The organism is Brachybacterium epidermidis (assembly GCF_015209585.1).
Classification (GTDB): domain Bacteria; phylum Actinomycetota; class Actinomycetes; order Actinomycetales; family Dermabacteraceae; genus Brachybacterium; species Brachybacterium epidermidis.
This window is the reverse complement of sequence record NZ_JADEYR010000011.1, coordinates 1-57,671: the sequence shown is the minus strand read 5'-3', so window position 1 is coordinate 57,671 and position 57,671 is coordinate 1. Positions and strand designations below refer to the sequence as shown.

At 71.4% G+C, this 57,671-nt stretch carries 47 protein-coding genes, 1 tRNA gene and 2 pseudogenes (1 of these 50 running past the window's edge); 40 read left to right on the top strand and 10 right to left on the bottom strand.

Translation table 11 applies throughout. The features are described from left to right. The 5 genes from IOE58_RS10290 to ald form a co-directional block, all read right to left on the bottom strand. Positions 1 to 1,238, bottom strand: the 5' portion of a protein-coding gene (locus IOE58_RS10290; protein WP_193866334.1) for a gamma-glutamyltransferase family protein. The gene continues 538 nt to the left of window position 1, outside the view; only the first 1,238 of its 1,776 coding nucleotides appear in the window; it begins with the start codon at positions 1,236 to 1,238; its stop codon lies off the left edge, out of view. Positions 1,239 to 1,304: 66 nt separating this feature from the next. Beyond that, on the bottom strand, positions 1,305 to 2,189 hold the full coding sequence (locus tag IOE58_RS10285) for an ABC transporter permease (protein WP_193866297.1): 885 nt from the start codon (positions 2,187 to 2,189) through the stop codon (positions 1,305 to 1,307). Beyond that, positions 2,186 to 3,142 carry an ABC transporter permease gene (locus tag IOE58_RS10280; RefSeq protein WP_193866296.1) on the bottom strand — a complete coding sequence of 319 codons (957 nt, stop codon included), beginning with the start codon at positions 3,140 to 3,142 and terminating at the stop codon, positions 2,186 to 2,188. The genes IOE58_RS10285 and IOE58_RS10280 overlap by 4 nt, the downstream gene beginning before the upstream one ends. A 2-nt stretch (positions 3,143 to 3,144) precedes the next feature. Next, a complete protein-coding gene (locus IOE58_RS10275) occupies positions 3,145 to 4,767 on the bottom strand; it encodes an ABC transporter substrate-binding protein (RefSeq protein WP_193866295.1) in 1,623 nt (540 codons plus the stop codon). 171 nt (positions 4,768 to 4,938) lie between these two features. Continuing rightward, entirely contained in the window at positions 4,939 to 6,057 is a 1,119-nt protein-coding gene (ald, locus tag IOE58_RS10270) for an alanine dehydrogenase (protein ID WP_193866294.1), read from the bottom strand. Positions 6,058 to 6,270: 213 nt separating this feature from the next. On the opposite strand from ald, the gene IOE58_RS10265 reads away from it, so the two are divergent. The 28 genes and pseudogenes from IOE58_RS10265 to pyk all read left to right on the top strand — a co-directional run bounded on the left by IOE58_RS10265 (position 6,271) and on the right by pyk (position 37,822). Beyond that, the gene (locus IOE58_RS10265; protein ID WP_193866293.1) at positions 6,271 to 7,875 is read left to right on the top strand and encodes an ABC-F family ATP-binding cassette domain-containing protein; all 1,605 of its coding nucleotides are present in this window, start codon (positions 6,271 to 6,273) and stop codon (positions 7,873 to 7,875) included. Positions 7,876 to 8,030: 155 nt separating this feature from the next. After that, a complete protein-coding gene (locus IOE58_RS10260; protein WP_193866292.1) occupies positions 8,031 to 8,645 on the top strand; it encodes a MarR family transcriptional regulator in 615 nt (204 codons plus the stop codon). Positions 8,646 to 8,773: 128 nt separating this feature from the next. Further along, positions 8,774 to 9,331: an elongation factor P gene (efp, locus tag IOE58_RS10255; RefSeq protein ID WP_193866291.1), complete on the top strand. Its 558-nt coding sequence runs from the start codon at positions 8,774 to 8,776 to the stop codon at positions 9,329 to 9,331. Between the two features lies 1 nt (position 9,332). Beyond that, positions 9,333 to 9,872, top strand: coding sequence for a transcription antitermination factor NusB (gene nusB / locus IOE58_RS10250; RefSeq protein WP_193866290.1), 540 nt, complete (start codon positions 9,333 to 9,335; stop codon positions 9,870 to 9,872). A gap of 84 nt (positions 9,873 to 9,956) precedes the next feature. Then, complete coding sequence (gene pyrR, locus IOE58_RS10245) at positions 9,957 to 10,541, top strand: bifunctional pyr operon transcriptional regulator/uracil phosphoribosyltransferase PyrR (RefSeq protein ID WP_193866289.1); 585 nt, start codon at positions 9,957 to 9,959, stop codon at positions 10,539 to 10,541. Further along, a complete protein-coding gene (locus IOE58_RS10240; RefSeq protein ID WP_193866288.1) occupies positions 10,538 to 11,494 on the top strand; it encodes an aspartate carbamoyltransferase catalytic subunit in 957 nt (318 codons plus the stop codon). The genes pyrR and IOE58_RS10240 overlap by 4 nt, the downstream gene beginning before the upstream one ends. Further along, entirely contained in the window at positions 11,491 to 12,813 is a 1,323-nt protein-coding gene (locus tag IOE58_RS10235) for a dihydroorotase (RefSeq protein ID WP_193866287.1), read from the top strand. Before IOE58_RS10240 ends, IOE58_RS10235 begins: the two co-directional genes overlap by 4 nt. Positions 12,814 to 12,817: 4 nt before the next feature. After that, the gene (locus IOE58_RS10230) at positions 12,818 to 13,315 is read left to right on the top strand and encodes a PH-like domain-containing protein (protein ID WP_193866286.1); all 498 of its coding nucleotides are present in this window, start codon (positions 12,818 to 12,820) and stop codon (positions 13,313 to 13,315) included. Further along, the gene (gene carA / locus IOE58_RS10225; protein WP_193866285.1) at positions 13,312 to 14,484 is read left to right on the top strand and encodes a glutamine-hydrolyzing carbamoyl-phosphate synthase small subunit; all 1,173 of its coding nucleotides are present in this window, start codon (positions 13,312 to 13,314) and stop codon (positions 14,482 to 14,484) included. Before IOE58_RS10230 ends, carA begins: the two co-directional genes overlap by 4 nt. After that, positions 14,484 to 17,837: a carbamoyl-phosphate synthase large subunit gene (carB, locus tag IOE58_RS10220; protein WP_193866284.1), complete on the top strand. Its 3,354-nt coding sequence runs from the start codon at positions 14,484 to 14,486 to the stop codon at positions 17,835 to 17,837. Before carA ends, carB begins: the two co-directional genes overlap by 1 nt. Next, the gene (gene pyrF / locus IOE58_RS10215; protein WP_193866283.1) at positions 17,825 to 18,715 is read left to right on the top strand and encodes an orotidine-5'-phosphate decarboxylase; all 891 of its coding nucleotides are present in this window, start codon (positions 17,825 to 17,827) and stop codon (positions 18,713 to 18,715) included. Before carB ends, pyrF begins: the two co-directional genes overlap by 13 nt. A 108-nt stretch (positions 18,716 to 18,823) precedes the next feature. Continuing rightward, the gene (gene mihF, locus IOE58_RS10210) at positions 18,824 to 19,150 is read left to right on the top strand and encodes an integration host factor, actinobacterial type (protein WP_193866282.1); all 327 of its coding nucleotides are present in this window, start codon (positions 18,824 to 18,826) and stop codon (positions 19,148 to 19,150) included. Continuing rightward, positions 19,147 to 19,743 carry a guanylate kinase gene (gmk, locus tag IOE58_RS10205; RefSeq protein WP_193866281.1) on the top strand — a complete coding sequence of 199 codons (597 nt, stop codon included), beginning with the start codon at positions 19,147 to 19,149 and terminating at the stop codon, positions 19,741 to 19,743. Before mihF ends, gmk begins: the two co-directional genes overlap by 4 nt. An 80-nt stretch (positions 19,744 to 19,823) precedes the next feature. Next, a complete protein-coding gene (rpoZ, locus tag IOE58_RS10200; protein WP_193866280.1) occupies positions 19,824 to 20,186 on the top strand; it encodes a DNA-directed RNA polymerase subunit omega in 363 nt (120 codons plus the stop codon). A gap of 22 nt (positions 20,187 to 20,208) precedes the next feature. Continuing rightward, positions 20,209 to 21,475: pseudogene (gene coaBC, locus IOE58_RS10195) on the top strand (bifunctional phosphopantothenoylcysteine decarboxylase/phosphopantothenate--cysteine ligase CoaBC). A gap of 5 nt (positions 21,476 to 21,480) precedes the next feature. Then, positions 21,481 to 22,686, top strand: coding sequence for a methionine adenosyltransferase (metK, locus tag IOE58_RS10190; RefSeq protein WP_193866279.1), 1,206 nt, complete (start codon positions 21,481 to 21,483; stop codon positions 22,684 to 22,686). Continuing rightward, complete coding sequence (gene hisI / locus IOE58_RS10185) at positions 22,683 to 23,072, top strand: phosphoribosyl-AMP cyclohydrolase (RefSeq protein ID WP_193866278.1); 390 nt, start codon at positions 22,683 to 22,685, stop codon at positions 23,070 to 23,072. The genes metK and hisI overlap by 4 nt, the downstream gene beginning before the upstream one ends. Next, positions 23,069 to 24,673, top strand: a complete 1,605-nt coding sequence (locus tag IOE58_RS10180; RefSeq protein WP_193866277.1) for an anthranilate synthase component I — start codon at positions 23,069 to 23,071, stop codon at positions 24,671 to 24,673. Before hisI ends, IOE58_RS10180 begins: the two co-directional genes overlap by 4 nt. Further along, on the top strand, positions 24,670 to 25,302 hold the full coding sequence (locus IOE58_RS10175) for a Trp biosynthesis-associated membrane protein (RefSeq protein ID WP_228019637.1): 633 nt from the start codon (positions 24,670 to 24,672) through the stop codon (positions 25,300 to 25,302). Before IOE58_RS10180 ends, IOE58_RS10175 begins: the two co-directional genes overlap by 4 nt. A gap of 31 nt (positions 25,303 to 25,333) precedes the next feature. Then, entirely contained in the window at positions 25,334 to 25,573 is a 240-nt protein-coding gene (locus IOE58_RS10170; protein WP_193866276.1) for an HGxxPAAW family protein, read from the top strand. Then, positions 25,570 to 26,034: a DUF2752 domain-containing protein gene (locus IOE58_RS10165; RefSeq protein WP_193866275.1), complete on the top strand. Its 465-nt coding sequence runs from the start codon at positions 25,570 to 25,572 to the stop codon at positions 26,032 to 26,034. Before IOE58_RS10170 ends, IOE58_RS10165 begins: the two co-directional genes overlap by 4 nt. Before the next feature lie 38 nt (positions 26,035 to 26,072). Further along, on the top strand, positions 26,073 to 26,906 hold the full coding sequence (gene trpC, locus IOE58_RS10160; RefSeq protein ID WP_193866274.1) for an indole-3-glycerol phosphate synthase TrpC: 834 nt from the start codon (positions 26,073 to 26,075) through the stop codon (positions 26,904 to 26,906). Next, entirely contained in the window at positions 26,903 to 28,300 is a 1,398-nt protein-coding gene (gene trpB / locus IOE58_RS10155) for a tryptophan synthase subunit beta (RefSeq protein WP_259890874.1), read from the top strand. Before trpC ends, trpB begins: the two co-directional genes overlap by 4 nt. Continuing rightward, positions 28,297 to 29,136 (top strand): tryptophan synthase subunit alpha, encoded by an 840-nt coding sequence (trpA, locus tag IOE58_RS10150; RefSeq protein WP_193866273.1) that lies wholly within the window; start codon positions 28,297 to 28,299, stop codon positions 29,134 to 29,136. Before trpB ends, trpA begins: the two co-directional genes overlap by 4 nt. Further along, positions 29,133 to 30,107, top strand: a complete 975-nt coding sequence (lgt, locus tag IOE58_RS10145) for a prolipoprotein diacylglyceryl transferase (protein WP_228019634.1) — start codon at positions 29,133 to 29,135, stop codon at positions 30,105 to 30,107. The genes trpA and lgt overlap by 4 nt, the downstream gene beginning before the upstream one ends. Positions 30,108 to 30,218: 111 nt before the next feature. After that, the gene (gltB, locus tag IOE58_RS10140; RefSeq protein WP_193866272.1) at positions 30,219 to 34,772 is read left to right on the top strand and encodes a glutamate synthase large subunit; all 4,554 of its coding nucleotides are present in this window, start codon (positions 30,219 to 30,221) and stop codon (positions 34,770 to 34,772) included. Continuing rightward, a pseudogene (locus IOE58_RS10135) lies at positions 34,765 to 36,250 on the top strand (glutamate synthase subunit beta). The gene gltB and the pseudogene IOE58_RS10135 overlap by 8 nt, the downstream one beginning before the upstream one ends. Positions 36,251 to 36,349: 99 nt before the next feature. Further along, the gene (pyk, locus tag IOE58_RS10130; protein WP_193866271.1) at positions 36,350 to 37,822 is read left to right on the top strand and encodes a pyruvate kinase; all 1,473 of its coding nucleotides are present in this window, start codon (positions 36,350 to 36,352) and stop codon (positions 37,820 to 37,822) included. Positions 37,823 to 37,884: 62 nt separating this feature from the next. On the opposite strand, the gene IOE58_RS10125 is transcribed toward pyk, so the two are convergent. Beyond that, positions 37,885 to 37,967, bottom strand: a tRNA-Leu gene (locus IOE58_RS10125). A 109-nt stretch (positions 37,968 to 38,076) separates the two neighbouring features. Here IOE58_RS10125 and IOE58_RS10120 point away from each other — a divergent pair. Together IOE58_RS10120 and IOE58_RS10115 are read left to right on the top strand one after the other, a co-directional pair. Further along, positions 38,077 to 38,700, top strand: coding sequence for an ANTAR domain-containing response regulator (locus IOE58_RS10120; RefSeq protein ID WP_193866270.1), 624 nt, complete (start codon positions 38,077 to 38,079; stop codon positions 38,698 to 38,700). A 34-nt stretch (positions 38,701 to 38,734) separates the two neighbouring features. Further along, on the top strand, positions 38,735 to 40,102 hold the full coding sequence (locus IOE58_RS10115; RefSeq protein ID WP_193866269.1) for an ABC transporter substrate-binding protein: 1,368 nt from the start codon (positions 38,735 to 38,737) through the stop codon (positions 40,100 to 40,102). Positions 40,103 to 40,111: 9 nt separating this feature from the next. Here IOE58_RS10115 and IOE58_RS10110 read toward each other — a convergent pair whose 3' ends face one another. After that, positions 40,112 to 40,546 (bottom strand): PaaI family thioesterase, encoded by a 435-nt coding sequence (locus IOE58_RS10110; protein WP_193866268.1) that lies wholly within the window; start codon positions 40,544 to 40,546, stop codon positions 40,112 to 40,114. A gap of 50 nt (positions 40,547 to 40,596) precedes the next feature. Between IOE58_RS10110 and polA the strand changes: the two genes are divergently transcribed. From polA to aroD, 7 genes are all read left to right on the top strand, one after another. Further along, on the top strand, positions 40,597 to 43,278 hold the full coding sequence (gene polA / locus IOE58_RS10105) for a DNA polymerase I (RefSeq protein ID WP_193866267.1): 2,682 nt from the start codon (positions 40,597 to 40,599) through the stop codon (positions 43,276 to 43,278). A 253-nt stretch (positions 43,279 to 43,531) separates the two neighbouring features. Continuing rightward, positions 43,532 to 45,016, top strand: coding sequence for a 30S ribosomal protein S1 (gene rpsA / locus IOE58_RS10100; RefSeq protein WP_193866266.1), 1,485 nt, complete (start codon positions 43,532 to 43,534; stop codon positions 45,014 to 45,016). A 150-nt stretch (positions 45,017 to 45,166) separates the two neighbouring features. Then, entirely contained in the window at positions 45,167 to 45,997 is an 831-nt protein-coding gene (locus IOE58_RS10095) for an HAD-IIA family hydrolase (RefSeq protein WP_193866265.1), read from the top strand. An 86-nt stretch (positions 45,998 to 46,083) separates the two neighbouring features. Next, complete coding sequence (gene aroC, locus IOE58_RS10090; RefSeq protein WP_193866264.1) at positions 46,084 to 47,331, top strand: chorismate synthase; 1,248 nt, start codon at positions 46,084 to 46,086, stop codon at positions 47,329 to 47,331. After that, positions 47,328 to 47,864 (top strand): shikimate kinase, encoded by a 537-nt coding sequence (locus IOE58_RS10085; protein WP_193866263.1) that lies wholly within the window; start codon positions 47,328 to 47,330, stop codon positions 47,862 to 47,864. The genes aroC and IOE58_RS10085 overlap by 4 nt, the downstream gene beginning before the upstream one ends. Next, on the top strand, positions 47,861 to 48,943 hold the full coding sequence (aroB, locus tag IOE58_RS10080) for a 3-dehydroquinate synthase (protein WP_193866262.1): 1,083 nt from the start codon (positions 47,861 to 47,863) through the stop codon (positions 48,941 to 48,943). Before IOE58_RS10085 ends, aroB begins: the two co-directional genes overlap by 4 nt. 2 nt (positions 48,944 to 48,945) lie before the next feature. Next, positions 48,946 to 49,716 (top strand): type I 3-dehydroquinate dehydratase, encoded by a 771-nt coding sequence (gene aroD, locus IOE58_RS10075; protein ID WP_193866261.1) that lies wholly within the window; start codon positions 48,946 to 48,948, stop codon positions 49,714 to 49,716. Positions 49,717 to 49,731: 15 nt separating this feature from the next. Here aroD and IOE58_RS10070 read toward each other — a convergent pair whose 3' ends face one another. Beyond that, on the bottom strand, positions 49,732 to 50,736 hold the full coding sequence (locus tag IOE58_RS10070; RefSeq protein ID WP_193866260.1) for a TRIC cation channel family protein: 1,005 nt from the start codon (positions 50,734 to 50,736) through the stop codon (positions 49,732 to 49,734). A 100-nt stretch (positions 50,737 to 50,836) separates the two neighbouring features. Here IOE58_RS10070 and coaE point away from each other — a divergent pair, with 100 nt between their 5' ends. Both coaE and uvrB read left to right on the top strand, forming a co-directional pair. After that, positions 50,837 to 51,520: a dephospho-CoA kinase gene (coaE, locus tag IOE58_RS10065; RefSeq protein ID WP_193866259.1), complete on the top strand. Its 684-nt coding sequence runs from the start codon at positions 50,837 to 50,839 to the stop codon at positions 51,518 to 51,520. Between the two features lie 9 nt (positions 51,521 to 51,529). Then, positions 51,530 to 53,635 (top strand): excinuclease ABC subunit UvrB, encoded by a 2,106-nt coding sequence (uvrB, locus tag IOE58_RS10060; protein WP_193866258.1) that lies wholly within the window; start codon positions 51,530 to 51,532, stop codon positions 53,633 to 53,635. A 4-nt stretch (positions 53,636 to 53,639) separates the two neighbouring features. On the opposite strand, the gene IOE58_RS10055 is transcribed toward uvrB, so the two are convergent. Beyond that, a complete protein-coding gene (locus tag IOE58_RS10055) occupies positions 53,640 to 55,439 on the bottom strand; it encodes a bifunctional 3'-5' exonuclease/DNA polymerase (RefSeq protein ID WP_193866257.1) in 1,800 nt (599 codons plus the stop codon). A gap of 133 nt (positions 55,440 to 55,572) precedes the next feature. Between IOE58_RS10055 and IOE58_RS10050 the strand changes: the two genes are divergently transcribed. Next, the gene (locus IOE58_RS10050) at positions 55,573 to 56,709 is read left to right on the top strand and encodes a glycerol dehydrogenase (RefSeq protein ID WP_193866256.1); all 1,137 of its coding nucleotides are present in this window, start codon (positions 55,573 to 55,575) and stop codon (positions 56,707 to 56,709) included. Between the two features lie 22 nt (positions 56,710 to 56,731). Here IOE58_RS10050 and IOE58_RS10045 read toward each other — a convergent pair. Then, positions 56,732 to 57,671 (bottom strand): MFS transporter (locus IOE58_RS10045; RefSeq protein WP_348981943.1); only part of this gene is annotated, 940 nt, incomplete at its 5' end.

Here is a 57,671-nt window from a genome sequence, read left to right as displayed (position 1 = left end):
ATCAGGTTGCCCCAGCGGTCGACGACGTCGATGTGGCAGGTGTCGCCGGAGACTTCGCCGGTCTCGGGATCGGCCTTCTCCTCGCCCGCACCGACGCGCACGGTCGGCTCGCCGGCGGAGGCGTCGCCGGTGCCTCCGGCCTGCGCGTACTCCTCGCGGGTCTGCACGTGCGAGAGATCGCCCGGGCGCCCGTGGAGCGTGCCGGGGCGGAGCTTTGCGGACGCCGTCTCGGCGATGAGAGCGCGCCGCGAGGCGACGTACTCGTCGGTGAGCAGCGCGGAGACGTCGGCGTCGGCGCCGAAGAACGCGTCGCGGTCGGCGAGCGCGAGCTTCATCGTCTCCAGGACCAGGTGGGCCCCGCGCTCGGTCGACGGGTCCAGGTCGGCGTCGTCGAACCCGTCGAGGATCCGCAGCGCGATGAGCAGTACGGGGCCCTGCCCCCACGGTCCGGTCTTGGCGATCTCGGCGCCGCGGAAGGTCGCGACGGTCGGCTCCTCGTAGGCGGCCGCGGTCCCGGCGATGTCCTCCCGGGTGATCACCCCCGCGTAGTCACCGCCGTCCGCGTGGCGGTGCGGGGTGCGGACGAACGCGTCGATCGCCTCCGCGACCGGACCGGTGCGCCAGCGGTCCCGGGCGGCGGCGATGCCGGCGGCACGGTCCTCGACGGCGTTCGCGGCATCGACGAGGTCCTGCAGCACGTCGGCGTAACGCGGGTTGGTGATGAGGTCGCCCGCCTGCGGAGCCGCACCGTCCGTCAGCCACAGCTCGGCGGAGCTCGGCCAGTGGGCGAGGAAGAACTCCCGCATCGACGCGATCTGCGCGGCGACCCGCGGCAGGACGGGATGACCGTCGCGGGCGTACCGGATCGCCGGGGCGAGCACCTCCTCCAGGCGCAGCGTGCCGTAGTCCTGCAGCAGCATGAGCCATGCGTCCACGGCCGTCGGCACCGCGGCGGCGAGCGCTCCCGAGCCCGGTACGCGATCCAGACCGAGCTCGTCGCGGTACGTCCGGATGCTCGCCCCGGCGGGCGCGGGGCCCTGGCCCATGAGCACGCGGGGCCGGGAGTCGTCGGCGACAGCGGCGAACACGCCGGTCATGTCCCCGCCGGGGCCGTTGAGATGCGGCTCGACCACGTGCAACACGAACGCTCCGGCGACGGCCGCGTCGAAGGCGTTGCCGCCGCGCTCGAGCATGCCCTGCGCGGTGGCCGAGGCGATCCAGTGCGTGGAGCTGACCATGCCGAAGGTGCCGCGGAGGTCCGGGCGGTGCAGCGGCGACGGGGGTGCGGTGAAGGATGTCACGGGTCAGTGTCCCTTCGAGGAATTGGGATCGAGCGCATCGCGGAGCGCATCGCCGAAGAGGTTGAAGGCGAAGCACATGATGATGATCGTGAGGCCGGTGAGGACCGCCACCGACGGCGCGCGGTAGATGTACTGCTGCGCATCGGACAGCATGATGCCGAGACTCGGGTTGGGCGGCTGGATGCCCAGGCCCAGGAACGACAGCATCGACTCGCCGATGATCGCGGCGGGCAGGATCACGGTGGCCTGCACGATGATCGCGCTGAGCGTGTTGGGCAGGATGTGGCGGCCGAGGATGCGCCACAGCGGTGCGTCGGTGGCGACCGCCGCCTTGACGAAGGACTCCTGCTTGAGCCGCATCGTCTCGCCGCGGACTACGCGGAGGACGTTCGGGATGAACCCGATTCCCAGGGCGATCGCCGCGTTGGAGAGGCTCGCCCCGGAGATCGCCGCCAGACCGACGGCCAGAATGAGGAACGGGAAGGCGAGTGTCACGTCCACGAAGCGGGAGATCACCATGTCGGCGGGCCGCCAGTAGCCGGCGAGCAGCCCCAGCGGCGTGCCGACGGCGACGGCGAGACCCACGGCCAGCAGACCCACCAGCAGGGAGGCCCGCAGTCCGTAAAGCAGACGCGAGAGCACGTCACGTCCCAGGTCGTCGGTGCCCAGCCAGAATCCCTGGGTGAACAGCTGCTGGTACGGGTAGGAGAAGTTGGTCTCGGCGAAGCTGTACGGCGCCAGCAGCGGACCGACGGCCGCGGCGACGAGCACGAGCACGACGAGCACGGTGCCGGCCAGGCCCGCGGGTGTGCTCACGAGCCTCGTGAGGACACCGGAGCGGCGACGGACGGCGGTCCGCGGCTCGGTGACGGTGGCAGTCGTGGTCATGCGCGGGCACCGCCTGTTCGGATGCGGGGGTTGACGACGGAGTACAGGACGTCGACCAGGAAGTTGATGAGCACGTAGGAGAAGGTGACCACGAGCACCACGGCCTGGATCACGGGATAGTCGCGGGAGAACACGGCGTCCAGCGTCATGCGGCCGAGCCCCGGCAGGGCGAAGATCCGCTCGGTGACGACGGCGCCGGAGATGAGGCCGCCCAGCTGGAGGCCGACGATGGTGACCAGCACGATGAGGGAGTTGCGCAGCCCGTAGCGGAACAGCACGCGACGCGGGGCGATGCCGGTGGCGCGTGCGGTGCGGACGTAGTCAGTGCCCATGGTCTCGATGAGGCTCGCGCGGGTCTGGCGGGCGATCACGGCGGCGAGCCCGGTGCCGAGCACGAGCGCAGGCAGTGTCAGGTGGTAGATGCTGCGCACCGGGCTCTCGAAGAACGGGACGTACCCGGAGGCGGGGACGATGCCGAGCATGACCGCGAGGATGAGGATCCCGAGCAGGCCCAGCCAGAAGTTCGGTACGGACAGACCGAGCAGCACACCGGCGTTGGCGAGCAGCTCGTCGGGCTTGCCGCGTCGGCGCTCGGCGTACATGCCGAAGGTGATGCCGATGATGATCGCGACGATGATCGCGTAGACCGACAGCTGCAGGGTCACCGGGATCGCGGCGGCGAGCATCTGGGTGATCTCCTGGCCCGTCCGGGTCGACGTGCCGAGGTCGAAGGTCACGGTGTTGCGCAGGAACGCCAGGAACTGGACCAGCAGCGGTTGGTCGAGTCCGAGGTCGGCGCGGATGGCGGCGAGCTGCTCGGGCGTTGCCTCCTCCCCGGCCATGGCGCGGGCGGGGTCGCCCGGCAGCGCGCGCACGCCTAGGAAGATCACCGCGGCGGAGATCAGCAGCGTGATGAGCGATTCGACGGCGCGAACCGCGAGGAACCGGCCCATGATCAGGTCTCCTTCTCGTCGAGGAAGGCGGCGTGGGACAGGCGCACCACGCCGTCGGCGAAGGTCGCCACGCCCGTCACGTCGGAGCTGAGGGCGGTGAGGCTGCGCTGCCGGTACAGGTAGATCACGGCGTTGACCTCCTGCATGAGGGTCACCGCCTCGCCGTAGGTCGCGGCGCGGTCATCGATCGAGGTCTGCTCGGCGCCGCGGGCCAGCAGGTCGTCCATCTCCGGGGAGCTGTAGCCGGAGTAGTTGTTGGAGGCGTCCGTGGTCCAGAAGTTGTAGGCGTTCCCGTGCGGGTCGACGCGTCCGGACCAGCCCAGTTGCACCGCCTCGAAGTCCCCGCGGTCCTGCGCGTCGAGGATCGCGGTGTACTCGGTCGGCAGGAGGGCGAGGGCGAAGCCCGCTTGGGACAGCTGCGCCTGCATCGCCTGGGCGTAGCGCAGCGCGTCCTGGGAGTTCGAGACCTTCACCTGCAGCGGGTAGGGGATCGGAGCGCCCGCCTCGGCCAGCAGCGTTCTGGCGGCGTCGGGGTCGTACGCGGGCAGATGGTCCGATTCCGGGGTGGAGAACGGGGTGCCGGGGGCGATCGGAGAGCCGGCCGGGGTGTACCAGCCGTTGAACACCGTGTTGGTGAGCGCCTCGCGGTCCAGCGCGATCGACAGCGCCTGGCGCACGCGCGGATCCGTGGCGATCAGCGGCGGGTCGGTGGGGTTGCCGTCGGGGTCCGTGTCGCGCAGGTTGATCGTCAGCGCCTGGTACCCGAGCGAGCCGACCTGCAGCGTGGTGACCCCGCGGGCGGCTTCGAGGACCTCGATGTCCTGGGGGGAGATGCTGTCGGCGACGTGCACGTCACCGCTCTGGACGTTCGCGGCGCGGATGTTGGCATCGGTCATGATCCGGTAGATGATCCGGTCCAGGTGCACGTTGTCGGCGTCGTAGTACAGCGGGTCGCGCTCGAGCTCGATGGAGGTCTGCGGCACCCGTCCCACGAAGCGGAAGGCCCCGACGCCGACGGGATGATTGCCGACGTCGTCGCCCATCTCCTCCACGGCCTTCGGGGAGAGAATCATGCCGGCGCGGTCCGCCAGAGCAGCGGTGAACGGGGAGAACGGCGCGGAGAAGGTCACCTTGACGGTGTGCTCGTCCACGGCCTCGACCGTGTCCACCGGCCCGAGCTCGGACTTGCGCGAGGACGCCTCGTGCGTGAGGTGGCGGGTGAGCATCGCCGCGACGGCCGCGGCGTTGAACGGCTCGCCGTCGCTGAACACGGCATCGGTGCGCAGCGGGAAGGTCAGCGTCAGGCCGCCTTCCTCGATGGTGGGCAGCTCGGTGGCGAGCATCGGCACGATCTCGCCGTCGCTGTCGATGTCGTAGAGCTTCTCGCACATCGGCTGCATGACGTACCGGGTGTAGAGCGACGAGGAGGTCGTCGGATCCAGCCGGTCCGGCTCCGAGGAGAGCGCCATCACCAGATCGCCGCCCTCGCGCACGCCCGACGTCGGCTCGCCCGTGCCGACCACGTTGGGTCTGTCCGGCGGCGCCTCGAGCTCCTGCCTCGGCACGCAGCCGGCGGCGAGCAGGGCGGCGGTGCCCGCGGTGACGACGGTTCGCCTTCTCAGCATGGTGACTCCCTTCGGGGTCCGCCCGCAGAACCTGAGGACTCGTTGTATACAATCTGGATTCCCGGAGGTTAGGTGCTGCATGTGATCTGGGGAGCTGTGTGCCACATCGTGAGACGACGGGGGCCCGCCACCTCGCGGTGACGGGCCCCCGTGCAGATCAGGTGCGTTCGATCAGCTTTCCAGCACGTCTTCGAGCGGTGCGACCTCGATGTCGTGCGCCTCGCCGACGCCGTCGTGGTACAGCTTGCCGTTGTAGGTGTGCAGGCCCTTGGCCAGTGCCGAATCCTGTTTCAGGGCGTCCAGGCCCTGGCTGTTCGCCAGCTTCACCACGTACGGGATGGTGGCGTTGTTCAGCGCCTTGGTGGCGGTGTTCGGCACGGAGCCGGGCATGTTCGCCACGCAGTAGTACACGGCGTCGTGGACCTTGAAGGTGGGAGCGTCATGGGTGGTGGGCTTCGAGTTCTCGAAGCAACCGCCCTGGTCGATCGCGACGTCCACCAGCACGGCGCCCGGCTTCATCTGGGACACCATCTCGTCGGTCACGAGCTTGGGGGCCCTCTTCCCCGGGATCAGCACCGAACCGATCACGACGTCGGCACCGGTGACCAGCTCGGTGACGTCCAGCTTGCTGGAGTACCGGGTGAGGATGTCACCGTTGTGGACGGTGGAGATCTCGTTCAGCCTGGAGACGTTCACGTCCATCACCGTGACGTTGGCATGCAGGCCGCGCGCCATGATGGCCGCCTGCTCGCCCACCACGCCGCCACCGATCACGACGACCTTGGCCTCGTCGGTGCCGGGGACGCCGCCCATCAGCTTGCCGGAGCCGCCCAGAGGGCTCATCAGATGGTAGGCGGCCACCTGGGTGGCCAGACGGCCGGCGATCGCGCTCATCGGGGCCAACAGCGGCAGAGAACGGTTGGGAAGTTGGACGGTCTCGTAGGCCACGGAGGTGATCCTGCGCTCCATCAGGGCCTCGGCCAGCGGCTTGTTGGCCGCGAGGTGCAGGTACGTGAAGAGCAGCTGCCCCTCGCGCATGCGCTCGTACTCCTCCTCGAGCGGCTCCTTGACCTTGACGATCAGGTCGGCCTGCTCCCAGACCTTGTCTGCCGAATCGAGGATCGTGGCCCCGGCGGCGCGGTACTCGTCATCGGTGACGCCGGCACCCACGCCGGCGCCGGTCTCGACCACGACCTCGTGGCCGCGGTTCACCAGCTCGTACACACCGGCGGCAGCAAGGCCGACCCGGTTCTCGTTGTTCTTGACCTCGCGGGGAACGCCCACTCGCATCTCTCGTGCCTCCTTGCCTGGAAAGACGGTCGCTGGACACGGCCGTGCCGGATCAGCTTCTCACGAAAGCCCCCCTGGCGGCCCTGGCTGAGGGTCCGACGGGGAGAAGCCCGTCACAACCCGCGGGAGGCGTCCTGCCTGCGCCTACACTCGTACCCGGCCCTCCGGCCGCATCCCTGCCTGCCCCGGTGCCTGACGAAAGCGAGCCCCTAGGTGATCACCGTGCACGACCTCGCCGTCCGCGTCGGCGCCCGGCTGCTCATGAGCGAGGTGAGCTTCCAGGTGGTGGACGGTGACCGCGTGGGACTGGTGGGCAGGAACGGAGCCGGCAAGACCACGCTGACCAAGGTGCTCTCCGGCGCGATCCAGCCCACCGAGGGCACCGTCGAGGTGAGCGGGGAGCTGGGCTACCTGCCGCAGGACACCCACAGCGGCGACGACTCCGAGACGGTCATCTCCCGGATCCTGTCGGCCCGGGGCCTGGACGACGTGCTGCGCCGCCTGCGCCGCGCGGAGGAGGAGATGGCCGACATGAGCCTGTCCGAGGCCAGGCGCGAGAAGGCCATGAACCGCTACCCGCGTCTGGAGGCCGAGCTCGATGCCGTCGGCGGATACGCAGCCGAGGCCGAGGCCAAGCGCATGGCCGCCAACCTCGGGCTGCCCAATCGTCTGCTCGAGCAGGAGCTGGGCACCCTCTCCGGTGGCCAGCGGCGGCGCGTGGAGCTGGCCCGCATCCTGTTCTCGCAGGCCACCACCATGATCCTCGACGAGCCCACCAACCACCTCGATGCGGACTCGGTGGTGTGGCTGCGTGAGTACCTGATGAGCTATCGCGGCGGGCTGATCGTGATCAGTCATGACGTGCAGCTGGTGGAGCAGGTGGTGAACAAGGTCTTCTACCTCGACGCCAATCGCGCCGTGATCGATGTGTACAACATGGGCTGGAAGCAGTATCTGCGCCAGCGCGAGGACGACGAGAAGCGCCGCCGGCGGGAGCGGCTCAGCGCCGAGAAGAAGGCCTCCGCCCTCACCGCCCAGGCCGAGAAGATGCGTGCCAAGGCCACCAAGGCGGTGGCGGCCCAGAACATGCTGCGCCGTGCCGAGCGGATGCTGGAGAGCACCGAGGGGGAGCGGCAGAAGGACCGCGTGGCCTCCCTGCGCTTCCCCAAGCCCGCGCCGTCGGGGAAGACACCGCTGATGGCGGAGGGGCTCTCGAAGTCCTACGGCAGCCTGGAGATCTTCACCGACGTGGACCTGGCCATCGACCGCGGATCCCGCGTCGTGATCCTGGGGCTGAACGGGGCGGGCAAGACCACGCTGCTGCGGATCCTGGCCGGAGTGGACCAGCCGGACACCGGGAGCATCCTCCCTGGGCACGGCCTGCGCATCGGGTACTACGCCCAGGAGCACGAGACCCTGGACCTGGACCGTACCGTGCTGGAGAACATGATGAGCGCGGCCATCGAGCTGCCCGAGGTGGAGGCCCGCAAGATCCTGGGCTCCTTCCTGTTCTCCGGCGACGACGTGCACAAGCCCGCCCGGGTGCTCTCCGGCGGGGAGAAGACCCGCCTGGCCCTGGCCACCCTGGTGGTCTCCAGTGCGAACGTGCTGCTGCTGGACGAGCCCACCAACAACCTCGATCCCGCCAGCCGCGAGGAGATCCTCGGGGCCCTGGCAGCCTTCGAGGGGGCAGTGGTGCTGGTCTCGCACGATCCCGGCGCCGTCACAGCGCTCTCCCCGGAGCGCGTGCTGCTGATGCCCGACGCGGTCGAGGACCTGTGGAACGCGGAGTACGAGGAGCTCGTGCAGCTGGCCTGAGCCGGTTCCCCCTCCCCGAGCGGTGGGGGTGACCACCCCTGGATCGGGCGGGGGCCGGATGGGCCTCCCTGGTGGTCCACCCGGCGGCAATCAGTTCGTGAGAGCTGATTCGTGAAGTACAGCGCAATACAGCTGTGCAATGCTAGGGTGCGGGCATGCACGTGCTGCTGCTCGCCCCCTCCCGATCCGCCTCCCGGGCCGGCCGGTCCGATCCCGTCGCAGAGCTGGGCGAGGCCCTGGCCCCGCTGGGGCTGCGCCGTCCGCTCGAGCGCACGATGGGGGAGGAGGCCATCGTGGTGCTCGACCGCGCCGAGCAGGCCGTCGAGGCGATCTGCACCACCGCCGAGCTCGGGGGCTGGTGCGTCGGACTCGGCGTGGGCGGAGTCGACGCCCCGCTGCCGGCCGAGGTGCGAGCCCTGCGCGGGCCGGCCGTGGACGCCGCGCGCCAGGCGCTGCGGGCCGCCCGTGCCACGGCCCAGGTGCCGCTGTCCGTCCGCGCGGGCGATCCCCGTCACGCTGCCACCGCGGCCGATGCGGAGGCCGTGCTGCGCCTGATCGGATGGATGATCGCCACCCGCAGCACGGGCCAGTGGCGCGTGGTGCGGGCGCTGCGCGGGAATCCCCAGCTCACCCAGCGTGACCTGGCCGCCCTGCTCGGCATCACCCAGCAGACGGTCTCCCGCTCGCTGAAGACCAGTGGCTGGCGCGAGGAGAGTGCGGCGCACCCGCTGCTGGTGCGCCTGCTGGCCATGATCGATCTGACCTCATGACGGCGCGCTATCCTTAACCAGCGCTCGCGGCCCGCCCCGAGCAACCAGCGCTCGCGGCCCGCCCCGAGCGGTCCACCGAACCACGCCTGCCGGCCCTGCGGCCCGGGTGGGCAGCTACGAGGAGATCCATGGCGACGACGAACGACCTCAAGAACGGAATGGTCCTGAAGCTGGACAGCCAGCTGTGGAGCGTTGTCGAGTTCCAGCACGTCAAGCCCGGCAAGGGCCCGGCCTTCGTGCGCACCAAGCTCAAGAACGTCCTGTCCGGCAAGACCGTGGACAAGACCTTCAACGCGGGGGTGAAGGTGGAGACGGCGACGGTGGACCGTCGCGACATGCAGTACTCCTACCTAGATGGCGACATGTACGTGTTCATGGACACCTCCACCTGGGAGCAGACCAACGTCACCTCCGAGGTCGTCGGCGACGCCAAGGACTTCATGCTCGAGGGGCAGGACGTCATCGTCGCCTTCCACGAGGGCACCCCGCTGTACATCGAGCTGCCGGCCTCCGTGGTGCTCGAGATCACCTTCACCGAGCCGGGCCTGCAGGGCGACCGCTCCAGCGGCGGCACCAAGCCCGCCACCGTGGAGACCGGCCACGAGATCCAGGTCCCCCTGTTCCTGGAGCAGGGCACCAAGGTGAAGGTGGACACCCGCTCGGGCGACTACCTCGGGCGCGCCTGACGTGACCGACACCCCCGGCGCGGCCCGCAGGACCCAGAAGGACCCGGGCCTCCCCCTGCCCGGCAGGGAGGGGGAGGAGGTGGCCTTCGAGCGCACCGTTCCCGCCCGCACCGACCGCCTCACCGGCCGCAGTCGCGACCGCATCCGCGCGATCGACGTGCTCTACGAGGCCGATGCGCGCGGTCGCGCTGTGCGCGAGGTCCTCGAGGACCGCATCGCCCGCACCGCCGCGCAGTCGCCGCTGCCGCAGTGGTCCCGCGAACTGGTGTCGCTGTACGCCCAGCACGCCGAGGAGATCGACGAGCAGCTCGCCACCCATTCCCGGGACTGGCCCCTGCAGCGCATGCCCGCGGTGGATCGAGCGATCCTACGGCTGGGGGCGGCCGAGGTGGTGCACGGCCCCGAGGAGCCTGACACCCCGCGCGGCGTGATCGTGGGCGAGTACACGAAGATCGCCGAAGTGCTGTCCACGGAGGGCTCCCCCCGGTTCGTCAACGGCCTGCTGCAGCGCCTGCTGGACATGCGCAGCATGCTCGGCTGAGACCGCACTACACTGCGCACGAACCACCTGAACGCCACCACCACCCTTTAACAACGCGTCCTGTGAGGCGCCCAAGGGAGAGCAATGACCGACCAGTCATCGACTGACCATCGCAGTCGGGTGCTGGGCACGGAGGAGATCCGCCGTGCCCTGACCCGCATCGCCCACGAGATCCTCGAGAGCGGCCACGGCGCCGAGGACCTGGTGCTGCTGGGCATCCCGCACCGCGGCGTCCCCCTGGCCCGCCGTCTGGCGGAGAACATCGTCCGCGCCGAGGGCCTGGGCGGCGACATCGAGCAGCTCCACGGCTCGCTGGACATCACCCTGTACCGCGACGACCTGCGCAAGCACCCCACGCGGGCACCGAGCCCCACCCGCATCCCCCGCGAGGGAATCGACGGCCGCACCGTGGTGCTGGTCGACGACGTCCTCTACTCGGGCCGCACCGTGCGCGCCGCCCTGGACGCCCTCAGCGCCATCGGACGCCCCGCAGCGGTGCGCCTGGCGGTGCTGGTGGACCGCGGCCACCGCGAACTGCCCATCCGAGCCGACCACGTCGGCAAGAACCTCCCCACCTCGCGCTCCGAGCGGGTGTTCGTCCACCTCACCGAGACCGACGGCGAGGACTGCGTCGACATCGTGCGACCGGCGGGTGAGGACCAGGCATGAGGCACTTCATCTCCATCGCCGATCTGGACCGCACCGAGGCCGTCGCCCTGCTCGCCACCGCCGAGCACATGGCAGCCACCCAGTCCCGCTCGATCCGCAAGCTGCCCACCCTGGTGGGATCCACCGTGGTGAACCTCTTCTTCGAGGACTCCACGCGCACCCGCATCAGCTTCGAGGCCGCCGCCAAACGGCTCTCGGCCGACGTCATCAACTTCTCGGCCAAGGGATCCAGCCTGTCCAAGGGCGAGTCGCTCAAGGACACAGCTCTGACCCTGCAGGCCATGGGTGCCGACGCCGTCGTGGTGCGCTCGGCCTCCTCGGGTGCCGCGCACCAGCTCGCCCATGCCGGGTGGATCGACCAGCCGATCATCAATGCCGGTGACGGTGCCCACGAGCACCCCACCCAGGCCATGCTGGACGCCTTCACGCTGCGCCACCACCTGCGCCCCGGCGACCCGAACGGGGGGCTGGACGGCCTGCACGTGGTCATCGTGGGCGATGTGCTCCACTCCCGGGTGGCCCGCTCCAACATGCTCCTGCTGACCCTGCTGGGAGCGAGAGTCACCCTGGTCGCACCGCCCGCCCTGCTTCCCGTCGGCGCGCACGCCTGGCCCTGCGAGGTCCTCTACGACCTCGACGAGGCCCTCGCGGCAGGCCCGGACGCCGTGATGATGCTGCGGGTGCAGCGCGAGCGGATGGTGGGCGGGGGCTTCTTCCCCACCGAGGGCGAGTACAGCCGCCGCTACGGGCTCAGCACCCAGCGGGCCGCACGCCTGCCCGACCACGCCATCGTGCTGCATCCCGGCCCCATGAACCGCGGCTTCGAGATCGCCGGGGACGTCGCCGACTCCGACCGCAGCGTGATCGTCGAACAGGTCGCCTCCGGCGTGTTCGTCCGCATGGCCGTGCTCTACCACCTGCTCGCCACCGATGACCGGGAGGACGCCCGATGACCACGAACCTCACCCCACCGCCCCCGGCCCCCGTCCTGGTGCGCGGCGGCTCCCTGTACGGCGACGAGCGCACCGACGTGCTGCTGGTCGGCGGCCTGATCCAGGAGATCGGCCCTGATCTGACCGCACCCGAGGGCACCGAGATCATCGACGCGGAGGGCTGCGTGGTCCTGCCCGGCCTGGTGGATCTCCACACCCACCTGCGCGAGCCCGGCGGCGAGGAGTCCGAGACCGTCGAGACCGGTACCCGTGCCGCGGCCCGGGGCGGCTTCACCGCCGTCCACGCCATGGCCAACACCACGCCCGTGGCCGACACCGCCGGGGTCGTCGAGCAGGTGGCCCGCGCCGGTGACAGCGCCGGCTGGTGCACCGTGCGGCCTGTCGGCGCGGTCACCGTGGGCCTGGCGGGGGAGCGGCTGGCCGAGCTCGACGCGATGGCCAGCTCCCGCGCCCGGGTGCGGGTGTTCAGCGACGACGGCAAGTGCGTGCACGATCCCGTGCTGATGCGCCGTGCCCTGGAGTACGTGAAGGCCTTCGACGGGGTCATCGCCCAGCACGCCCAGGACCCCCGCCTGACCGAGGGCGCGCAGATGCACGAGGGGGTGGTCTCCGCCGAGCTGGGCCTGACCGGCTGGCCGGCCGTCGCCGAGGAGTCGATCATCGCCCGCGACGTGCTGCTCGCCCAGCATGTCGGCTCCCGCCTGCACGTGTGCCACCTGTCCACCGCAGGCAGCGTGGACATCGTGCGCTGGGCCAAGCAGCGAGGCGTCGCCGTGACCGCAGAGGTCACCCCGCACCATCTGCTGCTGACCGACGAGGAGGTGCGCGGCTTCGACGCCCGCTACAAGGTCAACCCGCCGCTGCGCACCCAGGCCGACGTCGACGCGGTGAGGCAGGGCCTGGCCGACGGCACCATCGACATCGTCGCCACCGACCACGCCCCCCACCTGCGCGACGCCAAGGACCGCGAGTGGGACCAGGCCGCGATGGGCATGACCGGCCTGGAGACCGCCCTGCCGATCGTGCAGCACACCATGGTCGGCACCGGCGCCCTGAGCTGGCGGGACGTGGCCCGGGTGCTCTCGGAGACCCCGGCGCTGATCGCCCGAGACGAGGACCACGGCCGGGCCCTCGAACCGGGATCGCCCGCCCACCTGCTGGTGTGGGACCCGCGCCCGCGCCGCGCCGTGGACGTCGCCGAGCACGCGTCCCGCAGCGCCAACAGTCCCTACATCGGCCTCGAGCTGCCGGGCATGAACCGTCTGACCGTCCACGCCGGTCGCGTGACCGTGCGCGACGGCGCACTCGTGGAGCGCTGAGCGGATGGATCAGCTCGTACCCGTCCTGATCCTGGCCGCGGTGTTCGCCGGCATCCTGGCGCTGATGCACCTGGGCTGGCGCGGCCGTGGCGTGCGGCAGTCCGCCCTTCCCGCCCCTGCCCCCGACGCGCCCGTCGAGCAGCTCGACCACGGCGTGGACGCGGGTCCCTTCGACGCCGTGTATGTGAGTACCGTGCTCGCGGACCGTCCCTTCGAGCGCGTGGTCGCCCACGGGCTGGGCACCCGCTCGCGGGCCCGGCTCACTCGTGGCACCGCCGGCACCTGGCGCATCGAGAGGGAGGGCGCCCCCTCCTTCACCATTCCCGGTGATGCGGTGACCGAGGTCGCCGCCGCCCCCGGCATGGCCGGGAAGGTGGTCGGCGGGGACGGGCTGCTGGTGATCCGCTGGCAGCACGGCCCGGACTCCACCGAGCTCGACACGGGCCTGCGACTGGCCCATCGCGCCGACCACGATCTGCTCCTGAGGAAGGACCCGTCATGACCTCCCGCACCGACTCCGCCGTACTGATCCTGGAGGACGGCACGGTGGTGCACGGCACCGCCTACGGCGCCCGCGGCGCTCGCCTGGGCGAAGTGGTGTTCTCCACCGGCATGACCGGGTACCAGGAGACCCTCACCGATCCCTCCTACGCCGGCCAGATCGTGGTGCAGACCGCTCCCCACATCGGCAACACCGGCGTCAACACCGCCGACATGGAGTCCCGCCGCGTGTGGGTGCGCGGCTACGCGGTGCGCGAGGCCAGCCGGACGGTCTCCAACTGGCGCAGCGAGCAGTCGCTGGAGGACTTCCTGGCCGCCGAGGACGTGGTGGGCATCGCTGGTATCGACACCCGCATGATCACCCGCATCCTGCGCGAGCAGGGCTCCATGCGGGGCGGCGTGTTCTCCGGCGACGCGCTCACCCGCAGCACCGAGGAGCTGCTGGCGGAGGTGCGCTCGGCGCCCGCCATGGCCGGCGCGGACTTCCTGGCGGAGGTGACCATCGCCCAGCCCGTGGTGCTGGAGCCCGAGGGCGAGGTGATCGGCACCGTGGCCGCCCTGGATCTCGGGATCAAGGGCGCCACCCCCCGCAGCATGCTCGAGCGAGGCTTGCGAGTGCACCTGCTGCCGGCCACCACCACCCTCGAGGAACTGCTGGCCACCGAGCCGGACGCCCTGTTCTGCTCCAACGGGCCCGGGGACCCGGCCGCCGCGGACCACCAGGTGGAACTGCTGCGGGGCGCCCTCGACGCGGGGCTGCCGTACTTCGGGATCTGCCTGGGCAACCAGCTGCTGGGCCGCGCGCTCGGCTTCGGCACCTACAAGCTGAAGTACGGCCACCGCGGCATCAACCAGCCCGTGCTGGACCGCGCCACCGGGAAGGTCGAGATCACCGCCCACAACCACGGCTTCGCCGTGGACGTGCCGCTGGAGGGCGAGCACACGGCCCCGCACGGCGGGGGCCGCTACGGACGGGTCGTGGTCTCCCACGTCGGCCTCAACGACGACGTGGTCGAGGGCATCCGATGCCTCGACATCCCCGCCTACTCCGTCCAGTACCACCCTGAGGCCGCGGCCGGCCCCCACGACGCCGCCTACCTCTTCGATCGTCTTGCCCAGCTGGTGCGCGAGCACCGCGCCGGCTCCGCCGCAGGGAACAAGGAGTCCTGATGCCCCGTCGTACCGATCTCTCCTCCGTCCTGGTGATCGGCTCCGGTCCCATCGTGATCGGGCAGGCCGCCGAGTTCGACTACTCCGGCACCCAGGCCTGCCGGGTGCTGCGCGAGGAGGGCCTGCGGGTCATCCTGGTCAACTCCAACCCGGCCACCATCATGACGGACCCGGACATCGCCGATGCCACCTACATCGAGCCGATCGATCCGGAGGTGATCCGCTCGATCATCGCCGAGGAGCGCCCCGACGCGATCCTGCCCACCCTGGGCGGGCAGACGGCGCTGAACGCCGCCGTGGCCCTCGCCGAGCAGGGCGTTCTGGAGGAGTTCGGCGTCGAGATGATCGGTGCCAGCCTCGAGGCGATCCAGCGGGCCGAGGACCGCAGCCGCTTCAAGGAGGTCGTGGAGCGCGTGGGCGGCGAATCCGCCCGCTCGGTGATCTGCCACTCCATGGACGAGTGCCTGGCAGCGGCGGAGGAGCTGGGCTACCCGATGGTGGTGCGCCCCAGCTTCACCATGGGCGGCCTGGGATCCGGGATGGCCTACGACGAGGACGACCTGCGCCACATCGCCGGCGCCGGTCTCCACTACTCGCCCACCACCGAGGTGCTGCTGGAGGAGTCCATCCTGGGGTGGAAGGAGTTCGAGCTGGAGCTGATGCGCGACCACCGCGACAACTGTGTGGTGGTGTGCTCCATCGAGAACGTGGACCCCGTCGGCGTGCACACCGGCGACTCGGTCACCGTCGCGCCGGCGCTCACGCTCACCGATGTCGAGCTGCAGCAGCTGCGCGACCTGGGCATCGGCATCATCCGCGAGGTCGGCGTGGACACCGGCGGCTGCAACGTGCAGTTCGCCGTGCACCCCGAGACCGGGCGCACCGTGGTCATCGAGATGAACCCGCGCGTCTCGCGCTCCTCGGCCCTGGCCTCGAAGGCCACCGGGTTCCCGATCGCGAAGATCGCCGCCCGCCTGGCCATCGGCTACAGCCTGGACGAGATCCGCAACGACATCACCGGCACCACCCCGGCCAGCTTCGAACCCACCCTCGACTACGTCGTGGTCAAGGTCCCCCGCTTCGCCTTCGAGAAGTTCCCGGCCGCGGACCCCACCCTGACCACCACCATGAAGAGCGTGGGGGAGGCCATGGCCCTGGGCCGCAGCTTCACCGAGGCGCTCGGCAAGGCCCAGCGCTCCCTGGACGTCACGGCGTCCCTGCCGGACTTCCGCGGGGAGGCGCCCACCGCCTCCGAGGTCGCCGCCCTGATCGAGCAGGTGCGCACCCCCACCGACACGCGACTGGTGACCATCGCGCGGGTGCTGCGCTCGGCGGCCGAGGGCATCGTGGACCCCGCCGAGACCATCGAGCGCCTGTACGAGGCCACCGCCATCGACCGCTGGTTCCTGGACCAGATGCTGCAGGTCGCCGAGATCGCCACCCGCATCCGCGAGGCCGAGGTGCTGGACGCGCCCCTGATCATGCTGGCCAAGCGCCACGGCCTGGCTGACGACCAGATCGGACAGCTGCGCCACGTCGACGGCGAGGTGATCAAGGGAGTGCGCGAGGCCCTGGGCATCAACCCCGTCTACAAGACGGTCGACACCTGCGCTGCCGAGTTCGCCTCCCGCACCCCGTACCACTACTCCACCTACGACCAGGAGACCGAGGTGGAGCCGCGCGAGCGCTCCGCCGTGCTGATCCTGGGCTCGGGACCCAACCGGATCGGGCAGGGCATCGAGTTCGACTACTCCTGCGTGCATGCCGCCCTCGCCCTGAGCCGCGCGGAGACGGAGGACGGCCTGGGGTACGAGACCGTCATGGTCAACTGCAACCCCGAGACCGTCTCCACCGACTACGACATCGCCGATCGCCTCTACTTCGAGCCCCTCACCTTCGAGGACGTGCTCGAGGTGTACGAGGCCGAGAAGGCCGCGGGACCCGTGGCCGGGGTGATCGTGCAGCTGGGCGGGCAGACCCCGCTGTCCCTGGCGCGGCGCCTGCAGGACGCCGGTCTGCCGATCCTGGGCACCGATCCTGCCGCGATCGACGCCGCCGAGGACCGCGGCGAGTTCGGTGCGGTGCTCGCGCGCGCCGGTCTGCCGGCCCCGCCCTACGGGACGGCCTGGGCGCTGGAGGACGCCCGCGAGGTGGCGGCCTCCGTGGGCTACCCGGTGCTGGTGCGGCCCAGCTACGTGCTGGGCGGGCGCGGCATGGAGATCGTGTACGACGAGGAGGGGCTGGTCGACTACGTGGCCCGGAACCTCCCCGACGGCGGCCGCGCCCAGGCGCCCATCCTCATCGATCGCTTCCTGGACACCGCGGTTGAGATCGACGTGGACGCCCTGTTCGACGGGGAGGACCTCTACGTCGGCGGGATCATGGAGCACATCGAGGAGGCCGGCATCCACTCGGGCGACTCGGCCTGCACCCTGCCGCCGGTCTCGCTGGGTGAGGAGGTCATCGAGCGCATTCGCACCTCAACCCGCGCGATCGCGGAGGGGGTGGGCGTGCGCGGCCTGCTGAACGTCCAGTACGCACTGTCGCAGGACGTCCTGTACGTGCTGGAGGCGAATCCGCGCGCTTCCCGCACCGTGCCCTTCGTCGCCAAGGCCACCGGAGTGGCGCTGGCCCAGGCCGCCGCGCTGGTCAAGATCGGCCGTTCGATCGCCCAGCTGCGGGAGCAGGGAGTGCTGCCCGCGCAGGGCGACGGCACGGACCTGCCGCTGGACGCACCGATCGCGGTCAAGGAGGCGGTGCTGCCCTTCAAGAGGTTCCGCACCGCTGATGGCCAGGCCGTGGACTCGCTGCTGGGGCCCGAGATGCGCTCCACCGGTGAGGTGATGGGACTGGACAGCACCTTCCCGCTGGCCTTTGCGAAGTCCCAGCTGGCGATCGCCGGACAGGGGCTGCCCTCCTCGGGTGCGGTGTTCGTCTCCGTTGCCGATCGCGACAAGCGCGGGGTGGTGCTGGCCGTCGCGCGACTGGCGGCGCTCGGATTCGAGGTGCTCACCACCGAGGGCACGGGCCGTACCCTGCGGCGCTCGGGGATCCCCTGCCGCATCCTGCGCAAGGCATCCCAGCCCGGGACGGAGCCCAGCGTGATCGATCTGATCGAGTCCGGGGAGGTCACACTGGTGGCCAACACGCCGTCGGGCACGGATGCCCGTGCCGACGGCTACGCCATCCGGGCCGCTGCCACCAGCATGGACATCCCGATCATCACCACGGTGCAGGAGTTCCAGGCCGCGGTGCAGGCGATCGAGGCGCTGCCCGCGGAGCCCTTCACCGTGACCAGCCTGCAGCAGCACACCGAGCGCCTCGAGGCCACCCGAGCCGGATGCGCGCAGTGAGCGCCCCGGCCTCCTCCGGCCCGACCTTCGGGCGGCGGCTGCAGCGCGCGGTCGCGGAGAGCGGACCGATCGTCGCCGGCATCGACCCGCACGCCGCGCTGCTGCGGGACTGGGGGCTCACCGACGATGCCGCGGGACTGCGGGAGTTCTCCCTGCGGACCCTGGACGCGGTGGCCGGGCGGGTCTGCGCCGTCAAGCCGCAGTCCGCGTTCTTCGAACGGCACGGATCCGCAGGCGTGGCGGTGCTCGAGGAGCTGCTCGCCCGGGCCCGCGAGCGCGGTGTGCTCACCGTGCTGGACGTCAAGCGGGGCGACATCGGCTCCACCATGGCGGCCTACGCCCAGGCGCACCTGCAGCCCGGGGCCGTGGCGGAGGCCGATGCGATCACCGTGAGCCCGTACCTGGGGGCCGGCTCCCTGGAACCTGCGGTCGAACTGGCGCGCGAGCACGGGAAGGGTCTGTTCGTCCTCGCCCTCACCTCGAACCCCGGAGCCGAGGCGGTGCAGCACGCACGCACGGCCGAGGGATCCCCGCTCGCCCGGGAGGTGGCACGATACGCCGAGGCGGCCGGGCGCGGGTCCGAGGACGCATGGGGGAGCGTGGGCCTGGTGGTGGGGGCCACCGTCAAAGACTCCTACCGCCGTCTCGGACTCGACCGCGCCGCCCCCACGGTGCCCCTGCTCGCTCCCGGGTTCGGAGCGCAGGGGGCGGGACCTACGCAGCTGCCGGAGGTGTTCGGACCGGCCGCCGCGCGAGTGCTGGTGTGCCTGTCGCGGGGCCTGCTGGCCGCCGGACCACTGCCCCAGGATCTGACGGATCGCGCCGAAGCGCTCAGAAAGATGTACGAAACGGGCAGGATCGACGCGCCCACCTGGTAAGAAGCGTGTCAGGTGTGCGCCCCGCCACCATGATGGGGTTACGCTCTACCCACGCCCGGCGCTCTGCCGGATCCGACTGCGAACGCAACAGAACAAGAGGTAAGAACCGTGGCTCTCCCTCCCCTCACCCCCGAGCAGCGGGCGGACGCCCTCAAGAAGGCCGCTGAGGCCCGTCGTGAGCGAGCGGCGATCAAGGCCCGCCTGAAGGACAGCGCCGGCCGTCGCGGCGAAGAGATCTCGAAGGTCCTCAAGGAGGCCGAGTCCAACGAGGTCATCGGCCGCCTGCGCGTCTCCGCCCTGCTGGAGGCCCTCCCGGGCGTCGGCAAGGTCAAGGCGCAGCAGATCATGGAGGAGATCGGCATCTCCCCATCCCGCAAGATCCGCGGCCTCGGCTCCCACCAGGCGGAGAAGCTCGTCGCGCACTTCTCCGAGTGACCTGCGCTCCGGGGGCCGGCCCCCGCGCGGTGCCGGCCCCGGTGACGGTCCTGGCAGGGCCCACCGCGGTGGGCAAGGGAACCGTCTCGGCCGCCATCCGCGCCCGCTATCCCCAGATCTGGCTCTCGGTCTCCGCCACCACCCGGCCTCCGCGGCCCGGTGAGAGGGACGGCGTCCACTACCGGTTCCTGAGCGAGGACGAGTTCACCGAGCTGGTGGAGTCCGGCCAGATGCTGGAATGGGCCGTGGTGCACGGCCGCCACCGCTACGGCACCCCCCGCGGGCCCGTCGAGCAGGCCGTCGCCGAGGGCCGTCCCGTCCTCCTGGAGATCGACCTCGCCGGTGCCCGGCAGATCCGCGAGACCCTGCCGGACTCCCGATTCGTGTTCCTGGCCCCACCGGACTGGGACACCCTCGTGCAGCGCCTCGTCGGCCGCGGCACCGAGAGCGAGGAGGAACGGGAGCGCCGTCTGGCCACCGCCCGGATCGAGCTCGCCGCCGAGGGGGAGTTCGACGTCACCGTCGTCAACGACACGGTGGACCGCGCCTCCGCCCAGCTGGCGGCGCTGATGGGCGTGGGCGACCTCACCTGACCCCTCCGCACAGCTCCTGGCCCCCTCGCGCCCCGGCGCGTATCCTGGAGTGTCGCACCCACCACTACGAAGGGACTTCCGTGGCTGGAACCGTCGCCCACCCCGAAGGCATCACGAACCCGCCGATCGACGGCCTGCTGGAGACCGTCGATTCCAAGTACGCCCTGGTCCTGTACGCCTCTCAGCGTGCCCGCCAGATCAACGCCTACTACTCGCAGCTCTCCGAGGGCCTGCTGGAGTTCGTAGGACCGCTGGTGGACGTCCACAACCAGGAGAAGTCGCTCTCCATCGCCCTGCGCGAGATCGACGAGGGCCTGCTCACCGTGCGTGAGGTCGACGAGGCCGAGGTGGCCGCCGCGCAGGCGGCCCAGGAGGACGGCCCCGCCCCCCTGGTGCTCGGTGACGACGCCCCCGAGGTCCCGCCCTCGGACTTCACCTTCTGATCCTCGCGAATCCAGCGATCCCATGAACAGCCTCGCCGGTGCCCGCGTCCTGGTGGGCGTGGGCGGCGGCATCGCCGCCTACAAGACCGCGCACCTGGTGCGCGGTCTTGTCGGTGAGGGAGCCGATGTCCAGGTCATCCCCACCGCCTCCTCCCTCCAGTTCGTGGGCACCGCCACCTGGGAGGCGCTCAGCCACCACGAGGTGCTCACCAGCGTGTTCGAGCGCGTCGAGGAGGTCGCTCACGTCCGGGTCGGCCAGCAGGCCGACCTGGTGGTGATCGCCCCCGCCACCGCGGACCTGCTCGCTCGCCTGCGCATGGGACGCGGCGACGACCTGCTGACCGCCTCCCTGCTGGTGACCCGGGCACCGGTGGTGGTCGCCCCGGCGATGCACACAGAGATGTGGGAGCACCCCGCCACCGTGGAGAACGTGGCGGTGCTGCGCGAGCGCGGTCTGGTCGTGCTGGAGCCCGCCGTGGGTCGCCTCACCGGACCGGACTCCGGCCCCGGTCGCCTGCCCGAGCCCGCCGCCATCCTGGACGCGGCGCGCGCGGCCATCGCCGCCCCGCGCACCGCCCTGGGTGCCGTGCACCGCGACCTGGAGGGCCGCCGCCTGCTGATCAGCGCCGGCGGCACAAGGGAGGAGCTGGACCCGGTCCGGTTCCTGGCCAACCACTCCTCGGGCCGTCAGGGCTGGGCCCTCGCACACGCCGCCCTGGTGCGCGGTGCGCGCGTCACCCTGGCGGCGGCGAACGTGCAGCTCGAGGACCCGCCGGGCGTCGACCGGCGGGTCCTCGCGCTGCACGTTCGCCGCCGCCGAGCTCGCCTCGCTGATCGCCGAGCAGCGGGAGCACGTCGATGCCGGGGTGATGGCGGCCGCCGTGGCCGACTTCACCGCCGCGGAGCGCTCCGCCGACAAGATCAAGAAGAGCGAGGACCCCGCCGAGCAGGACGCCCCAGCGATCGCCCTGCGGCGCACCGAGGACATCCTGCGCAGCACGGTCACCTGGCGCGGCGAGGAGCCCCGCCCGGGGATCGTCGGGTTCGCCGCCGAGACCGGAGGCGCAGGTCACAGTGCCCTGGAGCTCGCCGCGCAGAAGGCCCGCCGCAAGGGCGCCGACCTGCTGGTGTTCAACGACGTCACCACCGGCGTGTTCGGCTCGGCGGACAACTCCGTGATGATCCTCGACTCCGAGGGCCGGCAGGTCGCCCGCTCCGAGGGCAGCAAGACGCAGGTCGCCCACGCCGTGCTCGATGAGCTCGTGCGTCGGCTCCCGGCCGTACCCTAGAGGCCATGACCTCCAGCGAGCTGCGCACCTTCACGTCCGAATCGGTCACCGAGGGCCACCCCGACAAGATCTGCGACCAGATCTCCGATTCCATCCTCGACGACATGCTGTCCCAGGACCGGGACGCCCGGGTCGCCGTGGAGACCATGGTCACCACGGGCCTGGTGCACGTCGCCGGGGAGGTGCGCACCCGCGGGTACAGCGATGTCGCGCGCATCGTGCGCGACGTGATCCGGGACATCGGCTACGACTCCTCCGAGAAGGGCTTCGACGCCGACTCCTGCGGCATCGAGGTGTCGATCGGCTCCCAGTCCGGCGACATCTCCGCCGGCGTGGAGACCTCCTTCGAGTCCCGCGGCGGCAGCTCCGAGGAGTACGCCCGGCTCGGTGCCGGGGACCAGGGCCTCATGTTCGGCTACGCGTGCGACGACACCCCCGAGCTGATGCCGCTTCCGATCCACGCCGCCCACACGCTGACCCGCAACCTCTCGCGCGCTCGGCGCGACGGCGTGCTGCCCTATCTGCGCCCGGACGGCAAGACCCAGGTCACCATCGGCTACGACGAGGACGACATCGCCCGCAGCGTGGAGGCCGTGGTGGTCTCCAGCCAGCACGCCGAGGAGATCGACCTCGACACCCAGCTGGCCCCGGCCCTGCGCAAGGTGGTCATCGCTCCCGTGCTCGAGGAGCTGGGTGAGCTCGGCCTGGACGTCTCCGACGTCACCTGCCACATCAACCCCTCGGGTCGCTTCGTGATCGGCGGACCCAAGGGTGACGCCGGTCTCACGGGCCGCAAGATCATCGTGGACACCTACGGCGGCATGGCCCGCCACGGCGGCGGCGCCTTCTCCGGCAAGGACCCCTCGAAGGTGGATCGCTCCGGTGCCTACGCGATGCGCTGGGTGGCCAAGAACATCGTCGCCGCGGGTCTCGCCAAGCGCTGCGAGGTCCAGGTCGCCTACGCGATCGGGGTGGCCGAGCCGATGGGCCTGTACGTGCAGACCTTCGGCACCGGTGTGCGACCGGACCACCAGATCGCCGCTGCCGTGCGCCGGGTGTTCGACCTGCGCCCGGCGGCCCTGATCGACGCCCTGGACCTGCTGCGCCCCATCTACCGCCTCACCTCGACAGGCGGGCACTTCGGCCGGGAGCTGCCGGAGTTCACCTGGGAGCGCACCGATCGGGCCGGGGAGCTGGAGCAGGCACTGTGACCGGGCCGAGGCCCGCGGGCTCCCTCGACCCCGAGATCGCTGCGCGGCTCACGAGGGATCGGGCCGGTCTGATCACCGCCGTGGTGCAGGACGCCACCGACCACCGCGTGCTGATGGTGGGCTGGATGGACGACGAGGCCCTGCACCGCACTCTGACCACCGGACGGGCCACCTACTGGTCCCGCTCCCGCGGGGAGTACTGGCGCAAGGGCGACACCAGCGGCCACGTCCAGTGGGTGCGCTCGGTCTCCCTCGACTGCGACGGCGACACCCTGCTGGTCCAGGTGGACCAGGTGGGCGCGGCCTGCCACCGCGGCACGCACACCTGCTTCGACGGCAACGACCTGCCCGCCCACGTCCTTCCCCTCTCGGAGCGCACCCCATGAGCACCACCCCCGCGTCCGCGCCCGTCCCCGACGCCCAGGCCTATCCCGAGCTGGTGCGTGGCCGGGAGGGCCATCTGCTGGGCCGCGTCCAACCGGACCGCGAGACCTTCCGCTCCCTGGCCGCCCAGCAGCGCATCGTGCCGGTCACCGTGCGCCTGCTGGCCGACGAGGACACCCCTGTCTCCCTCTACCGCCGCCTCACCGCCGGGACGGACGGCCGCGGCACCTTCCTGCTGGAGTCCGCAGGCCAGGCCGCCGCTGCCGAGGACTCCCGGTGGTCGATCATCGGCTCCCGCGCCCGCGCGGTGCTCACCGAGCAGGACGGCACCGCCCGGTGGATCGGGGACGCCCCGGTGGGCCTGGATGTGGGCACCACCCCGGTGGAGGCGCTGCGCGAGGTCGCGGCCGCCTTCCGGGCCGCCCGGGATCCCCAGCTGCCGCCCTTCACGGGGGGCCTGGTGGGATTCGTGGCCTACGACGCCGTGCGCTACTGGGAGAAGCTCGAGGGCTCCGCTCCCGACGAGATCGGACTGCCGGACCTCTCCCTGCTGCTCGCCCAGGACGTCGCCGTGCACGATGCCCGCGACAGCACCGTGCTGCTGGTGGCGAACGCGCTGAACCTCAACGGCACCCCCGACGGTGTGGACGCTGCCTACGACGACGCCCTCGAACGGCTGGAGGCGATGCGCTCGGCGCTGCGCCGGCCGCTGGACTCCGCCGCCACGGTCTACGAGACCGTCAGCGACATCGAGCCCAAGGCCCGCACCGCGCAGCTCGAGTACGAGGCCGCTGTGCGCGAGGCCGTCCAGGACATCATCGACGGCGAGATCTTCCAGGTGGTGCCCTCGAAGCGCTTCTCGTTGCCGGTGGCCGCGCACCCGTTGGACGTGTACCGGGTGCTGCGGCGGATGAACCCCAGCCCCTACATGTACCTGCTGCGCACCACCGACGCCGACGGCGAGCCGATCGATGTGGTCGGCGCGAGCCCGGAGTCCCTGGTGACCGTGCGCGGGGGCACCGCCACCACGCACCCGATCGCCGGCTCGCGCCCCCGCGGTGCGGACCCGGCCGAGGACCAGCACCTGGCCGAGCAGCTGCTGGCCGACCCCAAGGAGCGCTCCGAGCATCTGATGCTGGTCGACCTGGCCCGCAACGACCTGCAGAAGTTCTGCGACCCGGGCTCGGTGGTGGTGCGGAACTTCATGCACATCCAGCGCTACTCCCACATCCAGCACATCGTCTCCACCGTCACCGGTCGCATCCGCGAGGGTGCCACCGCCTACGACGCCCTGCGCGCCACCTTCCCGGCGGGCACACTCTCCGGAGCGCCCAAGCCCTCCGCGCTGCGGATCATCGACCGGCTCGAACCGGTGCGGCGCGGCATCTACGGCGGCACCGTCGGGTACATCGACTTCGCGGGCGACATGGACATGGCGATCGCGATCCGCACCGCCGTGCTCAAGGACGGCACCGCCCACGTGCAGTCCGGCGGGGGAGTGGTCGCCGACTCCGACCCCACCATGGAGCACCGCGAGAGCCAGTCCAAGGCCGCCGCCGCACTGCGCGCGGTGGCCTCCGCCGAGACCCTGCGGCCCGCATGAGCGGCGCCCCCGGCAGGACCCGTCTGACCCGACCCCTGGTGGTGCTGGTCGGGCTGGCCGCCTCCCTCGCACTGGCCGGCACCACGGCCCTGGAATGGATCCGCGCCACCGCCCCGGACCTCACCGGCACCGTGATCGACGTGTCGGTGACCGGTCAGGAAGCAGCGCCCGGCGTGCTCGCCCTGGCCCTGGTGGGCGTTGCGGCCTCCGTGGCCAGCGCGCTCTCCTCGCGCTGGCTGCGCTGGGTGACCGGGTCGGTGCTGCTGGCCGCCGGGGCCGGGGCCGCCGTGCTGGCGCTCGGCACCTCCCTGGACCCGGAGGCCGCATCCAGGGCCGGGGTCGCCCGGGCCACCGGGGTGCTCGGTGGGGAGGTCCACGCCACCGCAGGCAGCTGGCCGCTGCTGGCGCTGGTGCCGGCCGTGCTGGTGGCCGCGGCCGGGGTTGCCGTGCTGACGGTGGGAGGTCGCTGGAGCAGCGGCAGCCGGTACCGCAGCGCGGCGGTCAAGGCACCGACCGGTCCTGCGGCACTGCCGCAGGAGGATCCGGCCGCCGCTTGGGACGCGCTCACCCGTGGCGAGGACCCCACCGCGGGCGACGACGAGCCTTCGCGCCCCGACGTGGCAGAATGAGACCGACCCTGCCCTGACCCGGAGAAGGACCATGCCGAAGACTTACGCCGTGCCGCCGCCCCCGCCCCTCAACGAGGGCAAGACCGTGGCCGCCTGGACCCTCAACATGGGGGTGGTCCTGGGCGCCGTCCTGGTGGCCTTCGGGATGGTGCGGAGCCAGCCCACGCTCTGGATCGCCGGTATCGTGGTGATCCTCCTGGCCATCGTCGTGGGAGTCGGCCTGTCCTTCGTCGGGCTGGGCCAGAAGTCCACTAAGACCGAGGACCGGTGACCACCGCGGTGCGGACCGACCGCCCCCGGAGGGGGCCCGTCGGTGCCGCCCGCGGACCGCGCCGTGCCGTGCTGCCCGCGGCTCTCGTCCTGGGCGGTATCGGCACCGCACTGATCGTGCAGATGGTCTTCGACCCTTTCCGCACCGACATCCCCCTGTGCGTGGTGTACCACCTCACCGGCCTGCACTGCCCCGGCTGCGGTGCGATCCGCTCCGTGCACGCCCTGCTGGACGGGGACCTGGCCCTCGCCCTGCGCAACAACGCGCTGATCATCGGGGCTCTGCCCCTGCTCGCCCTCGTGCTGGTCCGATGGGCGCTGCGACGGATGCGGGGGCTGTCCACACCGGGGCCCTCCACGTGGATGCTCGTCACCTGCGTGGCGCTGGAAGTCCTCTTCGCGGTGGCGCGCAGCCTGCCGGCGGTCTGGTTCCTGGCCCCCGTCTCGTTCGTCGGCGCCTGAGCCCGCCCGGCCCGCCCCGATCCCTGAGGAGCCTCTCCGTGACCCGTACCGGAACCGTTCTCGACGACATCATCGTGGGAGTCCGCGAGGACCTTGAGCAGCGCCGCCGCACCGTCGGCAGCGCCGAGCTCGAGAGCCTCGTGCGCGAGAGGGGGCCGGCGCTGGATGCCGCTGCGTCGCTGCGAGGCGACGGCTCCACCCTGGGTCTGATCGCCGAGGTGAAGAGGGCCAGCCCGTCGAAGGGCGCGCTCGCCAGCATTCCCGCCCCGGCGGAGCTCGCCGCGATCTACGAGGCCGGCGGTGCCGGGGCGATCAGTGTGCTCACCGAGCAGCGCCGCTTCCGAGGCTCCCTCGCGGATCTCGACGCCGTGCGCGCCCGGGTGGACGTGCCACTGCTGCGCAAGGACTTCGTGGTCGACCCGTACCAGATCCTCGAGGCCCGAGCCCACGGGGCGGACCTGATCCTGCTGATCGTCGCTGCCCTGGACGACGCCCAGCTGCGTGACCTGAACGCCCTGACCGCCGAGCTGGGGATGCAGGCCCTGGTCGAGACGCACACCGCCGCCGAGCTGGAACGTGCGCTCGCGATCGATCCCGCCATCGTCGGGGTCAACGCACGCGATCTGAAGACCCTCGACGTGGACCTCGCCCGCGCCGCCGCCCTGCTCGGGCAGATTCCCCCGCAGATCCTGGCGATCGGCGAGTCCGCCGTCGCCGACGTGGCGGACGTCGAGGCCTACGCCCGCGCCGGAGCCGATGCCGTGCTGGTGGGCGAGGCCCTGGTGACCTCGGGCGAGACCCTCTCCACTGTCCAGACCTTCCGCGACGTCGCGCGCCGCGGCCGCCCCGCCCCCGAAGGAGGCACCCAGTGACCGTGCCCGACCTGTCCCGCCCCAGCGGTGACCTGCGCTCCCAGACCGGCCCCTACTTCGGCAGCTTCGGAGGGCGGTTCCTGCCCGAGGCCCTGGTTCCTGCTCTGGACGAGCTGTCCGAGGTGTACGAGAAGGCGGTCGTGGACCCGGAGTTCATCGCCGAGCTGCAGCGTCTGGCCGAGGAGTACACAGGCCGGCCGTCCCTGCTCAGCGAGGCCCCCCGCTTCTCGAAGCTCGCCGGGGGCGCGCGCATCCTGCTCAAGCGTGAGGACCTCAACCACACCGGCTCCCACAAGATCAACAACGTCCTGGGCCAGGCACTGCTCACCGTGCGCATGGGCAAGAAGCGAGTGATCGCGGAGACCGGCGCCGGCCAGCACGGCGTGGCCACCGCCACCGCCGCCGCCCTGTTCGGACTTGAGTGCACGATCTACATGGGGGAGGAGGACACCCGCCGTCAGGCGCTCAACGTGGCCCGCATGCGCCTGCTCGGTGCCGAGGTGGTCCCCGTCACCCACGGGTCGCGCACCCTCAAGGACGCCATCAACGAGGCCTTCCGCGACTGGGTCACCAACGTGGAGTCCTCCAACTACATCTTCGGCACCGTGGCGGGCCCCCACCCGTTCCCCACCCTGGTGCGGGACCTGCAGCGCATCATCGGCGAGGAGGCGCGCGCCCAGGTGCTCGACCGCACCGGTCGGCTCCCCGACGCGGTGGTGGCCTGCGTGGGCGGCGGCTCCAACGCGATGGGCATCTTCCACGCCTTCCTCGACGACACCGAGGAGGGCGGCACCGTGCGGCTGATCGGCTGCGAGGCCGCCGGCGACGGTGCGGACACGCCCCGGCACGCCGCCACCGTGAACCGCGGCACCCCCGGCGTGCTCCACGGCGCCCGCTCGTTCGTGCTGCAGGACGAGGACGGCCAGACCATCGAGTCGCACTCGATCTCCGCCGGCCTCGACTACCCGGGCATCGGCCCCGAGCATGCGTGGCTGGCCGAGATCGGCCGCGCCGAGTACGTGCCCATCAGCGACGCCGAGGCCATGGACGCCTTCGCGCTGCTGTCGATGACAGAGGGGATCATGCCCGCGATCGAGTCCGCCCATGCCCTGGCCGGGGCCCTCCGCCTCGGCAAGGAGCTGGGGGAGGGGGCCGTGATCCTGGTGAACGTCTCCGGGCGCGGCGACAAGGACGTCCACACCGCCTCGGAGTGGTTCGGGCTGCTCGACGGCGATCCCGCCGATGGCAGCGACGACGGCACGGAGCCGGCAGGCGCCGACGCCACCGGCACCGACGGGGCCCCCCGCCACGGCCGGGCCGACCTCGCGCCGCTGCTGGAGCTGGCGCGCACCACGATGGACGCCGCGACCGCGGGCACCGAGGAGGACGCATGAGCGAGCGACTGCGAGCAGCACAGGTCCTGGACCGCACCCGCGCCGAGGACCGCGCCGCCCTGATCGGCTACCTCCCGGTGGGGTACGCCGACCTGGCCGGCTCGATCGACGCCGCCCGCACCCTGATCGACCACGGTGCCGACATGATCGAACTGGGCCTGCCCTACTCCGACCCGGTCATGGACGGGCCCGTGATCCAGCGCGCCGCCACCTCCGCCCTCGCCGGCGGCATCCGCAACCGCGACGTGATCACGGCGGTGGAGCAGCTCTCCGGCCGCGGAGCGGCCATCCTGGTGATGAGCTACTGGAACCCGGTCCTGGCCTACGGCGTGGACCCCTTCGCGCGCGACCTCGCCGCCGCCGGTGGGGCGGGCCTGATCACCCCCGACCTGATCCCCGACGAGGCCGGCGAATGGCTGGAGGCCTCCGAGGCCCACGGGCTGGACAGGGTGTTCCTGGTGGCGCCCAGCTCCCCGCCGGACCGCCTCCAGCACGTGGTCGCGCACACCACCGGCTTCGTCTACGCGGCCAGCACCATGGGGGTCACCGGCACCCGTGCCTCCGTCTCCGCCGCCACCGAGGGCCTGGTCGAGCGCACCCGCGCGGCCGGTGCCGCGAACGTGTGCGTCGGCCTCGGGGTCTCCACCGGCGCCCAGGCCGCAGAGGTGGGCGCCTACGCCGACGGCGTGATCGTGGGCTCCGCCTTCGTGCGCACCCTGCTGCAGGCCCAGGACGAGGGCTGCGGCGGGGACCTCCGTGCCCTGGCGGACGTCGCCGACGACCTCCGTTCCGGCGTCGAACGCGCGCGTCGCGCCCCCGGCGGTGCGCGCGCATGACCCTCGCCCTGATCCCCAGCCCCCCGGTCTCCGCCTTCTCGCTGGGACCATTGACGCTGCACCTGTACGCGGTGTGCATCCTGGCCGGGATCGCGGTGGCCCAGTGGTGGGCCACCAAGCGCTGGGAGAAGCGCGGCGGCTCCGGCGACGATCTGTTCGACATCGTGTTCGTCGCCGTGTTCGCCGGGATCATCGGCGCCCGCGTCTGGCACGTGCTGACCTCCCCCGCCCCCTTCTTCGGTCCCGGGGGTGACCCGGTCTCCGCCCTGTACATCTGGCAGGGCGGACTGGCGATCTACGGCGCCGTCGCGGGCGGGGCGCTGGCCGTGTACGTCATGTCCCGCATCAAGGGCGTCTCCTTCGCCGCCCTGGCGGACACCATCGCCCCGACCCTGATGGCCGCCCAGGCCATCGGGAGGCTGGGCAACTGGTTCAACCAGGAGCTGTACGGCCCGCCCACGGACCTGCCCTGGGGATGGGACGTCACCTGCCTGACCAACGGCACCCGCATCGGCGGCTGCGAGCCCGGCACCTACCACCCCACCTTCCTGTACGAGCAGCTGTGGCTGCTGGCCGGGATGGCTGTGCTGCTGTTCCTGTCCTATCGCTTCCAGCTCGCCGGCGGTCGCGTGTTCTGGGCCTACGTGGCGATCTACTCCACGGGCCGCGCCTGGATCGACTCGATCCGCAGTGAGCCCGTGCTGATGGTGGGCCCCCTGCGCATCCACACCCTGGTGGCGATCGTGATGGCCGTGGTGGCGATCGCCGTGTTCGTGCACCTCACCAGGCGCAGGCATCAGCGCGGGGGAGAAGTGGTCTCGGCGGACGGCTCCTACGACTGGCCGGATCCCGCCGTCGCCGGTGCAGGCCACCGCCGCGGGGGCACCGCATCGGGACCGGCTCCGGGAACGAGCACCGAGCAGGCCGGCGAGGGCGGCGAGCAGCCGGAGCCGACGCCCCGGCGGCGATGATCGCCGTGACCTTCCTGTGACACGGGTGTCCGCATCCCGGAAGCCTGTGCGCGCCTCGATGGCCCGCGCGCATATCCTCTCCCGGTTCCCCACACCCCAGGAGGGATGCGCATGCGACCACTGTCCGCCCGCTTCTCGGCGGTCCCTCCGGCACAGGGGCTGTACCGTCCCCAGGACGAGAAGGACGCCTGCGGCGCCGCCCTGGTCGCCACCCTGCGCGGCACCGCCGGGCACGACATCGTCGCCCTGGCGCTGACCGCACTGGAGAACCTCGACCACCGCGGGGCGGTCGGTGCCGAGGAGACCACGGGTGACGGGGCCGGCATCCTCACCCTGATGCCCGACCGCTTCCTGCGGGCGGTGCTGGACGTCGAGCTGCCCGCTGCCGGGGCCTACGCGGCCGGCTGCCTGTACCTCTCCCGCGATCAGGGCGAGCGCGAGGCCCAGCTGCGGTCCGTGGAGCAGATCGCAGCATCCGAGGGGCTCACGGTGCTGGCCCGCCGTGAGGTCCCCGTCGTCACCGGGCTGGTGGGGCCCTCGGCGGAGCGCACCCGCCCTCACATCGAGCAGCTGGTCCTGGTGGATGCGGAGGCCCGCCGCAGCGGACTGGCGCTCGAGCGGGCCGCCTTCGCGGTGCGCCGCCGCGTGGAGCACGGGACCGACGCCTACTTCCCCTCGCTGTCCACCCGCACCATGGTCTACAAGGGGATGCTCACCACCGCCCAGCTGGAGGCGTTCTACCCGGACCTGGGCGACGACCGGTTCGAGAGCGAGCTGGCGATCGTCCACTCCCGCTTCTCCACCAACACCTTCCCGTCCTGGCCGCTGGCCCAGCCGTTCCGGATGCTCGCCCACAACGGCGAGATCAACACCGTGGTGGGCAACCGCAACCGCCTGCGGGCCGCGGAGGGACGCATGGCCACCGACGCCTTCGGCGAGGACTTCGAGCGCCTGCTCCCGGTGAACACGCCCGGGGCCTCCGACTCCGCCAGCCTCGACGAGGCCCTCGAGCTGCTCCAGCTGTCCGGCCGCTCCCTGCCTCACGCCCTCATGATGCTGGTCCCGCAACCGTGGGAGAACGACCCGGCCATGGACGCGGACCTGCGCGCCTTCTACGAGTACCACGCCTGCCTCCAGGAGCCGTGGGACGGCCCCGCCGCGCTGCTGGCCACCGACGGCACCCTGGCCTGCGCCACCCTGGACCGCAACGGGCTGCGACCGCTGCGCTGGTGGCTCGGCGAGGACGGCCTGGTGGTGCTGGGCTCCGAGGCGGGGATGATCCCGATGGAGCCCGAGCAGGTGGCCGCCCGCGGCCGTGTGGCGCCCGGTGACATGTTCTGCCTGGACCTGGTGCAGCGACGCATCGTCCCGGCCCAGGAGGTGCGCGACTCCGTCGTGGGCCAGCAGCCGTGGGGACGCTGGCTGTCCGAGCAGAAGGTCCACGTGGACCAGCTGCCCCAGCGGGAGCACGTCGCGCACTCCCCGGCCTCCGTCACCCGCAGGCAGCAGACCTTCGGCTACACCGAGGAGGAGCTGCGGATCCTGATCGCGCCGATGGCCGCCAAGGGTGTGGAGCCGATCGGCGCCATGGGCACCGACACCCCGATCGCGGTGCTCTCGGATCGCCCTCGCCTGCTGTTCGACTACTTCACGCAGCAGTTCGCCCAGGTCACCAACCCTCCGCTGGACTCGATCCGGGAGGAGATCGTCACCAGCCTGCGGGTGAGCATCGGGGAGTCCCGCAACCTGCTGGACGCCACCCCGGCCCACGCCCGGCAGCTCGCCCTGGACTTCCCGATCATCGACAACGACCAGCTGGCCCGCATCCTCGCCGTCTCGGCCTCGCCCCGCACCGCGGACCTGCACGCGGTGCGGCTCAAGGGCCTGTACCCGGTGGACGAGGGAGCGCAGGGACTGGAGCGGCGACTGGCCGAGATCTGCCAGGAGGCAACGGACGCGATCGACGAGGGCGCCACCTTCCTGGTGCTGTCCGACCGCGACTCCAACGCCCGCCTCGCACCCATCCCCAGCCTGCTGCTCACCAGCGCCGTCCAGCACCACCTGATCCGCACCGGGCGACGCACCCGTGCCGCGCTGCTGGTCGAGGCGGGTGACGTGCGCGAGGTGCACCATGCCGCCCTGCTGATCGGGTACGGGGCCAGCGCTGTGAACCCGTACCTGGCGATGGAGAGCGCCGAGGACCTGGTGCGGCGCGACGTCGTCGGCGGGGTCAGCGGACCCGAGGCCGTCGCCAACCTGATCACGGCCCTCGGCAAGGGTGTGCTGAAGATCATGTCCAAGATGGGCATCTCCACGGTGGCCTCCTACCGCGGGGCGCAGCTGTTCGAGGCCGTGGGGCTGTCCGCCCAGCTAATCGAGGAGTACTTCCCTGGCACCACCAGCCGCATCGACGGCATCGGCCTGGACGTCATCGCCGAGGAGAACGCCGCCCGGCACCGCCGTGCGCACCCCGAGGAGGGCACCCGCCCCCCGCACCGCCGCCTCGAGGTGGGAGGGGAGTACCAGTGGCGGCGGGAGGGGGAGCCGCACCTTTTCACGCCGGAGACGGTCTTCCGCCTCCAGCACTCCACGCGCACCCGGCAGTACGAGGAGTTCCGCCGCTACACCGACCTGGTGGACGACCGCTCCGAGCACCTGATGACGCTGCGCGGGCTGCTTCGCCTGCGCACCGACGCCGTCTCGGCGGTGCCCCTGGACGAGGTGGAGCCCGTCCACTCGATCGTTCGGCGCTTCATGACCGGGGCCATGAGCTACGGGTCCATCTCCCAGGAGGCCCACGAGACCCTGGCGGTGGCGATGAACCGCTTGGGCGGCATGTCCAACTCCGGGGAGGGCGGGGAGGATCCCGAGCGCCTCCACGACCCCGAGCGCTCCAGCGCCATCAAGCAGATCGCCTCCGGGCGCTTCGGCGTGACCAGCGAGTACCTCACCTTCGCGCGCGACATCCAGATCAAGATGGCCCAGGGCGCCAAGCCCGGTGAGGGCGGCCAGCTGCCCGGCCCCAAGGTGTACCCGTGGATCGCCCGTACCCGGCACTCCACGCCCGGCATCGGCCTCATCTCCCCGCCGCCGCACCACGACATCTACTCGATCGAGGACCTCGCCCAGCTGATCCACGACGCCAAGTGCGCGAACCCCGCTGCCCGCATCCACGTCAAGCTGGTCTCCCGCTTCGGGGTGGGGACCGTCGCCACCGGGGTCTCCAAGGCCCACGCCGACGTGGTGCTGATCTCCGGGCACGACGGAGGCACCGGCGCCAGCCCGCTGAACTCCCTCAAGCACGCCGGCACCCCCTGGGAGCTGGGCCTGGCCGAGGCGCAGCAGACCCTGCTGCTGAACGGCCTGCGCGACCGCATCACCGTGCAGGTGGACGGACAGATGAAGACGGGCCGCGACGTGGTCGTGGCAGCGCTGCTGGGTGCGGAGGAGTTCGGCTTCGCCACCGCCCCGCTGGTGGTCTCGGGCTGCATCATGATGCGGGTGTGCCACCTGGACACCTGTCCCGTGGGCGTGGCCACGCAGAACCCGGAGCTGCGGGAGCGGTACACCGGCACCCCGGAGTTCGTGATCACCTTCTTCGAGTTCATCGCCGAGCAGGTGCGCGAGCACCTGGCGTACCTGGGACTGCGCTCGATCGACGAGGCCGTGGGACGCATCGACCTGCTGGACGTGGACGACGCCCTGCGCCACTACAAGCAGCAGGGCCTCGACCTCTCGCCCGTGCTGGCGGCCCCGCGGATCCACGAGGGCGACCACGTGCGCCGACGCCGCGCCCAGCAGCACGGACTGGAGACCGCTGCCGACCGTCCCTGGATCCAGCAGGCCGCTCCGGCCCTGGACCGGGGGGAGCCCGTCGTCATCCGCGACACCGTCCGCAACACGCAGCGCACCGTCGGCACCCTGCTGGGCCATGAGGTGACCCGGCGGTACCGGGGTGCCGGTCTGCCCGACGACACCATCCGGCTCGAGCTGGAGGGAACCGGAGGCCAGTCCTTCGGGGCGTTCCTGCCGGCGGGCGTGAGCATCGAGCTGCGCGGGGACGCCAACGACTACGTCGGCAAGGGGCTCTCCGGAGGCGTGATCGCCGTGGGACTCGGCCCGGATGCCTCGCCGGGGCCCATGACCATCGCGGGCAACACCTGCGCCTACGGCGCCACCAGCGGGCGGATGTTCCTGGCCGGTGAGGCGGGGGAGAGGTTCGGGGTGCGCAACTCCGGGGCCACCCTGGTGGTGGAGGGCATCGGCGACCACGGCTGCGAGTACATGACCGGTGGTGCGGTGCTGGTGCTGGGCACCACCGGGCGCAACCTCGGTGCCGGGATGAGCGGCGGCACCCTGTTCGTCCTGGACCTCGACCCCGCCCGCCTGAACCCGTCCGACGCCGCGACCTTCGAGATCACGCCGCTGCGCGAGGAGCACCGCGGCTTCGTGCTGGAGGCCCTGCGCGAGCACGCCCGCCGCACCGGATCCGTGCTGGCCGCGGCCCTGCTGGAGGCCCCGGAGGAGACCCTCGCGCGGATCACGCAGATCGCACCGCGCGAGTTCCTCCGGGTGACCGCCCTGCGCGACCGTGCGGTCGAGGACGGCATCGACCCCGACTCCCACGAGGTGTGGAACACGATCCTGGAGGGCTCCCATGGCTGATCCGCGCGGCTTCCTCAAGCACCGCGACCGCGAACTGCCCCCGCGCCGGCCCGTGCCGGTGCGGCTGATGGACTGGCGCGAGGTCTACGAGATCCGGGAGAAGGAGGGGCCCGAGGGCCTGAGCCGGGTCTCCCGGCAGGCGGGCCGCTGCATGGACTGCGGCATCCCCTTCTGCCACCAGGGCTGCCCGCTGGGCAACCTGATCCCGGAGTGGAACGAGCTGGTGTACCGGGACGACTGGCGCGAGGCCGCCGAGCGCCTCCACGCCACCAACAACTTCCCCGAGTTCACCGGGCGAGCCTGCCCCGCCCCCTGCGAGTCCAGCTGCGTGCTCGGCATCAACCAACCCCCGGTGACGATCAAGAACATCGAGGTCTCCATCATCGACCGGGCCTTCGAGGAGGGATGGGTGCAGCCCGTGGAGCCCACCCGCCAGACGGGCCGCGCCGTCGCCGTGGTGGGCTCCGGGCCCGCGGGCCTGGCCGCCGCGCAGCAGCTCACCCGCGCCGGGCACACCGTGGTGGTGCTGGAGAAGGACGACCGCATCGGCGGACTGCTCCGCTACGGCATCCCCGAGTTCAAGCTCGAGAAGCGCCACGTGGATCGGCGGCTTCAGCAAATGCGTGCCGAGGGGACCCGCTTCCGCACCGGTGTCGAGGTGGGGGCAGACGGCCCGGACGCTCTGTCCGTGCAGGAGCTGCGCTCCCGCTTCGACGCGGTGGTGCTCGCGATCGGTGCCCAGACCCCCCGGGACCTCCCGGTCGAGGGTCGTGAGGCCACCGGCATCCACCCGGCCATGGAGTACCTCACCCAGGCCAATCGGGCCGTGGAGGGCGACTGGGTGGCCGACCCGATCTCCGCCGAAGGCAAGGACGTGGTGATCATCGGCGGTGGCGACACCGGTGCGGACTGCCTGGGCACCGCGCTGCGCCAGGGTGCCCGTTCCGTGACCACCTGGCGATCGGCCAGCAGCCCCCGGCCGAGCGCGATGCCGGGCACCCCTGGCCCACCCACCCCTGCTGTTCGAGGTCAGCAGCGCCCACGAGGAGGGCGGGGACCGATCGTTCCTGGCCTCGACCACCGGGTTCGTGGCCGATGCCGAGGGAGCGGTGCGGGGGATCCGGGTGGCTCGCACCCGCATCCAGGACGGCCGCCGGGTGCCCACCCCGGGCACCGAGCACGAGCTGCCGGCCCAGCTGGTGCTGATCGCGATGGGCTTCACCGGCCCCGGCGGCGAGGCGCTGACCGAGGCGCTCGGGGTGACCCGGCACCGCCGCGGCACCATCGAGCACGCCGCGACCTGGGAGACCAGTGCGCCCGGCGTGTTCACCGCGGGAGACTGCGCCCGCGGGCAGAGCCTCATCGTGTGGGCCATCGCGGAGGGACGCGCGGCCGCCGCCGCGGTCGACGCGCACCTGATGGGCAGCAGTGCGCTCCCGGTCCCGGTACATCCGTCGGCCTCGCCCATTACACTGTGAACGGATCCCGGTGATGCGACCCCCTGTTCTCAGGAGCACCTACGGGCGTTCCCGAGCCCCAGGGCGCGCACCCGTACACGCTTCTACAGATGGGTTGACATGCGTAAAGCCAAGATCGTCTGCACACTTGGTCCGGCGACCAACACCTACGAGCAGATCCGGACGCTGATCGAGGCGGGGATGAACGTCGCCCGGATGAACCTCAGCCACGGTACCTACGACGATCACGAGCAGGTCTACGCGAACATCCGTCGCGCCGCCAAGGACCTCGACAGCAACGTGGCCGTGCTGGTGGACCTGCAGGGCCCCAAGATCCGCCTGGGCAAGTTCGAGAACGGCCCCCACCAGCTCGAGGTGGGAGAGACCTTCGTGATCACCACGGAGGACATCGTCGGCACGAAGGAGCGCGTCTCCACCACCTTCAAGGGCCTGCCCGGCGACTGCCGCCCCGGCGACGTGCTGCTGATCGACGACGGCAAGGTCACCGTCCGCGTCACGGACGTCTCCGACACCGACGTCACCACCGTCGTGGAGGTCCCCGGCCCGGTCTCCAACAACAAGGGCATCAACCTGCCCGGCGTCGCCGTGTCCGTCCCCGCCATGAGCGAGAAGGACATCGCCGATCTGCGCTGGGGCCTCAGCCTGGGCGCCGACATGATCGCCCTGTCCTTCGTGCGCGATGCCCACGACATGGACGACGTGCTGCGCATCATGCAGGAGGAGGGCCGCCGCGTCCCCGTCATCGCCAAGATCGAGAAGCCGCAGGCGGTGCGGGCGCTGCGCTCCATCGTCGGCGCCTTCGACGGCATCATGGTGGCCCGCGGCGACCTCGGCGTGGAGCTGCCGCTCGAGCAGGTGCCGCTGGTGCAGAAGCGCGCCATCGAGCTGGCCCGCCGCAACGCCAAGCCCGTGATCGTCGCCACCCAGGTGCTGGAGTCGATGATCACCAATCCGCGGCCCACCCGCGCGGAAGCCTCGGACTGCGCCAACGCGATCCTCGACGGGGCCGACGCCGTCATGCTCTCCGGTGAGACCAGCGTGGGCGCCTACCCCTTCGAGGCCGTGCGGACCATGGCCCGCATCATCACCAACACCGAGCAGAACGGCGCCGACCGCATCATGCCGCTGGGCACCATCCCGCACACCCGCGGCGGTGCCATCACCCGCGCTGCCGCGGAGATCGGCGATCAGCTCTCCGCCCAGTACCTGGTGACCTTCACCGAGTCCGGGGACACCGCCCGCCGTCTGGCGCGCCTGCGTCCCACGATCCCTCTGCTGGCCATGACGCCCTACGAGGAGGTCGCCCATCAGCTCGCCCTGACCTGGGGCGTCGAGGCGCACCTGGTGCCCATGCAGAAGGACAGCGACGCCATGGTGGGCGTGGTCGACGAGCTGCTGCGCGAGCAGAAGGGCCTGCAGAACAACGACCTGGTGGTGGTGGCCGCCGGTTCGCCCCCCGGCGTGCACGGCTCCACCAACTCGCTGCGCGTGCACCGCATCGGTGACCTCTCCGGCAGTGAGTCCGCCCGCATCGAGGCGGATCGCATCGCCGCCGGGCCCGAGCAGGCCTGAGACGAGGACGACGGCGGTGGCACCCGGTCGCAGGACCGGATGCCACCGCCGTCGTCGACAGGTGCCGGGTGCGGGATTCGAACCCGCACGCCCTCGCGGACAGTGCATTTTGAGTGCACCGCGTCTACCGTTCCGCCAACCCGGCTCAGCCGCTCCATCGGGGGCTGGACTAGGATAACGCTGATGACCACCGGATCGGACCGGCAGGGGTTCCCTCTGGCCGTGCCGGCCCCTCGACCGAGACACAGGGTGACATGAACGACGAGACCCCCACTTCCCCCGACGACAAGCCGCGTCGCACTGCGATCGTCGCGGAGGACGAGTCCCTGATCCGGATGGACATCGTCGAGACCCTCACCGAGGCCGGGTTCGAGGTGATCGCCGCGGTCGGGGACGGCGAGAGCGCCGTCGCCAAGACCCGCGAGCTGCGACCGGACGTCGTGGTCATGGACGTGAAGATGCCCCAGGTCGACGGGGTCACCGCGGCCGAGCGCATCGGCGAGGAGTCCCTCGCCCCGGTGGTGATGCTGACCGCGTTCTCGCAGGCCGAGCTGGTCGAGCGGGCCCGGGACGCCGGAGCCATGGCCTACGTGGTCAAGCCCTTCACCCCGGCGGATCTGCTCCCCGCGGTGGAGATCGCCATCTCCCGCCACGCCCAGATCACGCAGCTCGAGTCCGAGATCCAGGACCTCGGCGAACGGTTCGAGACCCGCAAGCGCGTGGACCGCGCCAAGGGGCTGCTGCAGACCAACATGGGCCTCAGTGAGCCCGAGGCGTTCCGCTGGATCCAGAAGACCTCCATGGATCGCCGCCTGACCATGCGTGAGGTCGCCGACGCCGTCGTCGATCAGCTCGGCGGGGGTCAGGGCAAGGACTGACCTGCCGCCGGGGGAGCGGAGAAGGAGCTGGGGGATGGCCATCTCGCGACGCGCACTGATGGGCACGCTGGGCGCGAGCGTGCTCGGTGCGGGGGCTCTCAGTGGCTGCGGTGAGGGTGGTGTCCGCAGAGGCAGGAGGGGGCGTCGGCCCACCACCACCGCGCCCACGGCGAAGCCGTTGGAGGAGCCGGAGCAGGCACTCATGCTCGGCTCCATCGGCGCCACCCACGGCCGCACCGCGCCGTTCGAGAAGGCCATCGCCACCGCCATCGCCGAAGCGATGATCGATGTCAACGCACGCTACGACGGGCTGTTCGGTCAGAAGGTCCAGATGGTCCCCCGCCACGTCATGGCCGATCCCGGGGAGGACATCACCGAGGCCGTGAACGCCCTGGCCGACGAGGGCGTCACGGCGGTGATCAGCTCCCTGGACGAGGCGGCGCTGCAGGCTGCCCTACCGGTCTTCGTGGAGCGGGGCATCGCGGTGATCGACGTGATCACCTCGGGCACGAGCGTGCGCGAGGAGGTCGACTCCGCGGGCATGCTGGTGCGGCTGTCCCCCAACGATCGGGTCACCGCCGGCAGCCTCGCCGAGCAGGCCCTGTCCGGGGGGACCTCTGATCGCGCCGGCAAGCGCGGCACCGTGGTCTACCTCTCGGAGGACACCGAGCAGGGCAAGAGCCTCGAGGCCGCCCTGACCGAGGTGCTGCAGCCCGCCAACGGCGGCATCGTCCACACCCACTTCTACGCACCGGGCGACATGGGCGACATCGCCCCGATCGTGGAGGCCGTGGTCTCGAACCACCCCGCACTGCTGGTGATCAACGGGGGCCCGGAGGCGGGGCCCTTCCTCTCGGCCCTGTACACGGCCACCCTCGACGAGGGGAACCGCCCCACCCTGGAGATCCCCGCCTGGCTTAGCCCGGCCGCCACGGTGGACTACTCCAGTGCCGAGCTGGCGCCGGAGGCCATGACCCGCGCCACCGGCTGGGAGCCGGGGGGTGCGGTCACGACCGATCACGAGCTCATGATGATCAACGTGGACCCCGGCTTCCTCACCACCGGGTACGCCTACTCACAGCAGGGCTACGACGCCGTCGTGCTGGCCTGTCTGGCCGCCCAGAGCGCGCTGTCCGTCGCCGGCAGCGACATCGCCGCGTCCGTGCCCAAGGTGCTGGTCGGGGACGCCGAGTGCACCGATTTCGGCCTGTGCCGCAACCATCTGCGCAATGCGGTGGCCAACAATCAGCGCGCCACGATCAGCTACCAGGGACGCATGGGCGCCGTGGAGATCGGCAGCAGGGGCGATGCGGGCAAGGGCACCCTGCGCACGTACTCATGGAACGAGGCGGGTGCGCTGACGGCTCCGGGCACCAGCACCTTCGAGGAGGCCCCCGGCTGAGCAGCCCGCTCAGCGCGCAGGGAGCAGCATGGTGGAGACCGTGACCGTGCTCAGCAGCGTGCCGCCCTCGTCGTGCACATCGACCAGGTAGGTGGCCACCTGGCGCCCCCTGTGCCGGGCCGTGCATCGGGCTGTCACGGTGCCCTCCCGTGCGGAACGATGGTGGGTGGCGGCCACATTCGTGCCCACGGCCTGGGCGCCCTCGCCGTGCACCGCCCGCGCCTGCAGGGTCGCAGCCAGTGAGGCGATGGTCTCCGCCAGCGCGATGGTGGCACCGCCGTGCAGCAGGCCGGCCGGCTGGGTGTTGCCCGCCACGGGCATCGTCATGGCGCCGCCCTCGGGGCCCAGGTCGAGCACCTCCATCCCGCAGCGCTCCACCAGGGTGCCGGCCAGCAGCGCCGCGAGCTCCGGGGGCAGGGGGACTCGATCCGATGTCGTGGTCATGCGCTCAGCTTCCCACAGGGCCGGACCCGAAGCGTGGGAGACTGCTGCCCATGAGTGCGAGCGAGCAGCGGATCCTTCTCATCGACGGTCACGCGATGGCCTTCCGGGCGTTCTTCGCGCTGCCGGCGGACAGCTTCACCGACGGCCGCGGGCAGTCCACCAATGCCGTCTACGGCTTCACCCGCATGATCATCAACGTGGTCGCCTCCGAGCAGCCCACCCATGTGGCGGTCGCTTTCGACCTGCCCGGTGGCACGTTCCGCGACCGCATCTACGACCAGTACAAGGCCGGTCGCGAGGTCACCCCGCCCGAGTTCGAGGGGCAGATCGGCTTGATCCAGCAGGTGCTGGACGCCCTCGGTGTGCCGTGGTTCACCGTGGAGGACTACGAGGCCGACGACATCATCGCCACCCTCGCCACCCGTGCGGAGAAGGAGGGCGGCCAGGCGCTGATCGTCTCCTCGGACCGCGATGCGATCCAGCTGGTCGGTGAGCACGTCACGCTGCTGCAGCCCGTCAAGGGCGTCACCGAGCTGCGCCGGATGGACCCGGCGGCGGTGGAGGAGAAGTACGGCATCCCCCCGGAGCGCTACCCGGATCTGGCGGCCCTGGTGGGGGAGAGCGCCGACAACCTCCCCGGCGTTCCCGGAGTGGGCCCGAAGACCGCCGCGAAGTGGATCACCGCCTACGGCGACCTGCAGGGGATCCTTGCCCATGCGGAGGAGATCAAGGGCAAGGCCGGCCAGTCGCTGCGCGACAACGTCGAGGCCGTGGAGCGCAACCGGCGGATGAACGCCGCGGTGACGGACCTCGACCTGCCCCTGGACCCCGACCGCTATCTGCTGGGCCGCGGTGACGCCGTCGCCCTGAACGCCGTGTTCGACGAGCTCGCCTTCGGCCCCACCATCCGCCGCGACGTGCCCGCGTCCCTGCTGGCCGAGGGCGATGCCGCCTCCGCGGTGCCTGAGCGCTCCCTGCCCGCGCTGCAGCAGCCCACGGGGCAGCAGGTCGCCGAGGTGCTGGCGCGCGACTTCGCCGGTGGCGCGGCACTGGCTGTCGACGGCAGCTGGGACCTCGGCGAGGGCGACGCCGCGATGCTGGCCCTGGCCACCCCGGGGGCCCTGGCCGTGATCGACCTGGTGTCCCTGGACGACGAAGCCGAGCGCGCACTTGCCGGATGGCTCGCGGACCCGGCCGTTGCGAAGTGCGCGCACGACACCAAGCTCACCACCCATCAGCTGCGCGGCCGCGGCCTGGAGGCGGCCGGGTGGAGCACGGACCTGGCGATCGCCGAGTTCCTGTGCCGTCCCGATCAGAGGCCCACCGATCTGGCGGGACTGACCCTGCGCCATCTGCAGGAGGACCTGCAGGTCACCTCGGCCGCCGCACAGCAGGAGCTGGACCTGGACCAGGAGGACTCCGGTGCGGACTTGCTGGCCCGAGCGGCGGACGCCGTGGACAGACTGGGCTCGCACCTGCGCACCGACCTCGAGCAGCACGCGGCCGTCTCGCTGCACGACGACCTCGAGCTCCCGCTGTCCCGCGTGATCGCGGTGATGGAGGCCACCGGCATCGCTGTGGACGACTCCGTGCTGGCCGATCTCGACTCCCAGCACGAGATCGAGCAGGAGCGGGTCGCGGAATCGGCCTACTCGCACCTGGGTGGGGATCGCATCAACCTGGGCTCGCCCAAGCAGCTGCAGGAGGTGCTGTTCGAACGGCTGGGGATGCCCAGGACCCGCCGCACCAAGACAGGCTTCTCCACGGATGCGGAGTCCCTGGCCGATCTGCACGAGAAGACCCAGCACCCGTTCCTCACGGACCTGCTGGCGCACCGGGATGTGACCAAGATGCGCCAGATCATCGACACCCTGCGGCGCTTCATCTCCCCGGCCGGACGGATCCACACCACGTTCCACCAGAACATCGCGGCCACCGGGCGGCTGTCCTCGAACAACCCGAACCTGCAGAACATCCCCACCCGCACCGAGGAGGGGCGCCGCATCCGCTCGGCCTTCCGCCCCTCGGACGGCTTCGAGTCGCTGATGACGGCGGACTACTCGCAGATCGAGATGCGCATCATGGCGCACCTGTCCGAGGACGAGGGGCTTATCGAGGCCTTCCGCTCCGGGGAGGACCTGCACCGGTTCGTCGCCTCGCGAGTGTTCGACGTGGCACCGGAGGACGTCGACGCCCCGATGCGGTCCAAGACCAAGGCCGTGAGCTACGGGCTGGCCTACGGGCTGAGCGCCTTCGGCCTGGCCCGCCAGCTGCGGATCTCCCAGGCGGAGGCGACCGCACTGCGCGACGGCTACTTCGAGCGCTTCGGCGGTGTGCGGGACTACTTGCGCGAGAGCGTCGAGAAGGCCCGGGCGATCGGATACACCGAGACCATTCTGGGCAGGCGTCGACCCTTACCGGATCTGACCAGCGACAACCGCCAGCGCCGTGAGAACGCGGAGCGGGTGGCGCTGAACTCCCCGATCCAGGGCAGCGCCGCCGACATCATCAAACTGGCGATGCTGCGCGTGGACGAGGGCCTGCGCGAGGCGGGCCTGGATTCACGCGTGCTGCTCCAGGTGCACGACGAGCTGGTGCTCGATGTGGCTCCGGGCGAGGAGGAGCGGCTGCGGGAGATCATCACCGCCGGGATGGGCGGGGCGTACGAGCTGTCCGTCCCCCTCGAGGTGGGCATCGGGGTGGGTCCGAACTGGCTGGCCGCTGCGCACTGAGCGGTCCGCGACGGGGACGAAGCTCACACCTGGCCGCACTGACCGGACCGGTCCCGCCCGTGCCAGCACGCCGCAGGGCTGGTAGGCTTGTCCAGGTCTGTGCTCAGTCGTGCCCGTCTGCTGTCCTGGGCTCCACGGGGATCCATTGGAGCCCACACGAAGACCGTGTCCACGACTGATCCACGGATCGGCCCACGGGCCGAGCATGCCCCTGACCCTACTCATTTCCTGTCCCGACGGAGTTCTCGACTACATGACCGACACCACCACCCCCCAGATCGCCATCAACGACATCGGTAGCGCCGACGACCTCATGGCCGCCATCGATTCGACCATCAAGTACTTCAACGATGGCGACATCGTCGAGGGCACCGTGGTGAAGGTGGATCACGACGAGGTCCTGCTGGACATCGGCTACAAGACCGAGGGCGTCATCCCCTCGCGCGAGCTGTCCATCAAGCACGACGTCGATCCCGGCGAGGTCGTCGGCGTCGGCGACGAGATCGAGGCCCTGGTCCTCCAGAAGGAGGACAAGGAAGGCCGTCTGATCCTGTCCAAGAAGCGCGCCCAGTACGAGCGGGCCTGGGGCACGATCGAGCAGATCAAAGAGGACGAGGGCGTCGTCACCGGCCACGTCATCGAGGTGGTCAAGGGCGGCCTCATCGTCGACATCGGCCTGCGCGGCTTCCTCCCGGCCTCCCTCGTCGAGATGCGCCGCGTGCGCGACCTGCAGCCCTACGTCGGCCAGGAGATCGAGGCCAAGATCATCGAGCTGGACAAGAACCGCAACAACGTGGTGCTCTCCCGCCGCGCCTACCTGGAGGAGACCCAGTCCGCGGTCCGCTCCGACTTCCTGCAGACCCTGCAGAAGTCCCAGGTGCGCGAGGGCGTCGTCTCCTCGATCGTCAACTTCGGTGCCTTCGTGGACCTGGGCGGCGTCGACGGCCTGGTGCACGTCTCCGAGCTGTCCTGGAAGCACATTGACCACCCCTCCGAGGTCGTCGAGGTGGGCCAGAAGGTCAAGGTCGAGGTCCTGGACGTCGACATGGACCGCGAGCGCGTCTCCCTGTCGCTGAAGGCGACCCAGGAGGACCCGTGGCAGCTGTTCGCCCGCACCCACGCGATCGGCGAGGTCGTGCCGGGCAAGGTCACCAAGCTGGTGCCCTTCGGTGCGTTCGTTCGCGTGGAGGACGGCATCGAGGGCCTGGTGCACATCTCCGAGCTGGCCCAGCGCCACGTGGACCTGCCCGAGCAGGTCGTCACCGTCGACCAGGACGTCTTCGTCAAGGTCATCGACATCGACCTCGAGCGTCGCCGGATCTCCCTGTCCCTCAAGCAGGCCAACGAGGGTGTGGACCCCGAGGGTGACGACACCACCTTCGACCCGGCCCTGTACGGCATGGCCGCCGAGTACGACGAGAACGGCGAGTACAAGTACCCCGAGGGCTTCGACCCGGAGACCAACGAGTGGCTCGAGGGCTACGACAGCCAGCGCGAGGAGTGGGAGGCCCAGTACGCGGCCGCCTACGAGCGCTGGACCGCCCACAAGACCCAGGTCGCCGAGGCCATCAAGGCCGACGAGGAGTCCGCGAACGCTCCGGCTGCCGCCTCCACCTCGTCCTCCTCGGAGTCCGCTCCGGCGAGCCAGTCCTCCTACCAGTCCTCCTCCTCCGACGAGGGCACCCTGGCCTCCGACGAGGCCCTGGCCGCTCTGCGCGCCAAGCTCACCGGCAACTGATCGCCGGCTGATCCCAGCAGTACGACGGGGCGTCACCTTCGGGTGGCGCCCCGTCGTCGTGCGTGCGGAGGATCCACCCGCGCGTGGCTGGGACGGTGCTGGGCTGGGGCAGGGCTGGGGCGCGAGCGCGATCGGTGCGAGACTGGATCCATGACCACTGCACTCGAGGAACGTCCCATCCACTCCTGGCTCACCGACATGGACGGCGTGCTGGTGCACGAGGAGGAGGCCCTGCCCGGCGCCGCCGAGTTCATCTCCGAGCTGGCGCGCTGCGGGCGCCGCTTCCTGGTGCTCACCAACAACTCGATGTTCACCCCGCGGGACCTGCGGGCGAGGCTGGCCCGCGCGGGGATCGACCTGGAGGAGGACGCGCTGTGGACCAGTGCCCTGGCTACGGCGCGGTTCCTGTCCGAGCAGTCCCCGGGCGGCACCGCTTACGTGATCGGCGAGGCCGGCCTCACCAGCGCGATGCACGATGAGGGCTTCATCCTCTCGGACGTGGACGTGGAGTTCGTGGTGCTGGGGGAGACCCGCACCTACTCCTTCGAGGCCATCACCCGCGCCATCCGCCTGGTGGGAGAGGGCGCGAAGTTCATCGCCACCAATCCTGACGTGACCGGCCCCAGCCCCGCCGGCCCGCTGCCGGCCACCGGGGCCGTGGCCGCCATGATCACCGCGGCCACCGGCATCGAGCCGTACTACGTCGGCAAGCCGAACCCGCTGATGATGCGCACCGCACTGAACCGCATCGAGGCGCACTCCGAGACGACGGTGATGATCGGCGACCGCATGGACACCGACGTGAAGTCCGGCCTCGAGGCTGGCTTGCGCTCCATCCTGGTGCTCACCGGTTCCACCCGGGCCGAGGCGATCACCAGCTTCCCGTACCGGCCCACCGCCGTGCTCCCCTCCATCGAACAGGTGGTACCGCTGGTGGAGCAGATGTCGCCCAGCAGGGCGCAGGAACTCGGGGAGGACTGACCCGGCGACCCACCGGGAACAGGCACGGCGCACCACGGAGCGGACCCCCGGGCCCACCACCGGTCAGACGTGGGAGAATCGCCTCCATGCTGCGTTGGCTCACCGCCGGGGAATCCCACGGCCCCTCCCTCATCGCCCTGCTCGACGGCGTCCCCGCCGGGATCGAGCTGACCACCCAGGACCTGCGGGACGCCCTGGCCCGGCGCCGCCTCGGCCACGGCCGCGGGTCCCGCCAGAAGTTCGAGCAGGACGCCCTGACCGTGCACGGCGGGATCCGGCACGGGCTCACCCTCGGCTCCCCCCTGGCGGTGGAGATCGGCAACTCGGAGTGGCCCAAGTGGGAGAAGGTGATGAGCGCCGATCCCGTGGCCCGGGAGGACCTGCTGATCGACGCCGGCACCGGGGACGAGCGGGAGATCGCACGCAACAAGCCGCTGACCCGCCCCCGCCCCGGCCATGCCGACCTCGCCGGGATGCTCAAGTACGGCTTCACCGAGGCCAGGCCCGTGCTGGAGCGCGCCAGCGCCCGGGAGACCGCGGCCCGGGTGGTGGCCGGTCGGGTCGCCGCCGCGCTGCTGGAGCAGGCCGCCGGGATCCGCCTGGTCTCCCACACCCTGTCCGTCGGCCCCGTGCGCGTGCCCGAGGACGCACCGCTGCCCACCCCGGACGACGTCGAGGCGCTGGATGCCGATCCGCTGCGCTGCCACCACCCTGCCACCTCGACGGCCATGGTCGCCGAGGTCGATGCGGCCAAGTCCGAGGGGGACACCCTGGGCGGTGTGGTCGAGGTGCTCGCCTACGGGGTGCCCGTGGGGCTGGGCTCGCACACCCAGTGGGACCGGCGGCTCGACGGCCGCCTGGCCCAGGCGATCATGTCCATCCAGGCGATGAAGGGGGTGGAGATCGGTGACGGGTTCGCCACCGCCGCCCGCCGGGGCTCCGCTGCGCACGACGAGATCCTGGCAGGCTCCGGAAAGGACGCCGCCGGGGGCATCCATCGCGGCTCCAACCGTGCCGGCGGCCTCGAGGGCGGCATCAGCAACGGCCAGGTGATCCGAGTGCGGGGGGCGCTCAAGCCCATCTCCACCGTTCCCCGGGCACTGCGCACCGTGGACGTCGCCACCGGCGAACAGGCCACCGCCAACCACCAGCGCTCCGACGTCTGCGCGGTCGCCCCCGCGGCCGTCATCGCCGAGGCCGTGGTGGCGCTCACCCTGGCCGATGCGCTGCTGGAGAAGACCGGTGGGGACAGCATCGCCGAGATCCGCGCCCATCTCGAGGGCACCGACGAGCTGCAGGCGGTGCTCGCTCAGCCGCGCGAAGGGGCGCGGTGAGCCCCACCGCGCTCACCGCCGTGCTGATCGGGCCGATGGCCGCCGGGAAGACGGCCGTGGGCCGCGAACTCGCGCGTCGGCTTCGCGAGCCCTTCGCCGACCTCGACGCCCTGATCGTGCAGGAGGCAGGCAAGCCGATCCCGCAGATCTTCGCCGAGGACGGCGAGGACCACTTCCGCGACCTGGAGGCACAGCTGCTGGCGGTGGCCCTCTCCACCCGCACCGGGGTGCTGGCCCTGGGCGGCGGGGCCCCGACGCGACCGGAATCGGCGGCACTGCTGCGGGGCTGCCCGGTGGTGCTGCTGCAGGTCGACGAGCAGATCGTGCAGGCGCGGCTCCGCCGTGCACAGGACAGGCCGCTGCTCAGCGGCGAGGACCCGCTGCGCCGCTGGCGCGAGATCAGCGAGCGCCGCATGCCGCGCTACCGCGACCTGGCATGCTGGACCGTCGACTCCGACGGCAGCCCGCCGGCGGCCGTCGCCCGCCGCATCCATGACCTGATCCTCGAACGCGAAGCGAAGGTGAGTCCGTGAGCTCCACGACCATTCCCGTCACCACCCCGACTGGCGGCTATGACGTCACCATCGGGCGCGGCCTGCTGCGGGAGGTCCCGGCCCATGTTCCCGAGCGGGTGCGACGCATCGTGGTGGTGCACCAGCCCAGCCTGCGCACCGTGGCCGAGGAGCTGCGGGAGGCGCTGTCCACGGGCGCCCGGCAGGCGTTCCTGGCCGAGGTGCCCGACGGTGAGGAGGCCAAGACGGCCCAGGTGGCCGGGTTCCTGTGGCAGGTGTGCGGGCAGGCCGAGATCGGCCGCACCGACCTGATCGTCGGTCTCGGCGGCGGCGCCGCCACGGACCTGGCCGGCTTCGTGGCCGCCACCTGGCTGCGCGGCGTGGACGTGCTGCAGATCCCCACCACGGTCGCAGCCATGGTGGATGCCGCCGTGGGCGGCAAGACCGGGATCAACACCGCCGAGGGCAAGAACCTGGTGGGTGCCTTCCCCCCGCCGATCGCGGTGGTCGCGGATCTCGACGTGCTGGCGGGACTGGGCGCGAACGACGTCGCCGCGGGCCTGGCCGAGGTGGTCAAGGCCGGCTTCATCGAGGACCAGCGGATCCTGGAGATCGTGGAGAAGGACCCGGCCGCATGCCTGGACATCGCCTCGGATGCGTTCCGGGAGATCGTGGAGCGATCCATCCGGGTCAAGGCACGGGTGGTCTCCGCCGATCTGCGTGAAGCGGGGGAGCGGGAGATCCTCAACTACGGGCACACCCTCGCCCATGCCATCGAGCGCAATGAGCGCTACCAGTGGCGCCACGGTGCAGCCGTGGCCGTGGGCATGATGTTCGCCGCCGAGCTGTCCCACCTGGCCGGCAAGCTCTCCGAGGCCGAGGTGGACCGCCACCGGGACGTCCTCACCTCGCTCGGCCTGCCGATCACCTACCGGGGCCGGCAGTGGCCCAAGCTGGAGGACTCCATCAAGCGCGACAAGAAGACCCGTGCCGGCCTGCTGCGCTTCGTGGTGCTGGACCGGATCGGCCGCCCCTCCCGCCTGGAGGGACCGGACCCTGCCCTGCTGCTGTCCGCCTACGCCGCCATCACCCAGGAGTGACCATGGGGGCGACGGTGACCGTGCGGGGGGTGGAGCTCGGGGCAGGCCGCCCCGAGATCATCGTCCCGCTCACGGGGGCGCAGGAGCAGGTGGTCCTCGATCAGGCGGCCGCCGCCGCAGGCACCGTTGCACGGGTCCTGGAATGGCGCACCGACCTGTACGCGCCGGGCTCGGGGACCGTCGAGCACCGGGACGCGGTACGGAACCTGCTGCCCCAGCTGCGGGAGAGCATCGGTGAGGAGCGCTGCCTGCTGGTCACCCTGCGCACCGCCGCGGAGGGCGGGGGGCGCGCGCTGACCGATCACGAGCTGGGGGACCTGCTGGAGGCGGTGGTCTCCACCGGGCATGCGGACATGGTGGACGTGGAGACGTCGCGGGATCCCGAGGTGGTGCAGCGGGTGGTGAGGGCAGCGCAGCAGCATCGCGCGGTCGTCGTGGGCTCCTTCCACGACTTCGGGGCCACACCCGGCGAGGACGAGCTGGTGGCGCTGCTGCAGGCTCAGCGACGCATGGGCGTCGACGTGCCCAAGGTGGCCGTCATGCCGCAGCACCCGCAGGACGTGCTGCGCCTGCTGGCCGCGAGCACCCGGGTCGCGGCCGCGCAGGAGGGGCCCCACATCGCGATCAGCATGGGGTCGCTGGGCGCGGTCAGCCGCGTGGCCGCGGAGGCGTTCGGCTCGGCCGCGACGTTCGCGACGGCCGGGGAGGCCTCGGCCCCCGGCCAGCTCGCGGTCGATGACGTGGAGCGGATGCTGGAGCTGCTGCGTCCCTGAGAGCGGACCCGGGTCTCAGTGCCCGATGGGGTCGGGGATCTCCTCGCCGTCCTGGCCCTTCCGCACCCAGGCGCCCTCCTCGGCCTGCATCTCCTCGTCGACCTTCGCCTCGATCCTCTCGTCCACCTTCTCCTCGACCTGCTCCTTGATCTCCTGGTCGACGGGGGTGTCCTCCACCGCCTCAGGGATCAGATCGGGGCCCTCCTCCCCGAGGATCCGGGTGGCGTACTCCTCGGCGCTCTCCTCGTAGTTGGAATCAGCCGCGAGATCGTCCTCGTTCGCATCCACGATGGAGATCGCCCCGGTCTCCTTTGCCACCTTCGCGCGCTCGGCCCGACGGATCCTGCGCACCATGGACTTCAGCTGGGTGGCGGACATCGTGACCTCCCACTCGCTGTGAGCGGGCAGAGTCCAGCGGCGCCAGGCGGCCAGCATCGCCAGACCGGAGCCGGCGGCCGCCGCGACCACCACCCAGACGGCGTCGAGGCCGAGAGCCACCACCGCCCAGGTCAGCACCGCCGTCACCACGGCACCGGTGGCGTACAGCGGCCCGCCGCCGAAGACGGCCGGGATGCGGCCCACCAGGACATCGCGCATGATGCCGCCACCGGTGGCACTGGTGAGCCCCAGCAGGATCGCCGGGAGCACGTCCAGCCCGTAGCCCAGGGACTTCGCGGTGCCCGTGGCCGCCCACAGTCCCATGGCGGTGATGTCCATTCCCGTGACGATGCGGCGCCACCAGGCGCGCTCGGAGTTCACCACGAAGGCGAAGGCGGAGCCGGCCAGGGCGCAGGTGAGGTACCAGGGGCCGGAGAACGCGGCGGGCACCCCGTAGTCGAGGATCAGGTCGCGAACGAGGCCACCGCCCAGCCCCGCGATGATCCCGATGATCGCGAAGCCCATGGCGTCGAAGTTGAGCCGGGCCGCCAGACCACCGGCGGCCACGCCCATCACGAACACGCCCAGCAGGTCCAGGGCGCGCAGCACGTCGTTGGTGATCAGCAGTTCGAGCGGGTCCACGTGATGACGGTAATGCTGATCCCGCGGTGATGGCCGTGCTGCGCGCCTGCACGTGGCGAAGGTGACGCCCCATCGGCGCGAGTGCCCGTAGCATCGGGGGATGAGCAGTGTTCAGCGACCGCTCCTGCGCATCGGGCTGACCGGTGGTATCGGCTCCGGGAAGTCCACGGTGGCGCGCATCTGGCGCGAGACCGGGCACACGGTGATCGATCTCGATGCGCACTCACGGGCCGTGCTGGATGTGCCCGGCGCCGGTGTGGAGGAGGCCGTGGCGCGCTTCGGGGAGGAGTACCGGGCGCCCGACGGCACCATCGACCGCTCTGCCCTGGCCACCCTGGTGTTCGCCGATGCCCGGGCGCGAGCGGATCTCGAGGCGATCGTGCTGGGGCGGGTCGACGCGGCGGTGCGTGCCGAGGAGGAGGCCGCTCGCGCGGCGGGCGCGGCGCTGGTGGTGCACGACAACCCCCTGCTGCTGGAGAAGCATCGCGAGGGCGAGTACGACGCGGTGGCCGGGGTGATCGCCCGTCACCGCGACCGCATCGACCGAGTGGTGCGCGACCGCGGCCGTGATCGCGGCTACGTCGAGTCGGTGATGGCCGCCCAGGTGACCGATCTGGAGCGGATCCATCGCTGCCACCTGCTGATCCTCAACAACGCCGGGATCCAGGAGCTGCGGGAGCGGTCACTGAGGGCACTCGAACGTGCGCGCATCATCGCGCAGGCGCGGGGGTCGAGTACCGGTGCGCGCAACGGCACAGGGCGGTTCGTCAGCACCGCGACGTAGCATCGACGCATGCGTCCTGTCACCGATCTGGTCCGCGCCGAGCACCCCTTCGAGGTCGTCTCGGACTACACGCCCTCCGGCGATCAGCCGCAGGCCATCAAGGAGCTCACCGAGCGGATCAACCGCGGCGAGCAGGACGTGGTGCTGCTGGGCGCCACCGGCACCGGCAAGAGCGCCACCACCGCCTGGCTGATCGAGCAGCTGCAGCGGCCCACCCTGGTGATGGCCCACAACAAGACCCTCGCCGCCCAGCTGGCCAGCGAGTTCCGCGAGCTGCTGCCCCACAACGCGGTGGAGTACTTCGTCTCGTACTACGACTACTACCAGCCCGAGGCGTACGTCCCGCAGTCGGACACCTACATCGAGAAGGACTCCTCCATCAACGCGGAGGTGGAGCGACTGCGCCACAGCGCCACCAACTCCCTGCTCACCCGGCGCGACGTGGTGGTGGTCTCCTCCGTGTCCTGCATCTACGGCCTGGGCACCCCCCAGGAGTACGTGGACCGCATGGTGCGGCTCTCCCGCGGGGACGCCCTGGACCGTGACGAGCTGCTGCGCCGCTTCGTGGACATGCAGTACGACCGCAACGACGTGGCCTTCGAGCGCGGCACCTTCCGGGTGCGCGGCGACACGGTCGAGATCATCCCCATGTACGAGGAGCTCGCACTGCGCATCGAGTTCTTCGGCGACGAGATCGACGCCCTGTACACGCTGCACCCCATGACCGGTGAGGTGATCCGCGAGGAGGATCAGATCCACGTGTTCCCGGCCTCCCACTACGTGGCCGGTCCCGAGCGCCTGGCCCGCGCGATCGACTCGATCGAGGTGGAGCTGGGAGAGCGACTGGAGGAGCTCGAGAGCCAGCAGAAGCTGCTGGAGGCGCAGCGCCTGCGGATGCGCACCGGCCACGATCTGGAGATGCTGCGGCAGACGGGCAGCACCAACGGCGTGGAGAACTACTCCCGCCACCTGGACGGCCGCGGCCCGGGCACGCCGCCCAACACTCTGCTGGACTACTTCCCCGAGGACTTCCTGCTGGTGGTCGACGAATCCCACGTGACGATCCCGCAGATCGGTGCCATGTTCGAGGGGGACCGCTCCCGCAAGCGCACGCTGGTGGACTTCGGGTTCCGCCTGCCCAGCGCCCTGGACAACCGGCCCCTCACCTTCGGCGAGTTCACCGAGCGCACCGGGCAGACGGTCTACCTCTCCGCCACTCCCGCGGACTACGAGCTGGAGCGGTCGCACGGCGTGGTCGAGCAGATCATCCGCCCCACCGGCCTGGTCGACCCCGAGGTGATCGTCAAACCCGTGAAGGGACAGATCGACGATCTGCGCGAGGAGATCGAGAAGCGGGTCGCCGCCGATGAGCGCGTCCTGGTCACCACCCTGACCAAGCGCATGGCCGAGGACCTCACCGACTACCTGCTGGAGAACGGCGTGCGGGTGCAGTACCTGCACTCCGACGTGGAGACCCTGCGTCGCGTGGAGCTGCTGCGGTCCCTGCGCAAGGGCGAGTTCGACGTGCTGGTGGGCATCAACCTGCTGCGCGAGGGCCTGGACCTGCCCGAGGTGTCGCTGGTGTCGATCCTCGACGCCGACAAGGAGGGCTTCCTGCGCTCGCGCACCTCGCTGATCCAGACCATCGGCCGTGCCGCCCGCAACGTCTCCGGGCAGGTGCACATGTACGCGGACACCGTCACCGAGTCGATGCAGTCGGCGATCGACGAGACCAACCGTCGCCGTGAGAAGCAGATCGCGTACAACACCGAGCACGGGATAGACCCCACCCCGCTGCGCAAGCGCATCGCGGACGTCACCGACATGCTGGCCCGGGAGGACATCGACACCGACACCCTGATGTCCACCGACTACCGCTCCGGCAAGGAGCGGGTGGCCCGGGACCGTGCCCGCGCCAATGCGATCGACGCGGTCAGCGGCCGCACCGTGGACCTGGGAGACGACCCGGTGGGTGCGCTCACCGGCATGATCGACGAGATCACCGCCCAGATGCACCAGGCGGCGGAGTCGTTGCAGTTCGAGGTTGCTGCCCGCCTGCGCGACGAGGTGCAGGAGCTGAAGAAGGAGCTGCGGCGCGTGCAGCGCTCCTCCTGACCGCTCACTTCTCCTCGGAGCGCTCGGTGATCGCGAGGTCCAGGGGGAAGTCGATACCGCTGCCGGGGAACAGCAGGAGCCCGGCCGCGTCGGCCGCTTCCTGGATGGCGTGAGCGGCCTGCTCGGCCTCCGCGGCGGGAGCGTGCACGATCACCTCGTCGTGCAGGAAGAACGCCAGGTGCGCGCGGCGCGCGAACGCGGGACCTGACGCCCGCGCCGCCTGATTCTCCGGCACCTCCTCGAAGCGCGACAGGGCCAGTCGCAGCCCGGCCATCCAGCTCAGTGCCCATTCCGCGGCGGTGCCCTGCACCACGAAGTTGCGGGTGAAGCGTCCCCGATCGCGCGCCGAGCGGCGGGTCCGCTCCTGTTCGGCAGTCGAGGCGTCGGGCAGGTTCGCGGCCTGCTGTGCCGAGGTCCACGCGGCATCGGCCGGGGGAGAGGAGCGGCCCAGCCAGGTCGATACCGTGCCCCCGGCCTCGCCCAGCCGAGCGGCGTCGTCCACCAGGGCCATCGCCCGCGGGAACGTGCGCCGCAGTCGCGGAACGATCCGGCCGCTGTCCCCGGTGGTGCCGCCGTACAGGGCACCCAGCACCCCCACCTTCGCCTCCTGGCGGGTGGCCACCACGCCCGCGGCGACGATCCCCGCGTACAGGTCGGTGCCGGCCCCGGCCCTGATCATGCCCTGGTCGTTCGCCATTGCCGCCAGCACCCGCGGCTCCAGCTGGGCGACGTCGGCACTGACCAGGCGCCACCCGGGGTCGGCGCGCAGCGCGGGTCGCAGCTGACGGGGGATCTGCAGCGCGCCACCGCCGCTGGAGGCCCACCGCCCGGTGACCACGCCCCCGGGGACGTACACCGGCCGGTACCGGCCCTCGTGCACCCATTCGTCCATCCACGCCCACCCGTTCGCCGTCAGCAGCCGCACCATCTTCTTGTACTGCAGCAGCGGCGCGATCGCGGGATGCCCGTGCCCCATGAGCTCCCACTGCGAGGTTGACCGCACGTCGACACCGGCCCGGTGCAGAGCGCGCAGCAGCCGCGGCTGGGACTCGATGCTCAGCAGCGGATCGCCCAGAGCGTCCCGCACCTGCGCGGCCTTGTGCGCCACAAGCTCCGGCACCTGCCCGAAGCGAGGCCGGGGCCCCAGCTGCTCGGTGAGGATGCGATCGTGCTCGGCGACGTCCCAAGGGATCCCGGCGGCCTGCAGTTCTGCGGCGATCAGCGCACCCGCGGACTCCGCTGCGACCAGCAGTCGCAGCCGAGCCCGGTCACTGCTCAGCTCCCTCGCGCTCTCGATGGCGGCGCGCTGACGGGTGAACTCGGCGAGGACCTCGTCGATGCCCGCGGGCACGGCACCGCGCGCGGCGGTGCCGTTGTCCACGTCGAACAGGGTGGCCCCGGCCGACGGTGACTCCGTGACCGGGGGCAGCACGGGCACGTCCCAGGCGTCGGCGCCGCGGATCGGCGCGTGATCCTGCACGCGCTGCGAATGCCGCAGGATCGTGTGCACCAGGCGCAGGTCATGGCAGCGCTCCACGCGGATCCCGGCGGCGAGCAGCTGCGGGTACCACGCGGCGGCATCGGCCCACACCCAGCGCGGTGGCGAGGCCCCGTCACGGCGGGCGGCGCCCTCCTGCTGCGCCACCAGCTCCGGGAGCTGTGCGGCATCGAGCTGCGTGGTGCTGATGGGGCTGCCGTCGGCCGTGAGCTCCACCAGGGCGAGGCGGCCGTTCGGCAACCCTCCCAGCACGCACCAGCGCGCGGCAGCGCTGCGCGGGGGTGGAGGAGGTCGGTCCGTTCGCATCCCACCCCCGTCCTCTCGGCTCGGGAACCACAGTACTGACATCCGGGACCTCCGACCTCTGGCGGCCGGCCACGCACCGGGAATACGCTGACATCACCGCCTTGTAAATTGCTTAACAACGGAGGTCCTCCCCATGCCCACCACCATCTTCACCAGCCCCTCGACGTACGTGCAGGGACCCGGCGTGCTCGAGGAGCTCGGCACCCATCTGGCCCCGCTCGGCGCAAACCCCTTGATCGTGGCCGACGACACCGTGTGGGACCTGGTCGGCGAGTCCGTCAGCGCCGGACTGAAGGCCGCCGACATCGCCTTCGAGCGCGTGGGCTTCGGTCGCTACGCCACCCCCGAGGCCGTGGACTCCCTGGTGGAGAAGATCCGCTCCGGCAGCCACGGAGTGATCGTGGGCCTGGGCGGCGGCTCGGCCATCGACGCCGCCAAGGCCGCCGGTCACCTGGCCGACATCCGCTGGGCGTCCGTCCCCACCGCCGCCTCCTCCGATGCTCCCACCTCGGCCCTCTCGGTGATCTACACCGAGGACGGCGAGTTCCTGGAGTACCGCTTCTTCCCCCGCAACCCCGACCTGGTGCTGATCGACACCGCGGTGGTCGCGAACGCCCCGGTGCGCTTCCTGGTGGGCGGCATCGGTGACGCCCTGGCCACCTGGATCGAGGCTCGCGCCACCGCGCGAGGACGCAGCGACACCATGGCCGGTGCACGCCCCACCCGTTCGGCGACCGCACCGGCGCACCTGGCCTGGGAGCTGCTGCACGAGAACGCACTGGCCGCCATCGATGCCGTCGAGGCGAAGGCCGTCACCCCCGCCCTGGAGGCCACCGTGGAGGCCTGCACCCTGCTGTCCGGGCTGGGCTTCGAGTCCGGGGGCCTCGCCGCGGCCCATGCGATCCACAACGCCCTGACCGCCGCCCCGCAGGCCCACGGCCTCACCCACGGGGAGAAGGTCAACCTGGGCACCACGGTGCAGCTCATCCTGGAGGGAGCCGAGCGCGAGGAGATCGAGGACTTCATCGAGTTCAGCACCCTGGTGGGCCTGCCCACCACCCTCACCGAGGTGGGCCTGACGCTGGAGGACGAGAAGGAGCTGCGCGCCGTCTCCGAGGCGGCGGTGGTGGAGGGCGAGACCATCCACGCGATGCCCTTCGAGGTGACCGCGGAGATGGTGTACACGGCACTGCGCGCGGCCGAGCAGCTCTCCCGTCGGGTGCGGGCCCGGCGCGGACTGCCGGAGCCGGAGCTGCACACCGCGCACTGAGCGCGCGAGACCGACCGATCGCCTAGCGGCCCCCGCGCAGACCCGGGGGCCGCTGCGGCGCCCGACGACGCACCGCCACCCCCACCATCATCGCGAGGACGGCCAGCGCGGTCGCCGCCGCGAGCACCGCACCGTAGGGAGCGGGAGAGGTCTCGCCGTGCCGCTGCAGCAGCAGCTGGAAGGCCACACCCGTCAGGGCCAGCATCACCGCCTGCGCGAGCGCCTCCGCCATCTGCAGCGCGGCGGAGTTGCGACCCTGCCGGGAGGCATGGGAGCGGCGCATGGTGAGGATCGAGGTGGAGGTGTAGGAAAGGCCCATGCCCAGCCCGGTCGGGCACCAGGTCAGCCCGGCCAGCCAGGGGGAGTGGTGCGTGAGCAGCACTGCCGCGGTCGCGGCCGTGCCCACCGCCATCGCCGCGGCCCCCGCGGAGATGCGCACCCGTTCGGGCAGCATCTCCCGGCCCGCCATCCACGAACCGGTGAACCAGGTAATGGTGGTGACGGTGAGGATCAGGCCGGCGTGGGCCGCGCTCATCCCGTACCGCGCCACCAGCTGCAGAGGCAGGTACACCTCAGCCAGCACGAACGAGGCCGCCAGCACGCCGCGCGCCAGCACCAGGCGCCCCACCCGGTCCGGGGACAGCAGCACGGTGCGCGGCAGCAGGCGCGGCACGGCGACGACCACGACGGCGACGGCCACCGCCAGCAGTGCCACGGTCACGGGGGAGAGCGAGCCGTCGGCCTGCTCGCCGATCACCGACAGCGCGGCCACCCCCAGGGCTGCAGCGCAGGCCGCCAGCACCGGGGGCCGAGGTGCGCGCGAGGTCGCACCGTCGTCGGCCGAGGCATCACCGGGCACGGAGGCCGCGCCCGTCGGGTCCTGCAGCAGCAGCCTCGCCGGCACCACCAGCAGCGGCACCGCCAGGAACACGATCCTCCAGCCCACGGTCTCGGTGACCCAC

Excerpts from the sequence above, each read along its gene's own strand:
- IOE58_RS10285 (WP_193866297.1), bottom strand. The coding sequence starts at position 2,189 with ATGACCACGACTGCCACCGTCACCGAGCCGCGGACCGCCGTCCGTCGC.
- IOE58_RS10280 (WP_193866296.1), bottom strand. The coding sequence starts at position 3,142 with ATGGGCCGGTTCCTCGCGGTTCGCGCCGTCGAATCGCTCATCACGCTG.
- IOE58_RS10275 (WP_193866295.1), bottom strand. The coding sequence starts at position 4,767 with ATGCTGAGAAGGCGAACCGTCGTCACCGCGGGCACCGCCGCCCTGCTC.
- ald (WP_193866294.1), bottom strand. The coding sequence starts at position 6,057 with ATGCGAGTGGGCGTTCCCCGCGAGGTCAAGAACAACGAGAACCGGGTC.
- IOE58_RS10260 (WP_193866292.1), top strand. The coding sequence starts at position 8,031 with ATGCACGTGCTGCTGCTCGCCCCCTCCCGATCCGCCTCCCGGGCCGGC.
- efp (WP_193866291.1), top strand. The coding sequence starts at position 8,774 with ATGGCGACGACGAACGACCTCAAGAACGGAATGGTCCTGAAGCTGGAC.
- pyrR (WP_193866289.1), top strand. The coding sequence starts at position 9,957 with ATGACCGACCAGTCATCGACTGACCATCGCAGTCGGGTGCTGGGCACG.
- IOE58_RS10240 (WP_193866288.1), top strand. The coding sequence starts at position 10,538 with ATGAGGCACTTCATCTCCATCGCCGATCTGGACCGCACCGAGGCCGTC.
- IOE58_RS10235 (WP_193866287.1), top strand. The coding sequence starts at position 11,491 with ATGACCACGAACCTCACCCCACCGCCCCCGGCCCCCGTCCTGGTGCGC.
- IOE58_RS10230 (WP_193866286.1), top strand. The coding sequence starts at position 12,818 with ATGGATCAGCTCGTACCCGTCCTGATCCTGGCCGCGGTGTTCGCCGGC.
- carA (WP_193866285.1), top strand. The coding sequence starts at position 13,312 with ATGACCTCCCGCACCGACTCCGCCGTACTGATCCTGGAGGACGGCACG.
- carB (WP_193866284.1), top strand. The coding sequence starts at position 14,484 with ATGCCCCGTCGTACCGATCTCTCCTCCGTCCTGGTGATCGGCTCCGGT.
- pyrF (WP_193866283.1), top strand. The coding sequence starts at position 17,825 with ATGCGCGCAGTGAGCGCCCCGGCCTCCTCCGGCCCGACCTTCGGGCGG.
- metK (WP_193866279.1), top strand. The coding sequence starts at position 21,481 with ATGACCTCCAGCGAGCTGCGCACCTTCACGTCCGAATCGGTCACCGAG.
- IOE58_RS10180 (WP_193866277.1), top strand. The coding sequence starts at position 23,069 with ATGAGCACCACCCCCGCGTCCGCGCCCGTCCCCGACGCCCAGGCCTAT.
- IOE58_RS10175 (WP_228019637.1), top strand. The coding sequence starts at position 24,670 with ATGAGCGGCGCCCCCGGCAGGACCCGTCTGACCCGACCCCTGGTGGTG.
- IOE58_RS10170 (WP_193866276.1), top strand. The coding sequence starts at position 25,334 with ATGCCGAAGACTTACGCCGTGCCGCCGCCCCCGCCCCTCAACGAGGGC.
- trpA (WP_193866273.1), top strand. The coding sequence starts at position 28,297 with ATGAGCGAGCGACTGCGAGCAGCACAGGTCCTGGACCGCACCCGCGCC.
- lgt (WP_228019634.1), top strand. The coding sequence starts at position 29,133 with ATGACCCTCGCCCTGATCCCCAGCCCCCCGGTCTCCGCCTTCTCGCTG.
- gltB (WP_193866272.1), top strand. The coding sequence starts at position 30,219 with ATGCGACCACTGTCCGCCCGCTTCTCGGCGGTCCCTCCGGCACAGGGG.
- pyk (WP_193866271.1), top strand. The coding sequence starts at position 36,350 with ATGCGTAAAGCCAAGATCGTCTGCACACTTGGTCCGGCGACCAACACC.
- IOE58_RS10120 (WP_193866270.1), top strand. The coding sequence starts at position 38,077 with ATGAACGACGAGACCCCCACTTCCCCCGACGACAAGCCGCGTCGCACT.
- IOE58_RS10115 (WP_193866269.1), top strand. The coding sequence starts at position 38,735 with ATGGCCATCTCGCGACGCGCACTGATGGGCACGCTGGGCGCGAGCGTG.
- IOE58_RS10110 (WP_193866268.1), bottom strand. The coding sequence starts at position 40,546 with ATGACCACGACATCGGATCGAGTCCCCCTGCCCCCGGAGCTCGCGGCG.
- polA (WP_193866267.1), top strand. The coding sequence starts at position 40,597 with ATGAGTGCGAGCGAGCAGCGGATCCTTCTCATCGACGGTCACGCGATG.
- rpsA (WP_193866266.1), top strand. The coding sequence starts at position 43,532 with ATGACCGACACCACCACCCCCCAGATCGCCATCAACGACATCGGTAGC.
- IOE58_RS10095 (WP_193866265.1), top strand. The coding sequence starts at position 45,167 with ATGACCACTGCACTCGAGGAACGTCCCATCCACTCCTGGCTCACCGAC.
- aroC (WP_193866264.1), top strand. The coding sequence starts at position 46,084 with ATGCTGCGTTGGCTCACCGCCGGGGAATCCCACGGCCCCTCCCTCATC.
- aroD (WP_193866261.1), top strand. The coding sequence starts at position 48,946 with ATGGGGGCGACGGTGACCGTGCGGGGGGTGGAGCTCGGGGCAGGCCGC.
- coaE (WP_193866259.1), top strand. The coding sequence starts at position 50,837 with ATGAGCAGTGTTCAGCGACCGCTCCTGCGCATCGGGCTGACCGGTGGT.
- uvrB (WP_193866258.1), top strand. The coding sequence starts at position 51,530 with ATGCGTCCTGTCACCGATCTGGTCCGCGCCGAGCACCCCTTCGAGGTC.
- IOE58_RS10055 (WP_193866257.1), bottom strand. The coding sequence starts at position 55,439 with ATGCGAACGGACCGACCTCCTCCACCCCCGCGCAGCGCTGCCGCGCGC.
- IOE58_RS10050 (WP_193866256.1), top strand. The coding sequence starts at position 55,573 with ATGCCCACCACCATCTTCACCAGCCCCTCGACGTACGTGCAGGGACCC.